The 48,026-nt window shown below is 66.5% G+C and carries 46 protein-coding genes and 1 tRNA gene (1 of these 47 running past the window's edge); 18 read left to right on the top strand and 29 right to left on the bottom strand.

All coding sequences use genetic code 11. The features are described from left to right. The 4 genes from ACE3N6_RS00580 to moaC form a co-directional block, all read right to left on the bottom strand. A protein-coding gene (locus ACE3N6_RS00580; RefSeq protein WP_374243210.1) for a CHAD domain-containing protein crosses the window boundary here: on the bottom strand, positions 1-665 show its start. Its footprint begins 844 nt before the window's first position; only the first 665 of its 1,509 coding nucleotides appear in the window; its start codon is at positions 663-665; its stop codon lies off the left edge, out of view. A 95-nt stretch (positions 666-760) separates the two neighbouring features. Then, on the bottom strand, positions 761-1,078 hold the full coding sequence (gene soxZ, locus ACE3N6_RS00585) for a thiosulfate oxidation carrier complex protein SoxZ (RefSeq protein WP_374243211.1): 318 nt from the start codon (positions 1,076-1,078) through the stop codon (positions 761-763). An 8-nt stretch (positions 1,079-1,086) separates the two neighbouring features. Next, the gene (gene soxY, locus ACE3N6_RS00590) at positions 1,087-1,557 is read right to left on the bottom strand and encodes a thiosulfate oxidation carrier protein SoxY (RefSeq protein WP_374243212.1); all 471 of its coding nucleotides are present in this window, start codon (positions 1,555-1,557) and stop codon (positions 1,087-1,089) included. After that, positions 1,554-2,036, bottom strand: coding sequence for a cyclic pyranopterin monophosphate synthase MoaC (moaC, locus tag ACE3N6_RS00595; protein WP_374243213.1), 483 nt, complete (start codon positions 2,034-2,036; stop codon positions 1,554-1,556). The genes soxY and moaC overlap by 4 nt, the downstream gene beginning before the upstream one ends. 41 nt (positions 2,037-2,077) lie before the next feature. On the opposite strand from moaC, the gene ACE3N6_RS00600 reads away from it, so the two are divergent. Then, positions 2,078-3,526, top strand: a complete 1,449-nt coding sequence (locus ACE3N6_RS00600) for a M48 family metalloprotease (RefSeq protein WP_374243214.1) — start codon at positions 2,078-2,080, stop codon at positions 3,524-3,526. 3 nt (positions 3,527-3,529) lie between these two features. On the opposite strand, the gene ACE3N6_RS00605 is transcribed toward ACE3N6_RS00600, so the two are convergent. From ACE3N6_RS00605 to ACE3N6_RS00635, 7 genes are all read right to left on the bottom strand, one after another. Continuing rightward, positions 3,530-4,162 (bottom strand): hypothetical protein, encoded by a 633-nt coding sequence (locus ACE3N6_RS00605; protein ID WP_374243215.1) that lies wholly within the window; start codon positions 4,160-4,162, stop codon positions 3,530-3,532. Further along, complete coding sequence (locus ACE3N6_RS00610; RefSeq protein WP_374243216.1) at positions 4,155-4,715, bottom strand: ATP/GTP-binding protein; 561 nt, start codon at positions 4,713-4,715, stop codon at positions 4,155-4,157. Before ACE3N6_RS00610 ends, ACE3N6_RS00605 begins: the two co-directional genes overlap by 8 nt. Continuing rightward, on the bottom strand, positions 4,705-6,054 hold the full coding sequence (locus ACE3N6_RS00615) for a hypothetical protein (RefSeq protein ID WP_374243217.1): 1,350 nt from the start codon (positions 6,052-6,054) through the stop codon (positions 4,705-4,707). The genes ACE3N6_RS00610 and ACE3N6_RS00615 overlap by 11 nt, the downstream gene beginning before the upstream one ends. 28 nt (positions 6,055-6,082) lie before the next feature. Continuing rightward, on the bottom strand, positions 6,083-6,559 hold the full coding sequence (locus ACE3N6_RS00620) for a hypothetical protein (RefSeq protein WP_374243218.1): 477 nt from the start codon (positions 6,557-6,559) through the stop codon (positions 6,083-6,085). Next, the gene (locus tag ACE3N6_RS00625; protein WP_374243219.1) at positions 6,556-7,302 is read right to left on the bottom strand and encodes a phosphate/phosphite/phosphonate ABC transporter substrate-binding protein; all 747 of its coding nucleotides are present in this window, start codon (positions 7,300-7,302) and stop codon (positions 6,556-6,558) included. Before ACE3N6_RS00625 ends, ACE3N6_RS00620 begins: the two co-directional genes overlap by 4 nt. Before the next feature lie 2 nt (positions 7,303-7,304). Beyond that, positions 7,305-7,655 carry a PAS domain-containing protein gene (locus ACE3N6_RS00630; RefSeq protein ID WP_374243220.1) on the bottom strand — a complete coding sequence of 117 codons (351 nt, stop codon included), beginning with the start codon at positions 7,653-7,655 and terminating at the stop codon, positions 7,305-7,307. 138 nt (positions 7,656-7,793) lie between these two features. Beyond that, the gene (locus ACE3N6_RS00635; RefSeq protein WP_228111886.1) at positions 7,794-8,147 is read right to left on the bottom strand and encodes a roadblock/LC7 domain-containing protein; all 354 of its coding nucleotides are present in this window, start codon (positions 8,145-8,147) and stop codon (positions 7,794-7,796) included. Positions 8,148-8,403: 256 nt separating this feature from the next. On the opposite strand from ACE3N6_RS00635, the gene ACE3N6_RS00640 reads away from it, so the two are divergent. Next, positions 8,404-8,634: a sulfurtransferase TusA family protein gene (locus tag ACE3N6_RS00640; RefSeq protein WP_374243221.1), complete on the top strand. Its 231-nt coding sequence runs from the start codon at positions 8,404-8,406 to the stop codon at positions 8,632-8,634. Between the two features lie 69 nt (positions 8,635-8,703). Here the strand turns inward: ACE3N6_RS00640 and ACE3N6_RS00645 are convergent, their stop codons facing one another. The 4 genes from ACE3N6_RS00645 to ACE3N6_RS00660 form a co-directional block, all read right to left on the bottom strand. Then, complete coding sequence (locus tag ACE3N6_RS00645; protein ID WP_374243222.1) at positions 8,704-11,550, bottom strand: valine--tRNA ligase; 2,847 nt, start codon at positions 11,548-11,550, stop codon at positions 8,704-8,706. Between the two features lie 84 nt (positions 11,551-11,634). Further along, a complete protein-coding gene (locus ACE3N6_RS00650; RefSeq protein WP_374243223.1) occupies positions 11,635-12,129 on the bottom strand; it encodes a hypothetical protein in 495 nt (164 codons plus the stop codon). Continuing rightward, positions 12,126-12,557 carry a DNA polymerase III subunit chi gene (locus ACE3N6_RS00655; protein WP_374243224.1) on the bottom strand — a complete coding sequence of 144 codons (432 nt, stop codon included), beginning with the start codon at positions 12,555-12,557 and terminating at the stop codon, positions 12,126-12,128. Before ACE3N6_RS00655 ends, ACE3N6_RS00650 begins: the two co-directional genes overlap by 4 nt. Before the next feature lie 7 nt (positions 12,558-12,564). Beyond that, on the bottom strand, positions 12,565-14,052 hold the full coding sequence (locus ACE3N6_RS00660; RefSeq protein WP_374243225.1) for a leucyl aminopeptidase: 1,488 nt from the start codon (positions 14,050-14,052) through the stop codon (positions 12,565-12,567). Between the two features lie 105 nt (positions 14,053-14,157). Here ACE3N6_RS00660 and lptF point away from each other — a divergent pair, with 105 nt between their 5' ends. Then, entirely contained in the window at positions 14,158-15,237 is a 1,080-nt protein-coding gene (lptF, locus tag ACE3N6_RS00665; protein ID WP_374243226.1) for an LPS export ABC transporter permease LptF, read from the top strand. After that, positions 15,237-16,313, top strand: a complete 1,077-nt coding sequence (gene lptG / locus ACE3N6_RS00670) for an LPS export ABC transporter permease LptG (protein WP_374243227.1) — start codon at positions 15,237-15,239, stop codon at positions 16,311-16,313. The genes lptF and lptG overlap by 1 nt, the downstream gene beginning before the upstream one ends. 36 nt (positions 16,314-16,349) lie before the next feature. Here the strand turns inward: lptG and ACE3N6_RS00675 are convergent, their stop codons facing one another. Genes ACE3N6_RS00675 through ACE3N6_RS00690 form a run of 4 tightly spaced genes read right to left on the bottom strand, consistent with a single transcriptional unit; the run spans position 16,350 to position 18,490 of the window. Next, a complete protein-coding gene (locus ACE3N6_RS00675; RefSeq protein WP_374243228.1) occupies positions 16,350-16,820 on the bottom strand; it encodes an RDD family protein in 471 nt (156 codons plus the stop codon). A 10-nt stretch (positions 16,821-16,830) separates the two neighbouring features. Continuing rightward, a complete protein-coding gene (locus tag ACE3N6_RS00680) occupies positions 16,831-17,472 on the bottom strand; it encodes a DUF3106 domain-containing protein (RefSeq protein ID WP_374243229.1) in 642 nt (213 codons plus the stop codon). Continuing rightward, positions 17,445-17,819 (bottom strand): DUF3619 family protein, encoded by a 375-nt coding sequence (locus ACE3N6_RS00685; protein WP_374243230.1) that lies wholly within the window; start codon positions 17,817-17,819, stop codon positions 17,445-17,447. The genes ACE3N6_RS00680 and ACE3N6_RS00685 overlap by 28 nt, the downstream gene beginning before the upstream one ends. Then, positions 17,816-18,490: an RNA polymerase sigma factor gene (locus ACE3N6_RS00690; protein ID WP_374243231.1), complete on the bottom strand. Its 675-nt coding sequence runs from the start codon at positions 18,488-18,490 to the stop codon at positions 17,816-17,818. The genes ACE3N6_RS00685 and ACE3N6_RS00690 overlap by 4 nt, the downstream gene beginning before the upstream one ends. 60 nt (positions 18,491-18,550) lie before the next feature. On the opposite strand from ACE3N6_RS00690, the gene ACE3N6_RS00695 reads away from it, so the two are divergent. The 5 genes from ACE3N6_RS00695 (at position 18,551) to ACE3N6_RS00715 (ending at position 24,572) form a co-directional block, all read left to right on the top strand. Further along, a complete protein-coding gene (locus ACE3N6_RS00695; RefSeq protein ID WP_374243232.1) occupies positions 18,551-20,260 on the top strand; it encodes an acetolactate synthase 3 catalytic subunit in 1,710 nt (569 codons plus the stop codon). Positions 20,261-20,369: 109 nt separating this feature from the next. After that, complete coding sequence (ilvN, locus tag ACE3N6_RS00700) at positions 20,370-20,861, top strand: acetolactate synthase small subunit (RefSeq protein ID WP_284186345.1); 492 nt, start codon at positions 20,370-20,372, stop codon at positions 20,859-20,861. A 74-nt stretch (positions 20,862-20,935) separates the two neighbouring features. Beyond that, positions 20,936-21,952 carry a ketol-acid reductoisomerase gene (ilvC, locus tag ACE3N6_RS00705; RefSeq protein WP_374243233.1) on the top strand — a complete coding sequence of 339 codons (1,017 nt, stop codon included), beginning with the start codon at positions 20,936-20,938 and terminating at the stop codon, positions 21,950-21,952. A gap of 152 nt (positions 21,953-22,104) precedes the next feature. Further along, on the top strand, positions 22,105-22,896 hold the full coding sequence (gene pssA / locus ACE3N6_RS00710; RefSeq protein ID WP_374243234.1) for a CDP-diacylglycerol--serine O-phosphatidyltransferase: 792 nt from the start codon (positions 22,105-22,107) through the stop codon (positions 22,894-22,896). A 143-nt stretch (positions 22,897-23,039) separates the two neighbouring features. Beyond that, complete coding sequence (locus ACE3N6_RS00715; protein ID WP_374243235.1) at positions 23,040-24,572, top strand: 2-isopropylmalate synthase; 1,533 nt, start codon at positions 23,040-23,042, stop codon at positions 24,570-24,572. A gap of 18 nt (positions 24,573-24,590) precedes the next feature. Here ACE3N6_RS00715 and ACE3N6_RS00720 read toward each other — a convergent pair whose 3' ends face one another. Then, on the bottom strand, positions 24,591-24,959 hold the full coding sequence (locus ACE3N6_RS00720) for a DUF2069 domain-containing protein (protein WP_374243236.1): 369 nt from the start codon (positions 24,957-24,959) through the stop codon (positions 24,591-24,593). Continuing rightward, positions 24,956-25,552: an NAD(P)H:quinone oxidoreductase gene (wrbA, locus tag ACE3N6_RS00725; protein ID WP_374243237.1), complete on the bottom strand. Its 597-nt coding sequence runs from the start codon at positions 25,550-25,552 to the stop codon at positions 24,956-24,958. The genes ACE3N6_RS00720 and wrbA overlap by 4 nt, the downstream gene beginning before the upstream one ends. A gap of 36 nt (positions 25,553-25,588) precedes the next feature. Here wrbA and ACE3N6_RS00730 point away from each other — a divergent pair, with 36 nt between their 5' ends. After that, positions 25,589-26,875: a YihY family inner membrane protein gene (locus tag ACE3N6_RS00730; RefSeq protein ID WP_374243238.1), complete on the top strand. Its 1,287-nt coding sequence runs from the start codon at positions 25,589-25,591 to the stop codon at positions 26,873-26,875. A gap of 6 nt (positions 26,876-26,881) precedes the next feature. On the opposite strand, the gene ACE3N6_RS00735 is transcribed toward ACE3N6_RS00730, so the two are convergent. Next, positions 26,882-28,375 (bottom strand): hypothetical protein, encoded by a 1,494-nt coding sequence (locus tag ACE3N6_RS00735; protein ID WP_374243239.1) that lies wholly within the window; start codon positions 28,373-28,375, stop codon positions 26,882-26,884. Positions 28,376-28,590: 215 nt separating this feature from the next. Here ACE3N6_RS00735 and rpsP point away from each other — a divergent pair, with 215 nt between their 5' ends. The 4 genes from rpsP (at position 28,591) to rplS (ending at position 30,652) form a co-directional block, all read left to right on the top strand. Then, positions 28,591-28,842 carry a 30S ribosomal protein S16 gene (rpsP, locus tag ACE3N6_RS00740; protein WP_374243240.1) on the top strand — a complete coding sequence of 84 codons (252 nt, stop codon included), beginning with the start codon at positions 28,591-28,593 and terminating at the stop codon, positions 28,840-28,842. Between the two features lie 37 nt (positions 28,843-28,879). After that, complete coding sequence (gene rimM / locus ACE3N6_RS00745) at positions 28,880-29,383, top strand: ribosome maturation factor RimM (RefSeq protein ID WP_374243241.1); 504 nt, start codon at positions 28,880-28,882, stop codon at positions 29,381-29,383. Further along, entirely contained in the window at positions 29,380-30,162 is a 783-nt protein-coding gene (trmD, locus tag ACE3N6_RS00750; protein WP_374243260.1) for a tRNA (guanosine(37)-N1)-methyltransferase TrmD, read from the top strand. The genes rimM and trmD overlap by 4 nt, the downstream gene beginning before the upstream one ends. Positions 30,163-30,250: 88 nt before the next feature. After that, positions 30,251-30,652, top strand: a complete 402-nt coding sequence (gene rplS, locus ACE3N6_RS00755; RefSeq protein ID WP_374243242.1) for a 50S ribosomal protein L19 — start codon at positions 30,251-30,253, stop codon at positions 30,650-30,652. A gap of 210 nt (positions 30,653-30,862) precedes the next feature. On the opposite strand, the gene ACE3N6_RS00760 is transcribed toward rplS, so the two are convergent. Further along, positions 30,863-30,939, bottom strand: a tRNA-Pro gene (locus ACE3N6_RS00760). 155 nt (positions 30,940-31,094) lie between these two features. On the opposite strand from ACE3N6_RS00760, the gene ACE3N6_RS00765 reads away from it, so the two are divergent. Beyond that, on the top strand, positions 31,095-32,177 hold the full coding sequence (locus ACE3N6_RS00765) for a hypothetical protein (protein ID WP_374243243.1): 1,083 nt from the start codon (positions 31,095-31,097) through the stop codon (positions 32,175-32,177). A gap of 118 nt (positions 32,178-32,295) precedes the next feature. Here ACE3N6_RS00765 and folE2 read toward each other — a convergent pair whose 3' ends face one another. The 4 genes from folE2 to xseB all read right to left on the bottom strand — a co-directional run bounded on the left by folE2 (position 32,296) and on the right by xseB (position 36,233). After that, positions 32,296-33,099 carry a GTP cyclohydrolase FolE2 gene (folE2, locus tag ACE3N6_RS00770; protein WP_374243244.1) on the bottom strand — a complete coding sequence of 268 codons (804 nt, stop codon included), beginning with the start codon at positions 33,097-33,099 and terminating at the stop codon, positions 32,296-32,298. Between the two features lie 71 nt (positions 33,100-33,170). Then, on the bottom strand, positions 33,171-35,069 hold the full coding sequence (gene dxs / locus ACE3N6_RS00775) for a 1-deoxy-D-xylulose-5-phosphate synthase (RefSeq protein WP_374243245.1): 1,899 nt from the start codon (positions 35,067-35,069) through the stop codon (positions 33,171-33,173). A 46-nt stretch (positions 35,070-35,115) separates the two neighbouring features. Continuing rightward, positions 35,116-36,009, bottom strand: coding sequence for a polyprenyl synthetase family protein (locus ACE3N6_RS00780; RefSeq protein WP_374243247.1), 894 nt, complete (start codon positions 36,007-36,009; stop codon positions 35,116-35,118). Next, positions 36,006-36,233: an exodeoxyribonuclease VII small subunit gene (gene xseB / locus ACE3N6_RS00785; RefSeq protein WP_374243248.1), complete on the bottom strand. Its 228-nt coding sequence runs from the start codon at positions 36,231-36,233 to the stop codon at positions 36,006-36,008. The genes ACE3N6_RS00780 and xseB overlap by 4 nt, the downstream gene beginning before the upstream one ends. A 126-nt stretch (positions 36,234-36,359) precedes the next feature. Here xseB and ACE3N6_RS00790 point away from each other — a divergent pair, with 126 nt between their 5' ends. After that, a complete protein-coding gene (locus ACE3N6_RS00790; RefSeq protein ID WP_374243249.1) occupies positions 36,360-37,463 on the top strand; it encodes an aromatic ring-hydroxylating dioxygenase subunit alpha in 1,104 nt (367 codons plus the stop codon). A gap of 87 nt (positions 37,464-37,550) precedes the next feature. Here ACE3N6_RS00790 and ACE3N6_RS00795 read toward each other — a convergent pair whose 3' ends face one another. Then, positions 37,551-39,374 (bottom strand): TolC family outer membrane protein, encoded by a 1,824-nt coding sequence (locus ACE3N6_RS00795; protein ID WP_374243250.1) that lies wholly within the window; start codon positions 39,372-39,374, stop codon positions 37,551-37,553. Between the two features lie 284 nt (positions 39,375-39,658). Here ACE3N6_RS00795 and ACE3N6_RS00800 point away from each other — a divergent pair, with 284 nt between their 5' ends. Both ACE3N6_RS00800 and ACE3N6_RS00805 read left to right on the top strand, forming a co-directional pair. Further along, positions 39,659-40,399: a transglutaminase-like cysteine peptidase gene (locus ACE3N6_RS00800; RefSeq protein ID WP_374243251.1), complete on the top strand. Its 741-nt coding sequence runs from the start codon at positions 39,659-39,661 to the stop codon at positions 40,397-40,399. Between the two features lie 4 nt (positions 40,400-40,403). Continuing rightward, positions 40,404-42,335: a LapD/MoxY N-terminal periplasmic domain-containing protein gene (locus ACE3N6_RS00805; RefSeq protein WP_374243252.1), complete on the top strand. Its 1,932-nt coding sequence runs from the start codon at positions 40,404-40,406 to the stop codon at positions 42,333-42,335. 226 nt (positions 42,336-42,561) lie between these two features. Here ACE3N6_RS00805 and ACE3N6_RS00810 read toward each other — a convergent pair whose 3' ends face one another. After that, positions 42,562-48,015, bottom strand: coding sequence for a VCBS domain-containing protein (locus ACE3N6_RS00810; protein WP_374243253.1), 5,454 nt, complete (start codon positions 48,013-48,015; stop codon positions 42,562-42,564). Positions 48,016-48,026 lie beyond the last annotated feature (11 nt).

Genomic DNA, 48,026 nt, shown 5'->3' on the forward strand with positions numbered 1-48,026 from the left:
TCCACCGGCGACTGCTCGGCCGCCAGCCGCGACGGGCGGGCCTTGGCGGGGCGCAGGGCGTGGTTGGAGAAGAGGCGGTAGCCCCGTTCGGCCTTGCTCACGTTCTCGGGGGTGAGCGGCAGGGATTCGGCGAGCGCCAGCGCGATGGCGTAGAGCGCCTCCGGGTCGCCATCGACCAGTTCGAGTTCCAGCTCGCACAGGGGCCGGCTGCGCTCACCGGCCTCGATGGTGCCACTGTCGATCATCGCCAGCACCTTCACGCCGTCGCGGGGCGTGAGCACGCAGGTCTCGCGCTTGAAGCGGGTGGTGAAGACCGGGACGAGGCGGGGGTGGAGTTCCTCCAGGCGGCCGCGCACGTCGGCGTTGTCGATGGCGGAGAAGTCGAACACCCCGCCCACGTAGGCTTGCTCCCACTCGGGGCGCGACGACAGCCCGCCGATGGATTCGGCGGCACATTTGACCGTCTGCAGCCAGCGGCTGCCGGCCTTGCGGGTGCGAACGGCCATCCGGCGCTCGCGCAGTTCGAGCTCCGGCGTGTCGAAGTAGGTGTTCTCGAGGGTGACGCTGCGGCCGTCGCGGGGGGCGTCGGCGATCAGCGGGTGGCGTCGGAGGGCGGGGAGGGCTTTCTGGGGAAGCGTGAGCTTGAGTTCGATTTCGTTGCTCATGGTGGTGCCATCGGTGGTCGGTTGGCGCCCGGATTCAGGCGCGCGCCATTCTAGACCCGATGGCAGGGCGCTGTCTTGCGCGCGCCGGTTACAGCTCAGGCGGCCACGAAGCTGCTCTCGGCCTGGCCGCGTTGCCCTTTGTTGTCCTGCCACGCGACGCTGAGGCGGTCGCCAGCCTTGACGCCGGAGAGCTGGAAGGCGAACAGCGGATTGACCGATACGGCGGTGCCCAGGGCGCCTTCGATCACCGGCTTGCCGTTGAGGCTGAGGGTGACCGAGACGATGAAATGGGCCGCCACGAGTTGACCGGCGGCATCGCGGCGCTGGCCGGATTCCATGGGGTGCGGCAGCAGCACCCGGACGTCGCCTTCGTCGCCCTTGACGGTGGCGCGGATCTTGATTGGATCGGGCATGGTGTCTCCTAGTCGCCGCAGCCGCCGACGGTGACCTTCACCTCGCGGAACAGGGTGTAGTGCCTGCCGCCCGCCTGGGCGACGACACGCAGGCGCGAACTCTCGGCCATCCGGATCTTGGCCTGGAAGCGGGCGCTGGCCCCCGGGGCAAAGTTGAACTGCAGCGCGAGGGGGGAGGGGTTCTTGTCCACCAGCACAGACAGGCGCGTGGTGCCCGGGATCTGGCTGATGACCTCGATGGGCACGGAGGCACCGTTCTCGGCGATCTCGGGCGCCTTGAGCAGGATGTCGCGGCTGGCTTCGGCGCCGGCTGCACCGATGAGGCGCAGGGCGTCGGCGGCGGTTCTGGCGTCGAAGGCGCTGCGGTTGAACTCCACGGCAAGGGCGCGGCCGGGTTTGAGCAGCCCGGCACCGATCAGCCCGGCAAGCGCTGCCGCGCTGCCAAAGCCCTGGATGAAGCTGCGACGGCCGGCGCTCATGCCGCGTCGGCCTTCCAGTGCCCGGATTTGCCGCCTTCCTTTTCGAGCAGGCGGATGCCGGTCATGGTCATGCCCCGGTCCACCGCCTTGCACATGTCGTAGATGGTGAGCAGGCCTACTTGCACGGCGGTGAGGGCTTCCATCTCGACCCCCGTCCGGCCGACGGTTTCGGCGGTGACGGCGCAGCGGATGGTGTCGTCGCCCTCGACGATGAAATCGGCCGCGACGCGGGTGAGGGGGATGGGGTGGCACAGGGGGATCAGGTCGGCCGTGCGCTTGGCGCCCTGGATGGCGGCGATGCGGGCGATGCCGATCACGTCGCCCTTCTTGTTGTCGCCGGCGAGGATGCGGGCGAGGGTGGCCGGCTGCATGACGATCCGGCCTTCGGCGCGGGCCACCCGGCGGGTCTCCTGCTTGGCAGAGACATCCACCATGTGGGCCTGGCCGTGGGCGTCGAAATGGGTGAAGGCGTCGCTCATCGGGCGGGAAACCAAATTTGGGGGTCGAGTATCATAGCACCGTGATTAAACGTCTGATTGCCGCCCTGCTGTGTGTGGTGATGATCCCTCGCGGCATCGCCCACGACCTGCCCGATCTGGGCGATTCCGCATCGTCGGAGCTGTCGCCCCTGGCCGAGCAGCGCCTCGGGGCGCAGATCATGCGCGACATCCGCTGGAAGGAGCCGGCCTATCTGCGCGACCCGGAGGTCGAGGATTACCTCAACTGGCTGGGCGATCGTCTGGTGGCGTCGGGCCCGGGCGCGGGCCTGCCTTTCCAGTTCTTCGGGGTGAGCGACGCGTCGCTCAACGCCTTCGCGATGCCCGGCGGCAACATCGGCGTGCACACCGGGCTGATTCTCGCCGCCCAGACCGAATCGGAGTTGGCCGGCGTGCTGGCCCACGAGGTCTCCCACGTCACCCAGCGCCATATTGCGCGGATGCTCGGCAAGCAGAGTCAGACCAGCATGATCATGCTGGCGTCCCTGCTGCTGGCGGTGCTGGCCGCCCGATCCAGCGCCCAGGCCAGCCAGGCGGCCATCTCGACCGGGATGGCGGCGGGCATGAGCACCCAGCTCTCGTACTCGCGGGATTTCGAGAACGAGGCGGACCGGATCGGGGTGCAGAACCTCGCCGCGGCGGGGTTCGATGTGCGCGGGATGGTCGGCTTCTTCGAGCGCCTTCAGAAGAACGCCCGGCTCTACGAGAACAGTGCGCCGGCTTACATGCGCACGCACCCCCTCACCAGCGACCGGATCACCGAGATGGAGAACCGGGTCGCCCAGATGCCTTACCGGCAGGTGCCGGATTCGCTGGATTTCCAGCTGGTGAAGGCCAAGCTCAAAGTGGGCAGGCAGCCCACGCGGGAGGTGATCGGCGAGTTCGAGACGGCGGCTCGGGGTGCCAGCCCGTCGGTGGCCGCCCAGTATGGGTTGGTGCGGGCCTATCTGCAGGTGCGCCGCCTGGCCGACGCGGATCGGGAGATGGCGGTGCTGCGCAAGCGCGGGGCCTTGTCGGCGATGATTGACGGGCTGGAGGGCGATCTGCGGCTGGCCCACGGGGATCCGGCAGGCGCGGCGCGGTTGTTCCGGGAGGGGCGAGGGCGCTTTCCCCAATCCCATCGGCTGATGTACGGCGAGATCGAGTCGCTGCTCGCGGCGGCCAGGCCCGACGAGGCGCTGACAGTGGCCAAGGCGGAGTTGCTGACCACCCCGGCCGATGCCACCCTCTGGGAGTTTCGGGCCCGGGCCGAAGCGGCCCTCGGCAAGCGGCTGGCGCAGCATCGATCGCTGGGCGAGGTGTACGCGATCCAGGGCAACTACGCCGCGTCGGCCGAGCAGTTTGCGCTGGCCCAGGCGGCGAGCGATGGGGATTTCTTCGAGCAGTCGGCGGTGGATTCGCGGCTGCGGGAGGTGCGTGGGTTGCTGGCCGAGCAGATGCGCGAGTTGCGCGAGTCGCGCGGCCAGCGCTGAGGGCTAGATGTTGCCGTAGCGCACGTAGAGCGCCCAGACGAGTTCGGCGAAGGCGTTCTGGTTGAAGCGCGGGCGCCCGCTGACGGTGAGGGCGAGGCGGGTCCGGCCGATGTGCATCGGCCAGAAGCTGAGGCCGCTGATGCCGGCGGCGTCCACGTTGCCCCAGCCATCGAGCAGGTGATCGCCGAGCTTGGAGAGGGCGTCGGACTGGCGTTCGGCCACCGACAGGATGTCGGCGCCCAGCGCGGCGAGGGCTTCGCCGGTTTCGCCCGGGTAACCCGACATCGCGAGGCAGAAGCCCATCCGGTCTGCCAGGACGGCCTGCCCGGTATCGCTGAGGGTGGCGAGCAGGCTGGGCAGGGTGGATTCGAGCGTGCCGACGGGCGCCATCCGCGGGGTGGACCAGGCTTCGAGGCAGGCGGTCTCCTGGAGCTTGAGCAGCGGGGCGAGGGCGCGCTCGGTGCTGGCTTCGCCCGTCCAGGCGCGGGCCAGTTCGGCACTCAGTGCCGGGCTGGCGGCTTCGCGGAGGATGGCCAGCAGGACGCGCCGCTCGACGCTGTCGTCGGCGCGGGCAACCGCTCGCCAGGCCCCGTAGGGCGTTACGGTGAGGTAGGAGCCGGGGATAATCTCAAGCATCGATCAGTCCGGGGTTGAGGGTGTAGAGGAGCGCCTTGACGAGCATGGCGACGTCGTCGCGACTGCGCGCATCGACGCGGAAGATCGCCGGGATGGGGCGGTGCCCCAGCTCGGCCAGCTTGGTGCGATAGTTCTCGAGGTTGGGCGTCTCGGAGTTGTCCATGTGGGTGACGCCGATGGCGACGGCGGTGCTGGCGATGAAGTCCTTGAAGGCGCTCAGGTAGCCCTCCAGATCGGCCAGCGGATCGGGGTTGGCGTTGTTGATGAGCAGGACGAGACCGATCCCCCCTTCGGAGAGGATGTCCCACATGAAGCTGAAGCGTTCCTGGCCGGGCGTGCCGTAGAGCATGACCTTTTCGCCGTCCGGCAGGTTGAGGACGCCGTAGTCCATGGCAACGGTGGTGGTCCGCTTGAGTTTGGCAGTTTCGTCGCTGGCCATGGCCTCGGTGCTGACCGGGGGGATGTCGCTCAGGGCGGCGATGGCCGTGCTCTTGCCGGCGCCGACGGTGCCCGAGAAGATGATCTTGTTGTGGCGGGCGCGTTCAGACCGCATTGAGGAGTTTCCTGAGAATTCTGGACAAAATCGAAGGGCGTTGTTGCTGTTGCTGCTGGGCTTGCGGTTGGGGGGGCGCCTGGGGTGCAGGGGGCGCGGTCACCGTCGTCCGTTCGGTGATCGGGCTGGTTTGCGGTGCTTTCGTGTCCAGCAGGCCGGCGAAGCGGGCAGAGGCATAGACCGAGAACACGTAGCGCTGGGGAATCCCGAGACGGGCGGCGATATCGATGGGGCTGGCCCAGGTGCGCACCCACAGGGCGACGATGCGCAGCGCGTGCGGCGACATGAAGACTTTGGTGAAGTTGGGCCAGGCACGCAGCCGGACGGGCTGGTAAGGGTCGACGCCATCCGGCAGGCGTCCCCGCGCAGCCCAGGCGGCGACGTTCCAGAAGAAGTCTTCGGTCGTCCAGGTGCTGCCGTGGTTGGAGATGTGGGACAGCGTGGAGGCGCCGACGATGCGCGCGGTGGTCTGCGGCAGCTGGGCCATCGACAGCGGACGCAGCTGGTTGTCGCGGAAGTCGGTGACGCAGATCGAGACCGGCTGGACCCGCACGCCGATGAGCCGCGGCAGGCCGGCGATGAGGTGCGGCCGGCCACTGCTGGTGGCTTGGTCGAAGGCCCGCTGGAGATGCCCGATGAGGTAGTTGTCCGGGTTGAAGAAGATCTTCTCGGGCAAGGGGTAGATCGGGTGGGGCGGCAGGTCTTCGAGCGCCCCGCACAGATCGCGCTCGTCGTCGGTCTGGACGCCATGCCCGAGCGAGCCCGGGGGCTCGGAAGGCGGGGCGGCAGCGGGGACGTCCGGCTGGATGGTCTGCGCGTCGGATGCGCCTGTGGCGGCAGGGGGCGTCATCACCGGGGGCGGCGTGCGGTTCATCGCGGTGGCCACGGTGATCGGCGGCGAGCTTGTTTCGGGTGCCGGCTGGATGGTAGGCGGCGCCGGCTGGGTCAGCGGCGCGCTCCGCCGGATGGGCGGGACGGCAATCGTGCGGGCGCTGTCGTGGGCGGCCTTGGCCAGCAGGCCGGGCAGCGCCTCGAGATTGAGGGGCTTGCCCAGAATCACCCGGTTCGGAAAACGCTGGGCGTGATCCTTGGGGTGGAAGGCATAGCAGACGACGCCGATCCGGGGGTGAGGAGCGAGTCGTGCGAATGCCGCTTCGACGCCCGGACGGTCGCAGTCGACCAGGACGACCCGGGCGCTTTCCAGGTCGGCGGCCAGACGCACCGAGTGCTTCCAGTGACGTTCTACGGATAATCCGATCAGCCGGGCGTCCATGCTGCCCACGTGGAGCAGGAAAAGGGCGGTGACTGGCTGGCCCGGTAGGATGGAATGGCGGCTCATTGGGGTGTAATGCGAGTGGGGGCCGGGGTCAGGAGACGACTCCCGACGGCATCGCGGAATCTTGCAGGAAAACACGTGCGCCTTCCACCGGGCGCGCCAGTACCACACCGGGCAGGGCGATCCGGGGGTCGTGGCGGTCGATGCCATCCGCGATGCGGGCGCTGAGATAGAGCCCCATTTCGTGCGTTTCGAGGGCGTCGTAGTGCTCGCGCAGCATGCGCATCCTCAGTTCTGCGCCGAAGGTGCCGAGGACGATCCAGAGATCGATGATGGCGGCGACGGTCGCGGCGGTGTCCTGGAGGTTGGCCCACAGGGAGATGCGCTGCACGTGGAGGTGCAGGTTGGCGGGCTTGCGGCCGATCTCGCCGGCCAGCAGCGCGCCGGTTGCCGGCGAGCGCCAGCGGGAGGCGATCCGCAGCGTCCGCACCGGCAGGCCGAAGACGGCTGGCGGTGCGGGGCGTCGGATGCGTTCCGGGTTGGACGAATCGGTGACGAACAGCTTCACTGGGTCAGTGTTGAGATGATGTCGATCATGAACTCTACGTCCTCGTGCTGGACAGCCTGCCAGGCGCGGGCGCCGAGGGCTTCGAGGATACCGCGTCCCTTTTCGGTTTCATGCATCGAAACGAGCAGTTCCGTGATCTGTTCGGCATGGGGGATGAGGCCCGGGCCGATCAGCAGGACATGATGAACCACCTGCAGCTGGCTGGTGACGAGCACGCGCAGATCCCGGCGCACGATGGAGGACAGAGCCTCGAAAGCCTCGACCGGCAGGAAGCCGACGTCGGCCTCGCCGCGAAGAATCGCGCGGGCAACCTGGATGTAGGTCTCCCTGCGATGTTCGACGGTGTTGGCGGTGTCCAGGTTGGCGGGTTCGAGGAGAATCCGGCCCACCGTGTTGACGCTGGGGTCTTCGCTGCAGGCTACACGGGTGCCCGGCTGGAGATCGGGGATCTCGCGGATCGGGCTCTCGTTTGCGGTGATGACCACCATCTCGTCCGGCGCACCCTGAGGCCGCGCGATGGCACGGAAGCCTTTCTCGCGGACGAGCAGGGAGGCGTCGAAGGGGTTGGCGTAGATGATGTCCACCTTGCCCTCGGCAATCGCGGCGCGCTGGGCGCCGAAACTGTCGTAGAGTTCGAGGTGGATCGGGAGGGACAGCGCGCGCTGCAGCCAGGTGTTGAAGATGTACCAGTCGGAGATGCGCTCGTTGGGGAAGCTGGGGCTAACCGTGAAATTGAAAGTCATGATCAGTTCATGTTCCGGTACTGGGCCTCTGCGGCGAGAACCTTTTCGCGGGAGGGCTCCCGACGGACCGAGGTGAAGCCGACGATCTTGCCGTCGCGCACGTTGGGGACCACCGTGGCGTAGACCCAGTAGTGGCCGCCATCCTTGCGCAGGTTCTTGACGTAGCCGTTCCACTGGCGCCCGGCCTGGACGGTCTTCCAGAGGTCGTCGAAAGCCGCGGAGGGCATGTCGGGGTGCCGCAGAATGCAATGGGGCTGGCCGATCAGTTCGGCTTCGGTGTAGCCGGACATGTCGACGAAGGATTGATTGCACTGGGTGATGACGCCCGACGTGTCCGTCCGGGAGACGATCAATTTGCCCTGCGGGTAGGGCGTTTCGACTGACGTGACAAATACCCGCCGACTGGTGCCATTGGCAAACGTCAGCGTATGCTCGACTGCTTCGCCCGGTACCTGGGCGCGATCCATATCCTTCACTACCAGCCCTCCCGATTAGCCGAGGATCCTGCCGATGGCGTCGGCGGCACGACGGACGTCAAGGAACACCAGACCCAGCTTGGCGTTGGGCTTGGCCATCACGGTGAGCACGGCATCGGCGCCGGCCTGAACCATGAGGACGTAACCCTTTTCGCCCTTGATGAGCACCTGGTCGAGGGTGCCGCGGGCCAGTTCGCGGGCGGTGCGATCACCGAGGGAGAGCATGGCGGCACTCATCGCGCCAACCCGATCTTCGTCGACGGTGTTGGGGAGGAGGGCGGCCATCATCAGACCGTCGGAGGAGATGATGGCGGAGGCCTCGATGTCCGCGGAGGTGCCGTTCAGGTCATTGAGAACCGTTTGGAGCATGTTTGAGCGCATCGTGGTATACCTTCAAAGTAAGCGTTAAAGTTGTCGGGAAGGACGAAGCCGGCTTGCCCGGGCGCAGGGCGCCGCAATGCAGGGTATCGCCTCGTTTATGACGTTATTTTGAGTTGTCATTATTTCACAATTCGTACGTGATTATTTGAATGCGAGTGTTGTTTGCTGTGAAGTTGTTATCGGGTTGAGGTTTGTCGCGGGTTAAAATCGGGCCCGACACGTCCCTGGAGGCTGGAGTTTTACGATGGATTTCGATAGAGAACTGGATGCGCGCGGCCTGAACTGCCCACTACCCATTTTGCGCGCAAAGAAGGCGCTTGCGGAGATGCAGGCCGGACAGGTGCTGCGGGTGGTTGCGACCGACCCGGGATCGGTGAAGGATTTCTCCGCGTTTGCCAAGCAGACTGGCAACGAGTTGATCGGGCAGAGCGAACTGCCGGATAGTGCTTACGAGTTCTTTCTGCGCCGCAAGTAAGGTTCGGCGGGCAGGCAAGAAAAATGGCCACGCAGCGTGCGTGGCCATTTTTTTGAGGCGGCGGTGTCGTCAGGCTGCCGGCAGGCGGGTAAGCTGAGGCTTGAGCTTTTCGAGCGTGGCCGAGAAGTTGGCAAGCCGCTCCTTCTCCTGGGCGACCACGGCAGCAGGGGCCCGGGCCACGAAGCTCTCGTTGGCGAGCTTGGCGTTAGCCTTGACGATCTCGCCTTCGAGGCGGGCGATCTCCTTGGAGAGGCGTTCGCGTTCGGCGGCGATGTCGATCTCCACCTTCAGCATGAGCCGCTGCTCGCCCACGATGGCGACCGGGGCGAGTTCGTCGCCACCGATCTCGTCGACCACCTGCACCTCGGAGAGCTTGGCGAGGCCGGCGATGTAGGGCGCGAACTTCTTAAGGCGCTCGCTGTTGCCGGCGGCGACCAGGGGCATGCGCTGGGCCGGCGAGATGCCCATCTCGCCCCGCAGGTTGCGGCAGGCGTAGATGAGGCCCTTGAGCTCGGCCACGTCGGCTTCGCTCTTCTCGTCGCAGCGGCCCAGATCGGCCTGCGGGTAGCGGGCGAGGCACAGGCTTTCGACGTCCTTGCGGCCGGCGAGCGGGGCGACGGTCTGCCACAGCTCTTCGGTGACGAAGGGGATCAGCGGGTGGGCGAGGCGCAGGATGGTTTCGAGCACGCGGATCAGGGTGCGGCGGGTGCCGCGCTGCTGGGCTTCGTTGCCGGTGTTGATCTGGACCTTGGCGAGTTCCAGGTACCAGTCGCAGTACTCGTCCCAGATGAACTCATAGACCGTCTTGGAGACCAGGTCGAAGCGGTAGTCGGCGAAGTGCTGCTCGATCTCCTTCTCGACGCGCTGCAGGCGGCTGACGATCCAGCGGTCGGCGAAGGAGAAATCGAGCGGGCCGTTGCCGCCGCAGCTGGGGCCGTCCTGCTTGTGCTCGAGGCCCAGGTCGTGGCCCTGGACGTTCATCAGCACGAAGCGGGTGGCGTTCCAGAGCTTGTTGCAGAAGTTGCGGTAGCCCTCGCAGCGGCTCATGTCGAACTTGATGTCGCGACCGGGGCTGGCCAGGCTGGCGAAGGTGAAGCGCAGGGCGTCGGTGCCGAAGGCGGGGATGCCGTCGGGGAATTCCTTGCGGGTCTTCTTCTCGATGCTGGCGGCCTGCTTGGGGTTCATCAGGCCGGTGGTGCGCTTGGCGACCAGCGCGTCCACTCCGATGCCGTCGATCAGGTCGATCGGGTCGAGGACGTTGCCCTTCGACTTGGACATTTTGGCGCCTTCGGCGTCGCGGATCAGGCCGTGCACATAGACGTGCTTGAACGGGATCTTGCCGGTGATGTGCTTGGTCATCATGACCATGCGCGCCACCCAGAAGAAGATGATGTCGAAGCCGGTGACGAGCACCGTGGAGGGCAGGTAGAGATCGAGCGCGTCGTTGGACTTGGTCGGGTAGTCGGGCGTCCAGTCGAGGGTCGAGAACGGCCACAGGGCGGACGAGTACCAGGTGTCGAGGACGTCCGGGTCGCGGGTGAGCGGGCCGGGGTAGCCGGCCTTGTCGGCCAGGGCGCGGGCTTCCTCTTCGGTGTGGGCGACGAAGCATTCGCCGTCGATGCCGTACCACGCCGGGATCTGGTGGCCCCACCACAGCTGACGCGAGATGCACCAGTCCTGGATGTTGTTGAGCCACTGGTTGTAGGTGTTCACCCAGTTCTCGGGCACGAACTTGATCTCGCCGGAGGCGACGACGTCGAGCGCCTTCTCGGTGATCGACTTGCCGTCGGCGCCGGGCTTGCTCATGGCCACGAACCACTGGTCGGTGAGCATGGGCTCGATGACGACGCCGGTGCGGTCGCCACGGGGAACCTGCAGCTTGTGGGGCTTGGTGTCCACCAGCACGCCGGCGGCTTCCAGGTCGGCCACGATGGCCTTGCGGGCATCGAAGCGGTCGAGGCCCTGGTACTTGGCGGGGGCGTGCTCGTTGATCTTCGCGTCGAGCGTGAGGATGCTGATCTGCGGCAGGCCGTGGCGCTGGCCGACCGCGTAGTCGTTGAAGTCGTGGGCCGGGGTGACCTTGACCACGCCGGTGCCGAACTCGCGGTCGACGTAGTCGTCGGCGATGATCGGGATGTCGCGGTCGCACAGGGGCAGGCGGACGCGCTTGCCGATCAGGTGGGCGTAGCGCTCGTCATCCGGGTGGACCATCACGGCCACGTCGCCGAGCATGGTTTCGGGGCGGGTGGTGGCGACGGTGAGGCCGGTCAGATCGCCGATCGGGCCGTCCGCAAACGGGTAGTTGATGTGCCACATGAAGCCGTCTTCTTCTTCCTGGACGACTTCCAGGTCGGAGACGGCGGTGTGCAGCTTGGGATCCCAGTTGACCAGCCGCTTGCCGCGGTAGATCAGGCCTTCGTTGTAGAGGCGCACGAAGGTCTCGGTGACGACCTTGTTGAGGCCGGCGTCCATCGTGAAGCGTTCGCGGCTCCAGTCGGGGCTGGTGCCCATGCGGCGCATCTGGCGGGTGATGGTGCCGCCGGAGTATTCCTTCCACTCCCACACCTTCTCGAGGAACTTCTCGCGGCCGAGGTCGTGGCGGGAGACGCCCTGGGCGTCAAGCTGGCGTTCGACGACGATCTGGGTGGCGATGCCGGCGTGGTCGGTGCCCGGCTGCCACAGGGTGTTCCAGCCGCGCATGCGATGGTAGCGGGTGAGCGCGTCCATGATCGTCTGGTTGAAACCGTGCCCCATGTGCAGGGTGCCGGTGACGTTGGGCGGCGGCAGCAGGATGCAGAAGGATTGGTCGGCGGGCTTGCTGCGGTCGAGGCCGGCGGCGAAGTAGCCGCTCGACTCCCAGTGCTCATACCAGCGGCGTTCGATCTCCGCCGGCTCGAAACTTTTGGCCAGTTCCATGGGGTCTGTCTTTGAAGGCAAAACGCGGATTATAGCGGATGCACGCCGCCCGCCCGGTGGCGTGACCCGGCCTGGAGGCGGAGATCAGTCGCCCGATTGGTTATCGAGGGTGTCGGCGATCTCTGCGGAGACGGCGGGAAGGAGGGTGGCGCGCAGATGGGCGGCGGCCTTGTCGCCGATGCGGGCGGCCAGTTCGTCCAGCTCGCGGGAGACTAGCTGGGGCAGTTCGTTGGCAACCCAGTGCTCGATGTGGCGGGCGATGGCGGCATCGAGGGCCACCAGCTGCGCCTGGAAGTCGACGGCCGCAGCGGCGGGGGCGATGACCGGGCTGTCGTCGACGATCTCGGGTTCGCCCAGGGCGGGCTCGTCGTCGGCGGGGGTGAGGACGATCGGGGCGCGCTCGCCGATGAAGGGCTCGATCCGCTCCTCCACCACGTCGGTGAGCACCGGCAGGTCGTCGTCGTCCGCCGCGATGAGGTGCTCGTGGCGGTGCATCAGGGCGGCGGCCTTTTCGATCAGGACGTCGCCGTCTTCGTCCTCGAGGGGGATCTCAAGTTCGGTCTTGGGGTGAGAGGTCATTCGCCGCTCCGTTGGTTCAGGTCGTGGGCGCTCAGCGCGTGCCCCTGTTCCTTGTAGCGCCGGAAGCGCCCGCGGGCGGCCTGGCGTTCCGGATCGGTCGGGCCGACGACCTCGATCACCAGCGAGAAGCGCTCGAAGCCGTCGGGCAGATCGTCGCCCAGGTTGATGAGCACGTCGTCGGCGGGCAGGGCGTCAAGGCGGCTGCCGATCACCACCGGCGTCTCGGCCGCCAGGGGCGAGCCGGCCGCCACGTGGGGCACGAAGGCGAGGGGCTGGAAGCTCCACAGCATCTGGTCGAAATGCCGCGCGGTGTTGCCGTCCGGGGCGAAGACCGACACCCGCCGTCCGCCCCCGAAGGCCTTGGCGGTGAGCACGCAGGCCACCCGAAGCCGGTCGGGGGCGTTGTGGTAGAAGCGGACGTCGGTCATGCGGGGCTTACAGGCCGGCGCGGCCGATCAGGAACTGGGTGAGCAGCGGCACCGGTCGGCCGGTGGCGCCCTTGTCCGCGCCGGATTTCCAGGCCGTGCCGGCGATGTCCAGGTGCGCCCACTTGTAGGCCTTGGTGAAGCGGGCCAGGAAGCACGCCGCCGTGATCGTGCCGGCGCCCTTGCTGCCGATGTTGGGGATGTCGGCGAAGTTGCTCTTGAGCATGTCCTGGTATTCGTCCCACAGGGGCAGCTGCCAGGCCTTGTCGCCGGCGGCCTGACCGCTGGCGAGCAGCTCGGCGGCGAGCGCGTCGTCGTTGGCGAGGAGGCCCGAGGTGAGGTTGCCCAGGGCGATGATGCAGGCGCCGGTGAGGGTGGCTACGTCGATTACGGCCACCGGGTCGAAGCGCTCGGCGTAGGTGAGGGCGTCGCAGAGGATCAGCCGGCCTTCGGCGTCGGTGTTGAGCACCTCGATGGTCTGGCCGGACATGGAGGTGACGATGTCGCCGGGCTTGGTGGCAGCGCCGCCGGGCATGTTCTCGGTGGTCGGGACAAGACCGACCACGTTGATCGGCAGCGCCATCTGCGCGATGGCCTTGAAGGTGCCCAGCACGCTGGCGGCGCCGCACATGTCGTACTTCATCTCGTCCATGCCCTCGCCGGGCTTGAGGGAGATGCCGCCGGTGTCGAAGGTGATGCCCTTGCCCACCAGCACGACCGGCTTGTCCTTGGCCTTGCCGCCCTTGTAGTTGAGGACGATGAACTTGGGCGGCTCGTGGGAGCCGCGGGCCACCGACAGCAGGGCGCCCATGCCGAGCTTCTCCATGTCGCCCTGGTCGAGCACCTCGACCTTGATCTTGTGATCCTTGGCCAGCTTGCGGGCGGCGGTGGCGAGGTAGGTGGGCGTGCACACGTTGCCGGGCAGGTTGCCCAGGGTCTTGGCGAGCGCCATACCTTCGGCGATGGCGGTGCCGCGACGTACTGCCGCCTCGAGCGGAGCGGTGTCCTTGGTCTTGGTGAGGAAGGCGATCTTCCGGACGCCCTTCCTGGATTCGTCGCGCTTCGATTTGAGTTCGTCGCAGCGGTAGGTGCTGTCCTCGAGGATCTGCGCGGCCTGGGCGATGCGCCAGGCGAGATCGCGGTGAGGCAGTTCGGCATCGGTGAGGCAGAACGCAGCGTCGGCCGCCACCGTGCCGGCGAGCTGCTTTGCGGCGGCCGTCACGGCGTCGCGGTAGAGCTTGTCGGTGAGTTCGTCGGCCTTGCCGAGGCTGACCAGCAGCACGCGCGGAGCAGCGATGCCGGGGAGGTTGTGGAGCATCAGGGTGGCGCCGGCCTTGTCGTCGAGTTCGCCCCGGGCGAGTAGGGCGCCAATGGCGCCGTCGGAGGCCTTGTCGAGCGACCTGGCGGCTGCGCTCGGATCGCCCCCGGCGTACACACCGGCCACCACGCAGTCGCTCTTGAGTTTTTCCGGCGCTCCGGCCTTTATGGTAAATTCCACCCGCTTCTCCTTGGCAATACGCGTCTTTGGGCAATCGCGCCATTATGGCCGGCACCCTGGCGGACGTCAAAACGGCTGTCCGGCAACGCTAGACCCCTTCTCCGCATGATTTTTCTCCGAGCCGCCCAGCGCGAATTCACCCAGAACGCCGTCGCGGTTTTCGTGGCGCTGTTTGCCATCCTGATCTCCACCGTGCTCATCCGCCTGCTGGGGCAGGCCGCGGGCGGCCGTGTGCCGGCCGATGCGGTGCTGGCCCTGATCGGCTTCGGCGCCGTCGCTCAGATGCCGGTGGTGCTGTCCCTCACGGTCTTCATCGCGGTGCTCATGACCCTCTCCCGCTGGTATCGGGATTCCGAGATGGTCGTGTGGTTTTCCAGCGGCCTGCCGCTCACCGCCTGGGTGCGGCCGGTGCTTCGGTTTGCGCTGCCGGTGGTGGTGCTGATCGCTGCGCTGTCGCTGTTCGTGGCGCCATGGGCCCAGAAGAAGAGCGTCGAGTACAAGGAGCAGTTGAACAACCGCGACGACGTCTCCCGAGTGGCGCCCGGGCTGTTCCGCGAATCGTCCGGCGGTGAGCGGGTGTTCTTCGTCGAGGCCCTGTCGGGTGAGGAGGGGCGCGCCCGCAACGTGTTCGCCAGCAGCATGCAGAACGGCCGGCTGGGCGTGATGGTGGCCTCCGAAGGCCACACCGAAGTCGACCCCTCGTCGGGCAACCGTTACGTGGTGCTGGAGCGTGGGCGGCGCTACGAAGGCACGCCAGGCACCCCGAGCTACCGGGTGATGGAATTCGAGCGTTACCAGATCCTGATGGAGTCCAAGGAGGCGCAGTCGGCGCCCCGTCAGCCCAAGACGCTGGCGCTGCCGGCCCTCATCAAGAGCCCTGACGACCGCAGTCGCGGCGAGCTGCTGGCACGGATCAGCACCCCGGTGCTGGCCACCATGCTGTCCCTGCTCGCGATTCCCCTCTCGTTCGTCAACCCCCGCGCCGGGCGGACCAACAACCTGATCCTGGCGGTGCTGGTGTACCTCATCTACAGCAACGCGGTGAGCGTCTGCCAGGCCTGGGTGGGGCAGGGGCGTCTGCGCTTCGACGTGGGCCTGTGGATTCCCCATCTGGCGATGCTGGGGGTGCTGGCCATCCTGTTTTACCGGCGGATCAGCGTGTTCGCGCGTTGGCGGAGGCGCTGATGATTCCCGTTTACATCCGCTACCTGAGCCGCGAGATCTACTCCGCGGTGTTCCTGGTCCTGCTGGCTTTCCTGGGGCTGTTCGCGTTCTTCGATCTGGTCAATGAGCTCGACGAGATCGGCAAGGGCGGTTACATGCTCCACCACGCGGCGATCTACGTTGCGATGATCATGCCCGGGCGGGTCTATGAGTTGCTGCCCATCGCCGTGCTGATCGGCACCCTGTACGCCCTGACCACCCTCGCCCGGCATTCCGAGATCACCGTGCTGCGGGCCTCGGGCTTGTCCACCCGGCGCTTTCTGCTGGGGCTGCTGTCGATCGGCAGCGTGTTCGTAGTGGTGACCTTCATCTTTGGCGAATATCTTGCCCCGCCGGCCGAGCGGGCTGCCCAGCAGTGGCGGCTGGCGGCGACGCGCTCGATGGTCTCCCAGGAACTGCGCACCGGCCTGTGGGTGCGCGACGGTCGCCGCTTCGTGAACGTGCGCAACGTGCTGCCCGATACCACGCTGCAGGGCGTGCGGCTGTATGAATTCGACGAGCGGGCGGTGCTGCTGTCCATCAGCGAGGCCGAAAAGGGCGTCTACGACGAGCGCGCTGGCTGGAGCCTGACCAACGTCGCCCAGACCCGCTTCCTGCCCGATCGCACCGAAACCGAAAAGCTGCCCGACCTGCTCTGGAAATCCGAGCTCACGCCGGATGTGCTGTCGGTGCTGATGGTGGTGCCGGAGCGGATGTCGGTGGAAACCCTGTACTCGTACATCCGCCACCTCGAGGAGAACAACCAGCGCACGACCCGCTACGAGATCGCCCTCTGGAAGAAGCTGGCCTACCCGTTTGCGTCGCTGGTGATGATGGGGCTGGCGCTGCCCTTCGGCTACATGCAGACGCGGATGGGCGGGGTGAGCCTGCGGGTGTTCTCGGGGATCATGATCGGCGTCGGCTTCCACCTGCTGAACGGCCTGTTCTCCAACCTTGGCGTCATCAACGGTTGGATTCCGGCCGTCGCGGCACTTACCCCCAGCGCCACCTTCCTGCTCGCGGCGGGTGTGATGATGTGGTGGGTGGAGCGCCGCTAGCCGTCAGCTGTGGCTGCGGCAATCGATCTGTGACGTTTATTTTGTGGGCGTCAACAGCACGATCCGGGTGCCGGCCAGGCGGTCGTGCAGAAACTGACGGTCCCGGTCAAGCAGGGCCCACAACAGCCCGACGCCAAAGAGGCACACCGACGGCCAGGCCAGCACATAGCGCAGCGCAGCCTGTCCGGTCGTGAGCGGTTTGCCTTCCAGATCGACGATCCGCAGCTTCCAGGTCTGCATGGCGAGGGTCTGCCCGCCACGTCGCCAGTACCACAGGTAATAGCCCCCCAGCACCGCAAAGATGTACGCCCACAGGAACCCGCCACCCGGGGTGTAGTTTGTGCCCACGCCCACAATGAGCAGCGGCACCATGAAAGTGAGCGCCAGCACCCCGAGCAGGAGGAGGCTCTCGTACAGCATGCTGGCAAGACGGCGGCGAAGGCCGGCGAGTTCGGCGGATTGCCGAGCCGACGGCGCTGCCGGCGGCTTCAGTTGATTCGGGGGCATCGAGATCGGGTCAGGGTTTGACGACTGGGGTTGCCGCCGGGCTTGCGGCGGCGGTGGCAGGCAGGTCGGCGGGGGCGGCCGTTGCAGTGCCGCTTGCCGGCGCAATCGAGGTGGGAGGCTCGACGGGCGGCTTCTTCACGACGATCTTGGGTGCCGTCGGGCGGGGCGGCGGTGGCGCGGTCAGGGGCTTGATCGGCGGGGCGCCGATCTTGGGGATGGCCGGTTTGGCCGCCGGGGTCTTGGCGGCCTGCTCGAAGCGCTGCTTCTCCTCGGTGGGCAGCTCCTTGTAGGCGTTCCACTTCTGGCGCAGCGATTCGCGCTGTTCCGGCGGAATCCGCTGCAGGTTGCGATATTGATCCCGCGCCACCTCCCGCTGCTCGGGCGTGAGCGAGAACCAGGTTTCCATCCGCCCCTGAAGGCGCGACTGCTCCTCCGGCGTGTAGCCGGGGAAGCGTTCGGAAATGCCCGCCCACTTGCGCTTGCGTTCGTCCGAGAGGCTGTCCCACTCCTTTGCCAGCGGCGCGAGGGTGCGCCGCTGATCGGGTGTAAGCTCGTTCCAGGTCGGTGCCTTGAGAGGCGGTGCCGCCACGGCTGCGGCGGAGCACGCAATCGCCAGGGATGCGATCACTCGGGCGATTCGTTTTGAACCCATGCGTCGAATCCGCGATCCAGGTAGGCGTCAATGGGGAGGTCGTCCGCGAGGAGGGCGCTATCGAGTTCCTCCAGCTCGGCGGTGTGCTGCAGCTCGCCAAGGAAACCGCTGCCCACCACCGCCAGGACGATCAGCAGCATGGCAAGGGCCGTCTTGCCCCGCGGTGCGATGTGCTCGGTGAACAGGCTTCCAATGCCGGCAAGGCTGAACCCGCCGACCGCGAGCTTCTGTCGCGAAAGCGCTTTGCGGCGCGCCTCGTGGAGGCGACTGGAGACGTCCGGCGAGAGGTTGCGCGTCGAGGCGTTGAGGTGCTGCCGGATCCGGAACTGAAGATCGTGTTCGTTCATAAGGTGATGCCCTTTGCTGCAAGGGCAGCCGCAAGGGTGTGCGTGGCCCGGGAGCAATGCGTCTTGACGCTGCCCTCGGAGCACCCCATTGCCGCTGCCGTTTCGGCGATGTCCATTTCTTCCCAGTAACGCATCAGGAAGGCTTCGCGTTGACGTGGCGGAAGCTTTTCGATTTCCTTCTCTATGACACTCAAGGTCTGGCGTTGTTCAAGCTGCGCCTGGGGCGATTCGCTCTTGTGGTCGCTATCGGCGGATTCGATCGATTCGAGGGGGTCGTGCTCGTCTTCCTCGGGGCCCGAGAACGCGGACAGCAGGGTGGTCCACATGCTGCGGACCTTCTGTCGGCGGTAGTGGTCGCGGATGACGTTCTGGAGAATGCGCTGGAAGAGCATCGGCAGCTCTTCGAGAGGCTTGTCGCCGTATTTTTGGGCGAGCTTCATCATCGCGTCCTGAACGATGTCGAGGGCCGACTCTTCGTTGCGGACCGCAAACAGGGCTTGTTTGAATGCCCGTTTTTCAACGCTCGCGAGAAAGTCCGATAGTTCGAGGCGGGAGGGCAGGGGAAGATCCTCTGGTGTCGGGAAAGTGCGCCGCCAGGGCGCGCAGGCCGGTCGGTGCTGCAGATGGGAAGGCTTGTCGGCAGGCGGGGCGCTGTGGCGCGCCTTGACCAATCGTTGCCTCGGCGGTATGGTTCGACGTTTTACATTGCCGAGACAGCTTCGGGTGCATAGATGGTATTGACCGGTGCGGAAATTGTAATCAGGTGTCTCCAGGAAGAAAAGGTTGATTATCTTTTCGGTTATCCCGGTGGGGCCGTTCTCTACATCTACGACGAGCTGTTCAAGCAGGACAAGGTTCGGCATGTGCTCGTGCGTCACGAGCAGGCCGCGATCCATGCTGCCGATGGCTACGCCCGCTCCACCGAAAAGGTGGGCGTTGCGCTAGTGACCTCCGGTCCCGGCGCCACCAACGCGGTCACCGGTATCGCCACCGCCTACTGCGACTCCATCCCGCTGGTGGTGATTTCCGGTCAGGTTCCCGTGGGCGCCATCGGCCAGGATGCCTTCCAGGAAGTGGATACGGTCGGGATCACCCGGCCGTGCGTCAAGCACAACTTCCTGGTGCGCGATGTGCGCGAGATCGCCGACACCATCAAGAAGGCGTTCTACCTCGCCAAGACCGGTCGCCCCGGCCCGGTGCTGGTCGATATCCCCAAGGACATCACCGCCCAGAAGTGCGAATTCGAATACCCGCAGACGGTCTCGATGCGCTCCTACAACCCCGTCGTCAAGGGGCACCAGGGGCAGATCAAGAAGGCGCTGCAACTGCTCCTCGAAGCCAAGCGCCCGATGGTCTATGCCGGCGGCGGCGTGGTGCTCGGTAACGCGGCGGACAAGCTCACCGCGCTGGTGCGCAAGCTCGGCCTTCCGTGCACCAACACCCTGATGGGCCTCGGTGGCTATCCTGCCACCGACCGTCAGTATGTGGGCATGCTCGGGATGCACGGCAACTACGAAGCCAACATGGGCATGCACTACTGCGACGTGCTGCTTGCCGTAGGTGCCCGCTTCGACGACCGCGTGATCGGCAGCCCGGCGCACTTCGCGTCCGAGCCGCGCAAGATCATCCACATCGACATCGACCCGTCGTCCATCTCCAAGCGCGTGAAGGTGGATGTGCCCATCGTGGGCGATGTGGGCGAAGTGCTGGGCGAGATGCTCGCCATGCTCGACGCCGGTGCCGAGACCAACGACCAGGAATCCCTGGGCGTGTGGTGGAAGCAGATCGAGGAATGGCGTCGTCGCGACTGCCTGAAGTTCAACCAGGGCGAAGATCTCATCAAGCCCCAGTTCGTGATCCAGAAACTGTGGGAAGTCACCGGCGGCGACGCCTTCGTGACGTCCGACGTGGGCCAGCACCAGATGTGGGCGGCCCAGTACTACAAATTCGACAAGCCGCGGCGCTGGATCAACTCCGGCGGCCTGGGCACGATGGGCTTCGGCCTGCCCGCAGCGATGGGCGTGCAGCTTGCCCACCCCGGTTCGCCCGTGGCCTGCGTGACCGGCGAGGCGTCGATCCAGATGAACATCCAGGAACTCTCCACCTGCAAGCAGTTCCGGCTGCCGATCAAGGTGGTGATGCTCAACAATCGTTATCTGGGTATGGTCCGCCAGTGGCAGGAGATCTTCCACGGCAACCGCTACTCCGAGTCCTACATGAACGCGCTGCCGGATTTTGCCCGGCTGGCCGAGGCCTATGGCCACGTGGGCATCCGGGTGGACAAGCCGGGTGATGTGGAAGGCGCGCTGCGCGAGGCGTTCCAGCGCAAGAGCGATCTGGTTTTCCTCGACATCCAGGTGGATCAGACCGAGAACGTGTATCCGATGGTCCAGGGTGGCAAGGGCCTGACCGACATGATCCTGTCGGCCGAGGATCTCTGATAACGGCAGGGTGGCCGCGGTGACGATTCCCCGTCGGCTGCCCGATTCATCGACTCCGCTCTACGCCCACTGGCTGCGCGGGCTGATGCAACTCCCAGAAATCAACACTATGCGACACGTCATCTCCCTTGTCATCGAGAATGAATCCGGTGCGCTCTCGCGCGTCTCCGGGCTGTTTTCCGCGCGGGGTTACAATATCGAGTCCCTCACGGTGGCCCCCACCGAGGACGCTTCCCTCTCCCGCATGACGATCGTCACCTCCGGTTCGGACGACATCGTCGAGCAGATCACCAAGCAGCTCAACAAGCTGGTGGAAATCGTCAAGGTGGTTGACCTATCCGAGTCGGCCCACATCGAACGCGAGCTGATGCTCATCAAGGTGCGGGCCACCGGCAAGGATCGGGAGGAGATGAAGCGCCTGGCGGACATCTTCCGCGGGCGCATCATCGACGTGACGGACGCCAGCTACGTCATCGAGCTCACCGGCACCCAGGCCAAGCTCGACTCGTTCGTCGGTGCGATCGAGCCGGCGCTGATCCTCGAAACCGTGCGGTCGGGCATCTGCGGCGTCGGTCGTGGCGAGCGGGTACTGAAGGTTTAATGTTCGGGGTGTCGCGAACCGTCGCGATTCGCGTCGCCCCTTGATTTGCTCATCTTCTGTCAGAAAGGCAAGAAATGAAGGTTTTTTACGATAAGGACGCCGACCTCTCCCTCATCAAGGGCAAGCAGGTCACGATCGTTGGCTACGGTTCCCAGGGCCACGCCCACGCCCAGAACCTGAAGGAATCCGGCGTCAATGTGACCGTCGGTCTGCGCAAGGATGGCGCTTCCTGGAACAAGGCTGTGGCTGCCGGTCACAACGTCCAGGAAGTGGCCGAGGCCGTCAAGGCCGCCGACGTCGTCATGATCCTGCTGCCGGATGAATCCCAGCCGGACGTCTACAAGAACGACATCGCCCCGAACATCAAGCAGGGCGCCACCCTGGCGTTCGCCCACGGCTTCAACGTTCACTACAACCAGATCGTGCCGCGCGCCGACCTGGACGTGATCATGGTTGCCCCGAAGGGCCCGGGTCACACCGTTCGCTCCGAATACCTCAAGGGCGGCGGCGTGCCGACCCTGATCGCCGTCTACCAGGACAAGTCCGGCAAGGCCCGTGACATCGCCCTGTCCTACGCGGCTGCCAATGGCGGCACCAAGGGCGGCGTGATCGAGACCAACTTCCGCGAAGAAACCGAGACCGACCTCTTCGGCGAACAGGCCGTGCTGTGCGGCGGTGCCGTCGAGCTGGTCAAGATGGGTTTCGAGACCCTGACCGAAGCCGGCTACGCCCCCGAGATGGCCTACTTCGAGTGCCTGCACGAGCTGAAGCTGATCGTCGACCTGATGTACGAAGGCGGCATCGCCAACATGAACTACTCCATCTCCAACAACGCGGAGTACGGCGAGTACGTGACCGGCACCGAAGTCATCAACGAGAAGTCCCGCGAAGCCATGCGCAACGCCCTGAAGCGCATCCAGACCGGCGAATACGCCAAGATGTTCATCCTGGAAGGCAAGACCAACTACCCGTCCATGACCGCCCGTCGTCGCCTGAACGCTGCCCACCCGATCGAAGTGGTCGGCGGCCAGCTGCGCGACATGATGCCGTGGATCAAGGCCAACAAGCTGGTTGACCAGTCCAAGAACTGATCTGGCCTGACTTGATCGACGCGCGGGGGACGAAAGTCCCCCGCGTCGTTTCCGGAGTCCCGCTGCGCCGGCCACCCTTTTGGGCGCCATTTCAGGCCCGGTGGATTCTCCTGCGTTACAATTCCGTCCGATTCCATTCATCGCCCGAATCCATGGCCGATCTGCAATCCCGAAAGCCCTTGCTCAATCCCGAGCGCCGCCGCCGGGGCATCTACATCCTTCCCAACCTGTTCACCACCGCTGCGCTGTTCGCCGGCTTCTACGCCATCGTCCAGGCCATGAACGGGCTCTTCGAGCAGGCCGCCGTGGCGATCTTCATCGCCATGGTCCTCGACGGCCTCGATGGCCGTGTGGCGCGCCTCACCCGCACCCAGAGCGCCTTTGGCGCCGAGTACGACTCGCTCTCCGACATGGTGTCCTTCGGCGCGGCGCCGGCCTTGATCGTCTACGAGTGGGCGCTCAAGGGCATGGGCAAGCTGGGCTGGATGGCGGCCTTCATCTACTGCGTGGGTGCGGCGCTGCGTCTGGCGCGCTTCAACACCAACATCGACGTGGTGGACAAGCGTTATTTCCAGGGCTTGCCCAGCCCCGCGGCCGCGGCGCTGGTGGCCGGGCTGGTGTGGGTGATGATCGACAACGGCGTTGCCGGGCCGGACATCCGCTGGTACGCCTGCGCGCTGACGATCTTTGCCGGTATCTCGATGGTGAGCAACGTGCTCTTCTACAGTGGCAAGGAGATCAACCTGCGCAAGAGCGTGCCGTTCATCGTCATCATCGCCTTCGTGATCGGTCTGCTGCTGGTGTCCAGCTATCCGCCGGGCGTGCTGTTCGGGCTCTTCCTGTGCTACGCCGCGTCGGGCTACGTGCTGGGCGCCTGGAACCTCCTGAAGGGCCGCAAGCGCAGCGCCGTGGCAGACGACAAGGGTGGCGATCCCACGGCCTGATCCACCGGAGCCCGCCGACGGCGTTCCACCTTCCGGGCGGGCTTTTTCATTCTCATCCGCATTCTCATTCCAATTCCCGCCCGGCCCGTTGAACGGCCGGGCCATTGCCCAATCAAATTACAGAGACTCGGCAGGAGCCCATCATGAACGACCAGTTGATCATTTTCGATACGACCCTCCGCGACGGCGAGCAGAGCCCTGGCGCGTCGATGACTCGGGATGAAAAGCTGCGGATCGCCCGCCAGCTCGAGCGCATGAAGGTGGACGTGATCGAAGCCGGCTTTGCCGCCGCCTCCAACGGCGACTTCGAAGCCGTGCGCGCGGTGGCCGAGGCGATCAAGGATTCCCGCATCTGTTCCCTGGCTCGGGCCAACGAGAACGATATCCGGCGTGCCGGCGAGGCCATCCGCCCGGCCGCCCAGAGCCGCATCCACACCTTCATCGCCACCAGCCCGATCCACATGGAGAAGAAGCTGCGCATGACGCCCGATCAGGTGGTCGAGGCGGCGGTCAAGGCCATCGGCTGGGCGCGCGAGTACACCGACGACGTGGAGTTCTCCGCAGAGGATGCCGGCCGCTCCGAGATCGACTTCCTGTGCCGCATCTTCGAGGAGGTCATCAAGGCTGGCGCCAAAACGATCAACGTGCCCGACACCGTCGGCTACAACATCCCCGAGCAGTTTGCCGCCACCATCCGCACCCTCATCGAGCGCGTGCCCAACTCCGACAAGGTGGTGTGGTCGGTGCACTGCCATAACGACCTGGGTCTTGCGGTGGCCAACTCGCTGGCTGCGGTGCGCGCCGGCGCCCGTCAGGTGGAATGCACCATCAACGGCCTTGGCGAGCGTGCCGGCAATGCGTCCCTCGAAGAAGTGGTGATGGCCGTGCGCACCCGTCGCGACATCTACCAGTGCGACACCCGCATCGACACTACCCACATCGTGCCGGCCTCCAAGCTGGTTTCCGGCATCACCGGCTTCCCGGTGCAGCCGAACAAGGCCATCGTCGGCGCCAACGCCTTTGCCCACGAATCCGGCATCCATCAGGATGGCGTGCTCAAGCACCGCGAGACCTACGAGATCATGCGTGCCGAAGACGTGGGCTGGACGGCCAACAAGCTGGTGATGGGCAAGCACTCCGGCCGTAACGCCTTCCGCTCCCGCCTGCAGGAACTGGGCGTGGTGATCGAATCCGAAGAGCAGCTCAACCACGCCTTCGCGCGCTTCAAGGCGCTGGCCGACAAGAAGCACGAGATCTTCGACGAAGACCTGCAGGCGCTGATGAGCGACGAGAGCTCCGAGCCGAAGGAGCACTTCCGTCTGCTGTCGGCGGCCTTCCATTCCGAAACCGGCGAAGAGCCCAATGCGCGGGTGACCCTGTCGGTGGGCGGCAAGGAAGAGAAGGTCGAGTCCACCGGCTCCGGCCCGGTGGATGCTGCCTTCAAGGCCATCGAGGGTATCGCGAAGAGCGGCGCGCAGCTGCTGCTGTATTCGGTGAATGCAATCACCACCGGCACCGACGCCCAGGGCGAGGTTACCGTGCGTCTGTCGAAGGACGGCCGGGTGGTGAATGGCCAGGGCGCCGACACCGACATCGTCGTCGCGTCGGCCAAGGCCTACCTCAACGCGCTCAACAAGCTGCAGAGCAACATCGAGCGGGTGAACCCGCAGGTCTGACCCGCGGATTCATGGGCCTCAGGCGTCGGGCTTCGGCGCCTGGGCCAGCCGCGAGGGCGCGGTGGCGCGGGCGTACAGCATCGCCGCCATGAAGAAGACGACGCTCAGTACGGCCTCGGTCAGCGCCAGCATGTTGCCCGGCGGCGCGTCGTTGGTGCGGATCACGCCTTCGGTCAGGTAGAGCAGGATCAGCATCGTGCTCCACTGGTAGGTGTAGCGCTTGCCGCGCAGGATGCCGAAGAGCGGCACCATCAGCGGCAGCACCTTGAGGGTCATCCACGAGCCGCCGGGGCGGAGGGGGGCGAGGATTGCCTCCCACGCGAGGCACAGGGCGATCAGCGCCAGCAGCGAGACGATGGCGATCAGCGAGAGAGTCTTCGGTTTCATTTGGCGGCGAGCTTCAGGGCGGTTTCGGCCAGGCGTCTGCCCAGGGCAAAGGCGAGGCGCTTTTCTTCTTCGGTGAGGCGGGTGTTTTCGTCCTTCCCCGCCACGTGGGTGGCGCCGTAGGGCGAGCCGCCGCTGGCGGTGGCGGTCAGATCCGGCTCCGAGAACGGCAGGCCGACGAGCAGCATGCCGTGGTGCAGCAGCGGCGTCATCATCGACAGCAGGGTGCTCTCCTGGCCGCCGTGCTGGCTGGCCGACGAGGTGAACACGCAGGCCGGCTTGCCGGCGAGGGCGCCGGACAGCCAGGGGCCGGCCGTGCCGTCCAGAAAATATTTCATCGGTGCCGCCATGTTGCCAAAGCGGGTGGGGCTGCCCAGGGCGAGGCCGATGCACTCCTCCAGATCCGCCATTTCGGCGTAGGGCGCGCCATGCCCGGGGATGTCGGGTTCGGTGGCTTCGCACACGGTGGACACCCGCGGCACGGTCCGCAGTCGCGCGGCGGCGCCGGGGACAGAATCGATGCCCCGGCCGATCACCTCGGCGAGGGTGCGGACGGAGCCGCGATGGCTGTAGTAGAGAACGAGGATTTCCTGCATGGTGGGGCCTGTAGAACGGAAGGGCATTATACGTAAATGAGTTCCCCCGCTGACCTCCAGCCCGGCCAGGCCGCCAAAGACCCGTCCGGCATCGACGCGCCGGCCGCCGTCGCCGCGCATCTGCTGCGTGCCATCTGGCAGCGTTTCCAGGCCGGGCGCTGCGCCCAGGTGGCGGGCAGTCTGGCGTTCACCACGCTGCTCTCGCTGGTGCCGTTCATCACCCTGGTGGCGGTGGTGCTCAGCAAGTTCCCCCAGTCGGCGCGGCTGGATGCGGCGCTGCGGAGCTTTCTCCTCGACAATCTGCTGCCCGAGAAGGCGGGTAAGGTGATCGCCACCTACGCCCTGCAGTTCAGCCAGAAGGCCACCAATCTGACCATCGTCGGCGCCCTCGCGCTGGTGGTGACCGCGGTGCTGCTGATGAGGACCATCGATACGGTCATCAACCGGATCTGGAGGGTGCGCAGCCGTCGCCCCTGGGCGATGCGCCTGGCCGCCTACTGGGTGGCTTTGTCGTTCGGGCCGCTGCTGCTGGCCGGGGGGGTGTTCGGCGCCACGGCGATGTTGAGCATGTCGCTCGACATCATGAACGAGCCGGTCTGGCTGGCGGCGGTGGGTTTGCGGATGGTGTCGGTGGCGATCCTGGGCGGGGTGTTCACCGCGCTGTATTTCGTCGTGCCCCACTGCGCCGTCCGCTTCGGGGATGCGGCGCTGGCGGGCTTCCTGGCAGCGCTGGCCTTCATGGTCATGCAGCGCCTCTTCGGGCTCTATCTGAGCCACTTTCCCAGCTATACCCTGGTGTATGGCGCCTTCGCGGCGGTGCCGATCTTCCTCTTGTGGCTCTACCTGTCGTGGATCGTGGTGCTGCTCGGGGCCGTGGTGGCGGCAGTGCTGCCTGAGCGCGAGGTGTTGAGGCGGCCCCTGCCGGCCTTTCCCGGGCGGGCGGTTTACGTGGCCTTGCTGATGCTGGTGGAGCTTGCGGTGGCGCAGCGTTCGGGCGCCTGTCGCGATGTGGGTCAGCTGTCGGAGGCCGGGCGGTGCGGGCATGGGGACGTGCACGCGCTGCTGGAGGCGCTCGAGCAGGCGGGGGTGGTGGCGCGGCGGGAGCAGGGGGGCTGGTTGCTGGCGCGGGCCGCCGAGGACATCCGGGCTGCCGAGATCGGCCGTCTGTTCGGGTGGCGCGATCCGGGGCGGGGCGAGGTCGGCGGCGTCACGCCGGCGGAGCGTGCGGTGGCTGCCTGCTGGCGCGATACACTTTTGGCGCTGGATGGCGCAGCTTGTATCACTTTGGCTGCGCTCGCCGCAGGCCAGCAGGGGCGCCGGTAGCGCGCCTTACATGGGGTAGGGGTCGATCTCGTACTGGAACAGCTCGACCGCCGGCGTCTGAATGTCGAGACTGAGCAGCCGCCCCTGGGCGATGTAGAGCCGTTGAATGTCGGACACCAGCATGAAGCGCCGCGCCGAGTACGTGCCGGCCGGTGCCAGGATGGCCTGCTGCCGCCCCAGGGCCGCCACCGGCGGGAGCACCAGCGCGGGCCGCATCGGACGCGTCTGCTCCGCATTGCGAAAACCCACCGAGACGGGCTTGGCGGTGTTGCCGATGACCTGCAGCCCCAGCTCGATCTGCTCGGGCGTCTCGGTGCGGATCCAGCGCACGATGCACAGGGACCAGGGCTCCTCGTCGCCGCGCCGGATGGCGATGGCGATGCCGGGGGTGAGGTTGTTCGCCGTTCCCGTCACCTGCATCACGGCGTAGCCGGTGGGGCTTTCGTTGACCACCATCCACTCGGATGCGTAACGGTTCTGACGGATGGAACTGGGTTCGCGCAGCATCTTCCAGATGCTCTCGAGGCCGCTGCACACGCTGACCGCGTACTGGTTGCGGCGCCGGGCGTGCTCCCGGTGCGGGGGCGAGGCCCAGTATTCGCGCAGGCGCCGCAGGAGCGTGGCCATCGCGCTGCGGGAGAGCCCGGCAGGCAGATTGGCCGGCTCGGGACCTTCGCCTTCAAGCTGTTCGATCAGCGCGGTGGTGCGCCGGGCGAGTTCTTCCGCCGTGAAATAGACGAGCCCCTCGACGGCCGGCGGGTCGCGCCGGTTCATGGAGACAGGCGGGGCGTCCTGGTCGAGATCGATCCAGAGCCATCCGCGACCGGGGTCGCTGGGCGGGGACTGGCGGATCGTGACGTACTTCGAGTAGCCGGTGAGGAAGTCGGCGAGCCAGCTGACCTCGGTGCTGGTGAGCCCCTCGGGCTGGGAGCCGATGAAGGCCAGCAGGTATTTGTAAGCCTTGAGGGTCGCTTCGGGCACGCCGCCCACCTTGGCCTCCGCCGACGATTCTGCCCGGCTGCTCTGGAAGAAGCCGTGGGCCCGCTGCCAGAACTCGAAAGGCGCGCTGTTTCCGGCCAGGTGGGCAATAGTCAGTTGCTCGCCAAGGATCTCCAGCGCCTTGGCGCTGATGATCTCGGGGTTGCGGCGCATGGTTCGCACCAGCCGGTGCTGCACCTCGGCGAGGACTTCCCCATAGCCCGCCGCCACCTTGCCCAGCGCCGCGACCAGACGCGACGCCGAGCGGTGCAGGCTGACCGACAGCGGCAAGGTGGCGTTCGCGAAGCGCTCGCGATGCATCTTGCTGATCGCCAGGGCGCGGGTGTGGAGCAGGTCCAGGCAGCGGTGGAACTGGTTGCGGCTGATTTCCGGGCGGCCGAGATCGTCGAGATGGCGGACGAGGGCAGCCAGCTCGAGGTCGGCGTCGGCAGTGAGGTCGGTGGCCAGCCAATCGAGGATCGGGGCCGTACGGTCGGATTTTGGGGAGTCGGCGGCGCTCATTGCCAAGGTTGTCTCGTAACCAGCTTGCTATTGTAATTAAGTTACCAGAAACATGTGGCCGGAATCCGCGTGACTGCGTAGCTTGGGCGCTCGCGACGGCCCCCTCGACCGCTGCGTGCAGGGTTGAGGTTCATGAAGCCGGGCGGCCTTGCGGTTTTCTCTGTAGTGGCTTAATATCCGACGTTTTTCCAATTTCCATCGGATCAGGGATAGTCATGGTTGTCATTCGTCTTGCCCGTAGCGGTTCCAAGAAGCGTCCTTTCTACAACATCGTCGCTGCCGATTCCCGCAATCGCCGCGATGGCCGTTTCATTGAGCGCGTCGGTTTCTACAACCCGGTTGCCTCCGGCGCCGAAAAAGGCCTCGTCGTGAACGCCGAGCGTCTGGCCTACTGGCAAGGCAACGGTGCTCAGCTCTCCGACACCGTCTCCCGCCTCGTCAAGCAGGCTGCCAAGGCTGCTGCCTGAGCATCGAGATCAATCCCAGCCTCTTGAGCGTCGAACAATGATTGTCCTGGGGCGAATTGTCGCTCCCTTTGGTGTCAAGGGTTGGGTGCGGGTTCATCCTTTCGGGGACGATCCGCTGTCGTGGAGAAAGATGCCCCAGTGGTGGTTGGGTACCGATCCGGACGGTTCGGATTGGGTGCCCTACACGCTGACGGGCTGCAAGGAACACGGCAAGGGCGATCTGGTGGCTGCCTTTGCCGAAGTGCCTGACCGCAACGCCTCCGAAGCCGTGGCCGGCTATTTCATCGCAGCCCCCCGGGAGGCGATGCCCCAGCCGGCTCAGGATGAGTTCTACTGGGGTGATCTGGTCGGGCTGCAGGTGCGCAACGCCGCCGGTCTTGCGCTCGGGACGGTGACGGGCCTGCTTTCCACCGGCGCGCACGACGTCCTGCAGGTTCAGGATGGCGACGCAGAGCGTTTGATCCCGTTTGTTGCAAGCTACGTCACCGCGGTGGACGTGCCTGCCGGAGTGATCTCGGTCGAGTGGGAAGCGGATTGGTGATTGCGGCGGCGGGCCGTCGGGCCTTTGACGTGGTCACGCTGTTTCCCGAGATGTTTGCGGCGTTGTCCGGATTCGGGATCACCGGTCGCGCGCAGGAGCGGGGGCTCTATGAGCTCAACTGCTGGAATCCCCGGGATTTTGCCGAGGACCGCTACCGCACCGTGGATGACCGCCCGTATGGCGGTGGGCCCGGAATGGTGATGTTGCCAGGGCCCCTGGAGAAGGCGATCGTCGCAGCCAAGGCACGTCAGCTCGCTTCGGTTGGCAGTCAGGGGCGGGTGATTTATCTCTCGCCCCAGGGACGTCGGCTCGATCACGAGCGCGTGCTCCAGCTTGTCGAAGAGCCGGCCCTGGTGTTGCTGTGTGGCAGATATGAAGGTGTCGATCAGCGCTTGATCGAGCGCTGTGTCGATGAAGAGATTTCGTTGGGCGACTTCGTGCTTTCTGGCGGGGAGTTGCCTGCAATGGTGTTGCTCGACGCGATGATCCGGCAGTTGCCGGGCGCGCTGAACGACCAGGATTCGGCGGTGGAAGATTCCTTCGTCGATGGCTTGCTGGATTGCCCGCACTACACCCGTCCGGTGTCGTACGAGGGCATGGCCGTGCCGGATGTGCTGTTGTCCGGCAACCACGCCGAGATCCGGCGCTGGCGGCTTCAGCAGTCCCTCGGTCGTACCGAACAGCGCAGGCCCGATCTGCTAGAAGGGCGGGCCTTGAGCAAAGAGGAATTCCGTCTGCTGGAAGCTTTCCGGCAGGCAGAAGCGAAGTCGGTGGAGTGATCTTCCGGTTTCATAACAAAGGCGTGTACCAGGTGGCGACCTGCTCTGCACGAAGGGCCAAAGGCCTCATCATTTTTTGGAGTGACGCATGAACCTCATTCAGCAACTGGAACAGGAAGAAATTGCCCGCCTGACCCAAGGCAAGGCCATCCCCGAGTTCGCCCCCGGCGACACCGTGGTGGTTCAGGTCAAGGTCAAGGAAGGTAACCGCGAGCGTCTGCAGGCTTACGAAGGCGTCGTCATCGCCAAGCGTAACCGCGGCCTCAACTCTGCTTTCATCGTACGCAAGATCTCCTCCGGTGAAGGCGTGGAGCGTACGTTCCAGACCTACTCCCCGCTGGTTGCCAGCATCGAAGTGAAGCGCCGCGGTGACGTGCGTCGTGCCAAGCTGTACTACCTCCGCAACCGCTCCGGCAAGTCCGCGCGGATCAAGGAAAAGCTTGATCACAAGTCCTTCGCTGCAAAGGCTGCTGCCAAGGCTTCCGCCTGATCTTCAGCCTTCCGCAAGGAAGCACCTTCGGGTGAAATGCCGTTCAGCGCAAGCTGAGCGGCATTTTTCATTTTGGGGTGGGCGTACTTACTGCCCTGCGGAAGCGGTTGTTCGGACTTTGGGGGAGGGGCTGGCTGGTTAAGAGCTGGTTGATTGTGTCGCCGCAAAACAAAAAGCCAATTCCGAAGAATTGGCTTTTGTCTGAATCAATGGTCGGGGCGGCGGGATTCGAACTCGCGACCCCTTGCACCCCATGCAAGTGCGCTACCAGGCTGCGCTACGCCCCGACAAGCTGCGCATTATAGACACCTTTTCCTGTTTTGCCAAGCACATTCGTACAAAAGAATAGCGGTGCCCGACACTGGGCTCGGCCGCGTACGATCATGTTTGCGGTGCACCATTTCATGTGCTAGTTTGAATCAATTCATTCCGGGTAACTGCCATGACCGCCAGACCTCACACCTTGTTCAACACCACCGTTTACGAGTGGATGCGTCATTTCAACCAGCTGGCCGACGGTTTCTTCTACGACGTCAAGGGCTTGTCCGAGGCCGAGTGCGATGCGCTGGTGCAACTGGCGGTGCCGGAGGGTGGGCTGTTCGTGGTCTATCCGACGCTTGAGCCGGGCAGGATCGGGATCGGCAAGGCCTTCTCGGTGGAGGAGTTCCTGGCCGATCCGACGCTGGCCGACGGGGCGAACGCGATTGCGATGGCAGGGGTGGGGAGTTCGGCCCTGGGGACGGCCGCGCTGGCCCGGGATGTGGCGAACGCGACGGGCAGGCCGGTGATCGGGCTTGTGACGGGCTACGGCATGGCGAATCTGTTGAGCGAGGCGCTGGGCGGCTTCTTCTGCTTTCACCTGCACAACGTGATGAACCGGGCTGTGGATGCCTGGGTGACGCTGTACGACGCGGCGGTGGCGGTGGGCTCGGTGAGGCAGCCGGTGCTGATCGAGCTGGCGAAGCAGCTGCGGCGGAACATCGGGTTGCGCCGCGATTCCAAGGCCTTGCTCACCCTGCTGATGGCCAACCCGGAAGGGATCGAGCTTCTCGTCGGGCACAGCAAGGGCAGCTTCATGGTCGAGGACGCCCTTTACGGGGTGAGTCTGCACGGTGGCCGTGGCGACTGGCAGGTGGTGACCCTGGGGGCGGTGGTGGATGTGCCGGATCGTTTTGCCAATCTGATACAGTACATCGGCACTTTTGATCTGCTTGGTATCGTAAATTCCACGCCCTGGACGAAGAGGACGTGGCTGCCGGCGAAGGGGCATTCGCTGAATGTGAATTTGCCGGCTGCGGCGCCCATCGATGCGACCGCGCAGGTTTCAGCCAGTGTGCCGGCGGCGCCGGCTGGCGCTGAGCGGTGGATGGCGCGGCGAAGCCGTGGTCGGGCGATGGTCGCCGGGAGGGCCCCGATGGCGCCGGAGGCGCCGAAGGCGACTCTGGCCGACAGCCTGCCGGCGCTGGGTGCGGCCAACCCGCTGAATGCGCTTTCGGCGGGGGTGGTGAGGGCGTTGCGGGGCTAAGCGGAGGGTGCCGTCGCGGGCGTGGGGCGGGAGCCGTCGTGCCTGCGTCGAGAAGAGGAAGGCCCGGGCGCGAGAGGGGAAAGAAGGCCCGGGCGCCTTGGGCGTCCGGGCGGGGCCTTTAGCGGGTGCGCTTGTCGTGCTCGATCAGCGCGTAGGCGGAGTGGTTGTGGATGGATTCGAAGTTCTCGGATTCGACCACGTAGGCGTCGATGCGGGGCTCGTTGTTGAGGCAGCCGGCGACGTCGCGCACCATGTCTTCGACGAACTTGGGGTTGTCGTAGGCGCGCTCGGTGACGTATTTCTCGTCGGGGCGCTTGAGCAGGCCGTAGAGCTCGCAGGAGGCCTGGCCTTCGACCAGCTGGACGAGTTCCTCGATCCACAGGTGGTCGTTGGTGGTGGTGGTGACGGTGACGTGGGAGCGCTGATTGTGGGCGCCGTACTCGGAGATTTTCTTCGAGCAGGGGCACAGGCTGGTCACCGGGACGACGACCTTCATCGTGAACTCGTAGAGGCTGCCTTCGCGGATCTCGCCGATGAAGGTGACCTCGTAGTCCATCAGGCTCTGCACGCCGGAAATCGGGGCGGCCTTGTTGATGAAGTAGGGGAAGGTCATCTCGACGTGGCCGGTCTCGGCTTCGAGCTTGTGGACCATCTCGCGCAGCATCGGCTCGAAGGATTCGACCGAGATCTCCCGTTCGTGGCTGTTGAGGATCTCCACGAAACGCGACATGTGGGTGCCCTTGAAGTTGTGGGGCAGGCCGACGTACATGTTGAAGACGGCGATGGTGTGCTGCACGCCGCCGTCCTTGTCCTGAACCTTGATGGGGTGGCGGATGGACTTGATGCCCACCTTGTTGATGGCGAGCTGACGGGAGTCCGCGGAGTTCTGGACGTCCGGGATGGCGGTTGGGGTCTGTGTCATGGCTGTTCTCTATGGTCTCGCGGGAATCTGTGTTCCCAACGAGTCGATCCTATCATTCCCGACAAAAGCACTCAACTATTCGGCTGATAGGCTTGTTCGATACGTTTGAGGATGCCCGGCACGTCCAGCCCGATCTCGGTGAAGAGCTGGGCGTGGTCGCCGTGGTCGATGAAGCGGTCGGGCAGGCCAAGCTGCAGCACGCGGACCGGGACGCCGGCTTCGTGGAGGACGCGGGTCACTTCGGAGCCGGCGCCGCCGATGGTGGCGTTCTCTTCGAGGGTGACCAGCAGCTCGTGGCTGGCGGCGAGCTGCAGGATCAGGTCGCGGTCGATGGGCTTGACGAAGCGCATGTTGGCCACCGTGGCGTCGATCTGGTCGCCCACGGCGAGGGCGTTGCCCAGCAGGCTGCCGAAGGCGAGGAGGGCGGTGCGGTTGCCCTGGCGACGGATCTCGCCCTTGCCGATGGGCATCAGGCTCATGTCGGCCATCGGCGTGACGCCCAGGCCGCTGCCGCGCGGGTAGCGCACGGCGGTGGGGCCGTCGTGCATGTAGGCGGTGTAGAGCATCTGCCGGCATTCGTTCTCGTCGGCGGGGCAGAAGATGGCGAGCTTGGGGATGCAGGCGAGGTAGGAGAGATCGAAGGCGCCGTGGTGGGTGGCGCCGTCTGCGCCGACCAGACCGGCGCGGTCGATGGCCATCATCACCGGCAGGTTCTGCAGGGCCACGTCGTGGATGAACTGGTCGTAGGCGCGCTGCAGGAAGGTGGAGTAGATCGCCACCACCGGCTTGAAGCCTTCGCAGGCGAGGCCGGCGCCGAAGGTGAGGGCGTGCTGCTCGGCGATCCCGACGTCGTAGTAGCGGTCGGGGTATTCGTGGGCGAAGCGGACCATGCCGGAGCCTTCGCGCATCGCCGGGGTGATGGCCACCAGGCGCTTGTCGATGGCGGCCATGTCGCACAGCCAGTCGCCGAAGATCTGGGTGTAGGTGAGCTTGCCGCCGCCCTTGGAATCCTTGCCGGTGGCGATGCCCGCGATGTGGTCGAACTTGGAGACGCCGTGGTAGAGGATGGGGTCGGCTTCGGCGAGCTTGTAGCCCTGGCCCTTGCGGGTGATGACGTGAAGGAACTGCGGGCCCTTGAGGGTGCGCAGGTTCTGCAGGGTGGGAATCAGGGATTCGAGGTCGTGGCCGTCGATGGGGCCGATGTAGTTGAAGCCGAATTCCTCGAACATCGTGCCGGGCATCACCATGCCCTTGACGTGCTCTTCGGTGCGTCGGGCGAGTTCGAAGACCGGTGGCGGCAGGTTCTCGAGGAAGCGCTTGCCGATCTTGCGGGCGCCGTTGTAGAGCCGGCCGGAGAGCAGTCGCGACAGGTGCTTGTTGAGCGCCCCCACCGGCGGCGAGATGGACATCTCGTTGTCGTTGAGGATGACCAGCAGGTTGGTGTCGTGGATGTCGCCGGCGTTGTTGAGGGCCTCGAAGGCCATGCCGGCCGACATGGCGCCGTCGCCGATCACCGCGATGGCGCGGCGGTCCTCGCCCCGCAGGCGGGCGGCTTCGGCCATGCCCAGGGCGGCGGAGATGGAGGTGGAGGAGTGGGCGGTGCCGAAGGTGTCGTAGTCGCTCTCGCAGCGCCGGGGGAAGCCGGAGATGCCCTGATACTGGCGCAGGCCCGCCATGGCCGCCCGGCGGCCGGTGAGGACCTTGTGGGCGTAAGTTTGATGGCCCACGTCCCACACGATGCGGTCTTCGGGGGTGTTGAAGACGTAGTGCAGGGCGATGGTGAGTTCGACGGTGCCGAGGTTGGACGACAGATGGCCGCCGGTGCGGGAGACGGAGTCGATCAGGAAGTTGCGCAGTTCGTCGGCCAGGACGGGGAGTTCGCTGGCTTCGAGCTTGCGAAGGTCCGCGGGGGAGGCGATCCGGTCCAGCAGGCTGGCACGGGGAGAGGCGGGCTGCGTTGCGTGAGGCATTCCGGGTTACCGGGTCGTTAATGGGCGATGTTCGGTTTGGGGTGGCTCAGAACTGGCGACGCATGATGAAGCGCGTCAGCTCGGCCAGCCGCTGGCTGCCGTCGCCGAAGGCGGCGAGACGGTCGAGGGCGTCCTGGCACATTTCCTCGGCGAGCTCGCGGGCGCGGCTTGCGCCCAGCAGGCTGACGTAGGTCGGCTTGTCGTTGGCGGCATCCTTGCCGGCGGTCTTGCCCAGGGTGGCGGTGTCGGCCTCGGCGTCGAGGATGTCGTCCACCACCTGGAACAGCAGGCCGATCACCTTGCCCACGTGGTCGAGGGAGGCCATCTGCGCCTCGTCGAGGCTGCGGCCGCATTGTACGCCAAGGTTGATCGAGGCCCGGATGAGGGCGCCGGTCTTGTGGATGTGCATGAATTCGAGTTCGGGCAGCGAGAGCTGCTGGCCGACCGAGGCGAGGTCGATGGCCTGGCCGCCGCACATGCCGCGGGAGCCGCTGGCGAGGGCGAGCTGGCGGATCATGGCGATCTGGCGGCTGGGGTCGTCGCACACCGGGGCGTCGGCCAGGTGCAGGAAGGCCTGGGTCTGCAGGGCGTCGCCCACGAGCAGCGCGGTGGCGTCGTCGTACTCGACGTGCACGGTGGGCTTGCCGCGGCGCAGCACGTCGTCGTCCATGCAGGGCATGTCGTCATGGACAAGGGAGTAGGCGTGGATCATCTCGATGGCGCAGGCGACCCGGTCGAGACGCTCGGGCGAGGCGCCGGTGAGCTGGCCTCCGGCGTGGACCAGCAGCGGCCGGACCCGCTTGCCGCCGCCCAGCACGGCGTAGCGCATGGCCTCGTGGAGGCGGGCGGGGGCGATGTCGGCGCCGGGCAGGGCGCGGTCTAGGGCGGATTCGGTGCGTTGCTGGATGTCGCCCATCCATTGATTGAAGGTTGTGCTCATGGTTGGGCGTCTTCCGGGGTGTGCTCGGTTTCGAGGATACGGATGGTCTGCTCGGCCTTGGTCAGCTGGGCCTGGCACTGGCGCAGCAGCAGGGTGCCGCGCTGGTAGGCGGCGAGGGCCTGATCCAGAGGGAGCTGTCCGTTTTCCATGTCCTGGACAATTGTTTCGAGTTCGGCAACGGCGGTTTCGAAACTGGCGGTTTTGCTGGCGGAGGTTTTGACCATGTTGCCGGAACGCAGGTGAAGCAAAGCGTAAAAATAGCCTATCGTCGGGCTTCAGGTCAAACGCGTAATACTATATAATGTACGGCTTTACGTTTCGGGCTTTCGCTTTCGACAAGGGGGTTCGGGATGTCTGACATCGCTTCTCAGGCACATCTATCGCCGGCAATCTCCCAGTTGCCGGTCTCGTGGTACTTCGACGAAAAAGTTTTCGAGCTGGAGAAGCGTCTCCTCTTCGATGCCGGTCCCGGCTACGTCGGCCACACGCTGATGGTGCCGGAAGTCAATCAATACCGCTCGCTGGAGTGGCGGGATCACGCCAAGCTGCTGGTCAATCGCGACGATGGTTTTTACCAGATGTCCAACATCTGCCGCCACCGTCAGGCCATCATGCTGCAAGGCACCGGCACGGCCGAGCGGAACATCGTCTGCCCGGTTCATCGCTGGACCTACAACCCCGACGGCCTGTTGATCGGCGCACCGCACTTCCCGGAAAACCCCTGCCTCAACCTGCAGCGCGACAAGCTTGAGGACTGGCAGGGCCTGCTCTTCAAGGGGCCGCGCTCGGCCAACGCCGACCTGGCGGGGATGCAGGTGGCGGGCGAGCTGAAGTTCGACGGTTACAAGCTGGACCGGGTCGAGATCCACGAGTGCAACTACAACTGGAAGACCTTCATCGAGGTGTACCTCGAGGACTACCACGTGGTGCCGTTCCACCCGGGGCTGGGGCAGTTCGTCACCTGCGACGACCTCACCTGGCAGTTTGGCGAGTGGTATTCGGTGCAGCGGGTGGGCATCACCTCGCTCAAGAAGCCGGGCTCGCCCGCCTACAAGCGCTGGCACGAGGCGGTGCTCAACTACAACGGCGGGGAAATGCCCAAGCATGGGGCAATATGGTTGACCTATTTCCCCAACATCATGGTTGAGTGGTACCCCAACGTGCTGGTGGTGAGCACCCTGATCCCGACCGATGTGAACAAGACGACCAACGTCGTCGAGTTCTACTACCCGGAAGAGATCCTGGAGTTCGAGCGGGAGTTCGTCGAGGCGGAGCAGGCGGCCTACATGGAGACCGCCATCGAGGACGACGATATCGGCGAGCGGATGGACCGCGGCCGTCTGGCGCTGCTGAAGGAGGGTCGCTCCGAAGTCGGGCCCTACCAGTCGCCCTACGAGGACGGGATGCAGCATTTCCACGAGTTCTACCGCCGGATCATGCAGCCGCACCTGTGATCGACGCCTGCCGGCCGTTGGCCGGACGGGCGATGGAAAAAACAAAGGGAGCCGTATTGGCTCCCTTTGTTTTTGCGGTGTGGGCGGTCAGCGGTTCGATTCGCGGACGATCTTCCACTGGCCGTTTTCGAGCTGGTACTGGAGGGTCTTCTTCATTGCGTCGTTGAAGCCCTTGGAGCGGTAGTGCTGGATGAAGCTGGCTTCGGCGGAGGTGGGCGAGAGGCTGCGCACCGTCAGCTGATCCACTTCGACGGCGATGGTGCCGGGCTTGGTGACGCGTTTCTCGCGTACGGCCAGCCAGTTGCTCGGGGTGCCCAGATCGGGTTTGAAGGCGGTGGAGTAGAACGACTTGTACCGTGCCACGTCCTTGGCCGACCATGCGGCAGCCCACGACCGGACCAGCGGCTCGATGGCCGGATTGGCGGCCGGGGTTGCGCTGGCAGTACCGGTGGCGCTGGCAGCCACGGCTTCGGCGACGGGCAGGGGCACGGCGGCGGGCGGCGTACGGCCCTTCATGGCGCCGGCGGTGTCGAGGGGGGCGACCACTGGCAGCACGGTGCTGCACAGCAGGGTTTCGTCTTCGCCGGGCTCGGTGGCGCTGGCTTCTTCGGGGCCGGAGCGGGCCACGGGGGCCAGTTGCACGCTGGGCAGGATGGTGTGGGTCTGGGTGAGGACGCGCAGTTCGGCCTGGGTCAGGTCGAAGCGGGCGCGGGCGCTGGCCCGCTTGGCCTCGAACAGTTCGTTTTCGGTGTTGAGCACGTCGAGCAGGCTGCGCTGGCCGATGTCGAACTGCTGACGGTAGGCGTCGCGGGCTTTTTCGGTGGAGAGCTGGTGCTGCTCGAGGTAGATCAGCTGCTCTTTGAGCTTCTTGACGTCGTTCCAGGCGATGGCGGTCTGCTGGCGGATGTCGCGGCAGGCTTTGTCGCGCAGGTCGGTGGCGTTGTAGAGCTGTTCGTGGGAGCGGCGCACGCGGGCTTCGTCGGCGCCGCCCTTGAAGAGGTTCCAGTTCATCAGCACCTGCACGGCGCTGGTGTTGGTTTCGCCGGAGACGCCCAGGAGGTTCTTGTCCATGCCGGTGCTGGCGCGGAACTCGACGGTGGGCGAGTAGTTGGCGCGCTGGACGTCGATATTGGCGCGGGACGCGCGGATGTTGGCGACCGCAGCCTTGAAGCCGGGGTTGTCGGCGATGGCCTGGCGCAGCACGTCTTTTTCGGTGGGCAGCTTGTCGGTGAACACCGGCGGCTTCTCCAGGGTGTCGGCCGGCGCTTCGCCGACCAGGCGCTGGAAGCGCTGGGAGACGTCGTGGAGGTTGGAGCTTTCGGTGAGCCAGTTGGATTGGGCGAGCGCGAGGCGGCCGAACGCCTGTTCGAGGTCGACCCGGCGGCCCACGCCAGCCTTCACGCGTCGTTCGATCTGGTCGACGGTTTCCTTGTGGATGGCCCAGTTCTCCTGGGCGAGGCTGGCGAGTTCGCGGTAGCGGAGCACGTCGAGATAGGCGCGCGCGGCTTCGTAGGCGGTGTCGTCGGTGGTGCCGAGCAGCTCGAAGTAGCGGGTGGCGCGGGCAAAACCCAGGCGCTTGACGTCGTTGCGGGTGGCAAAGCCGTCGAAGACCAGTTGCCGCAGCTGCAGCTGGTAGCCCGGCCGGCTGTAGCTGTCGGGCCCGGAGGTGGGCGTCTCGCGGCGCTCGCGGCCGGTGTAGCCCTGGAGGTCGACCCGGGGGAAGTAGCCGCCGCGCACCACGTCGCGTTCGGCGTCGGCGGCCTGGTAATCGTGCAGTCGGGCCAGGACTTCCGGATTGCGCAGGATGGCCCGTTCGATCGCGTCGCGCATGGTGCCCGGTGCGGCGTGGGCCGGCGCCAGCGTGAGGAGGGAGAGGGTCAGGCAGGCGGAGAGCTTTGTTACTTTGAACATTGTCGTCTCGTGATGTCGAAATTGCCGTGCTTGTGCATGGACTCAGCAGAGGGATCGAGGATCGCTGATCCGAACGGGCTACTGCGACTGGATTCTAAGGGCCCGAATCTGTCGAAGTTGCGCAGTATTTGGAGTTTTGATCGTTCAGCCTGCCAATATGACCTAACGGAATACATATTTCACAATTTACGGCGCCGATGGAAGAAATTTAACTTTCATCCCAACTTGCCGTACACCAAGGCTGCCGGCCTCCCCGTCTTGGGTAGGTGAGCGCCGTCCGGCGCGTGGACGCCAACAGTTTCTCCCATATCGTACATTCAATGCGCTTATCGTTCGCCTCGCGCCTGCGCCTTTCGGCATCGGTGTGCCGTCGTGTGGCGGCGGCCGGTGGCGCGGCGCTGATGCTGGCGGCGGGTGGGGCGGTGGGGGGATTCGATCTGGACCGCATGCGCGCCGTTGCCCTTCAGCGCTTCGGGGCCGGGGCGGCGGAGGCGGTGGATGGCTGGCGCACGGCGCTGGCGGGGTGGCGCGAGCTGCCCGAGGAGATGCAGCTCCAGCGGGTCAATGAGTTCTTCAACCGGCGCATCCGCTTTGCGGAGGACAGCCAGTTGTGGGGCCAGGCGGATTACTGGGCTACGCCGCTGGAAGTGCTCGCCCGGGGTGCCGGCGATTGCGAGGACTACGTCTTCGCCAAGTATTTCACCCTGCGCGAGCTCGGGGTGGATGAGCAGCGGCTGCGGATGACCTACGTGCGGGCGCGGATCGGCGGGGCGGGCGGCACACTCACTCAGGCGCACATGGTCCTGAGCTATTACCCTTCGCCGGATGCGGTGCCGCTGGTGCTCGACAATCTGATGACCGGCATCCGCCCGGCGACGGCCCGGCCCGACCTGACGCCGGTTTTCAGTTTCAATATGCAGGGTATCTTCGTGGGCGGGGCGAGCCAGGCTTCCCAGCCGGTGGATCGCGTCTCCCGCTGGCGGGAGTTGCTGCTGCGCATGAATGCAGAAGGTTTGAAGGATTGACGACATGTCTCTGTTGAAACGGTTGTGGGTGAGTGTGGTGGTGGCGATGGGGCTGGTGCTGATCGGCGCGTTTGCGGTCAGCCTGCTCACCGCCCGCGGTTACTTCGAGCAGCAGCTGCGGGCGCAGTCGAGCGACGGCGCGGTGTCGCTGGCCTTGTCGATGTCGCAGCAGAACAAGGACGCGGCGACCATGGAGCTGCTGGTCACTGCGCTGTTCGACGGTGGCCATTACCGGTCGATCCGCTTTGTGGACGCGAGTGGCAAGGTGAGCATCGAGCGCGCCCAGCCGGATCACCCGGATGAGGTGCCGGGCTGGCTGGTCCGGGTGCTGCCGATGGACGTTCGGCCGGGGCAGGCGCAGGTGAGCGATGGCTGGCGGCAGATCGGCGTGGTGTCGGTGGAGGCGGCCCGCGGCTACGCCTACCGCTCGCTGTGGCGGGGCGTGCTCCAGCTGGGCAGCCTGATGCTGGCGATCGGGTTGTTCTGGGCGATGGCGGTGTCGGCGCTGCTGCGCTGGGTGCGGCGGCCGCTGGCCGAGATGGCGGAGCAGGCCGAGGCGATTGGCGCCGGCCAATTCCGGGTGCTGGCCGAGCCGGAGGTGGTGGAGCTGCGCAGCATGGCGGCGGCGCTCAACCACATGTCGGAGCGGGTGCGGGCGCTGTTCGCCGAGCAGGCCGCGCGGATCGAGCGGCTGCGGGATGAGGGCAGCCGCGATCCGGGCACGGGCTTGCTCAACCGGGCGTGCTTCAGCGGCGAGCTGCGCCGGGTGCTGACGGATGCCGACGTGCCGGCGACCGGCTGCATCGGCATGCTGCGGATCGCCGATCTGGCCAGCCTCAACCAGAAGCTGGGCCGGGCCCACACCGACGAGTGGCTGGCGGCGGTGGGCAAGGCGATGCAGGCGAGCCTGGAGGGGCTGGAGGATGGGGCGCTGGCCCGGGTGGGGGGCGCGGAGTTCGCCGTGTTGCTGCCGGGCGACGGGCTGGATGCGGGACGACGGATTTTCGAGGGCGTGTTGAGCGCGGTGACGGCGCTCGACCTGCAGGCCGGGGAGGCCGGCGGGTTGCGCGCCCACGCGGCGGTGATGGCCTACCGCCGGGGCGAGGTGCCCGGCACGGTGCTGGCCCGGGTGGATTCGGCGCTGATGCGTGCCGAGGCCCAGGGGGCGCTGGTGGTGGATGGAGAGGAGGCGGGCGTGCCGCTACCGGTGCGCGGCGAGGGCGAGTGGCGGACGCTGATCGAGGGGGCGCTGGCGCGGCGGGAGTTCACGCTGGTGGAGTATCCGGTGCTGGCCGGCGACGGGGCGCTGGCGCATCGGGAGTTCATGCTGCGGCTGCCCACTGCGGGCGGGCCGGTGCTCACCGCGGGGCAGTTCATGCCGGCCGCGGTGCGGGTGGGGCTGGCTTCGGCGTGCGACCTGGAGGCGCTACGCCTGGGGATCGAGCGGCTGGCCGGTACGGCCGACCCGGTGGCCATCAACGTGGCGCCGCGCTCGTTGATCGAGCCGGATTTCCTCGAGCGGCTGGATGTGCTGCTGGCCACCGCCGGCCCGGGGGCGTCGCGTGTCGCGGTGGAAGTGAGCGAGCGCGGGCTGGACGCCAACCTGGCAGGGCTGGAGGCGCTCGCCGAGGTGCTGGCCCGCCACGGGGCGCACCTGGGCATCGAGCACTTCGGGCGTCAGCTGGCGGCGCTGCCGCGGCTCTACGCGATCCGCCTGGCTTACCTGAAGCTGGACGGCAGCTTTGTGGCCGGCTTGCACGAGAACCCGGGGCACCAGCGGCTGGTGCGGGCCATCGTGGATGTGGCGCGGGGGCTGAACGTGGTGGTGTACGCCGAGCAGGTGCATTCGGCCGAAGAGTGGGCGGCGGCGGCGGCGCTCGGGGTGGGCGGGATGACCGGCCCGGAGGCGTCGCGGCGACTGGTCGCCCAGGGCTGAGTCGGGTTTGGCAGGGCGGGCAGGGCCCGCGCCTTTCAGATGTGCAGAAACGGCAACAATGAGTCGATCATTGTTGCCGTTTTTTTGATGCCCGCTTGGGCTGTAGAAGGCGGTGTGGGTGAGGAGGTGGGAGGCCTCTGCTGGTGCGCCAGCTGTCGCCAGCGCACCCATTTCAGCCCGCGATCTCTCCTCTCCTCGCTTCCTATTCCTCACGCCGCCCCGCGGCTCAGTCGGCGCTCAGTTTGCCCTTGGTGAGCAGGTCCTGAATGATCTGCGCGTCGGTGCCGAGGGCGCCGCTGTTGGTGAGATCCACGCCCTGCAGGACGATCTTCTGGTCGGTGGCGCCGGCGACGAAGGTGCCGCCGGTGTAGCCGCCGTTGGTGCTGATGTGCACCACGGTGTCGGTGCCGGCCTTCTCGAAGTGCAGGTAGTTGCCCAGGTTGCCGGTGGCGGTGCCGGTGTGGCTTTCGCCCTGGAGCAGGTCGCGCAGGTCGAGGATGTCCCCGCCGGTGCTGGCACCGCCCGCGGCCGCCTTGTCGAAGTCGGTGATGGCATCGACCGCCGGCTTGGCGGTGGTGCCGGCGTCGCCGAGGCTCCACTTGAAGGTGTCGGACCCGAGCCCGCCGGTGAGGGTGTCGTTGCCGGCGCCGCCTGCGATGAGGTCGGCCGCGCCACCGCCGCGGACGATGTCGTTGCCGCTGCCGCCGGTGAGGATGTCGCGGCCGTCGGTGCCGGTGATGTCGTCGTTGCCGGTGGAGCCGGTGAGCTGGGCGCCGGTGCGGACGAGCCAGCTGCCGTTCTGGCTGGGGTTCTCGATGATGTCCTGGAGCGCCGACAGGGTGGGGGCGCTGGTCGGGGTGAACAGCGCGAAGTCGTCGGTGCCGAGGGTTTTGTAGGCGGTGTCGGCTTCGCTGGAGAGCTTGACCTCGACGCGCAGGCGGGCGTTGCCACCCTGTTCCCAGTACAGCAGCTCGATGGGCTGCAGGCCGCTGCCCAGGGAGACGCCGGTGTAGGTGCGGGTGGTGGGCGACTGGATGTCGTCGAACATGGCCACCGTCTTGCCGGCGATGTTGAGCCGGAAGCCGTCGTCGGCGGTCACGCGGATGTCGTAGCTGCCGCCATCCAGGTTGACCAGGCCGACCAACCGCAGGCCGGAGTCGGTGGTGACGCCGATGCCGGTGGTGGTGCGCAGTTCGGCGGTGTCGGCGCCGGCGGTGCCGCCCCGCAGGAAGTTGTAGAGCGCGCCGGAGTTGATCGCCAGGTTGCTGCCGAGCTGGGTGGGGTTGTTGCCCAGGTTGCCATTGACCGCGCCGACGGTGGTGGTGCCGGTGGTGTAGCCGAAGCCGTAGTCGATCTTGTCGGCGCTGAAGGTGGCGTCGGCGCCGGTGGCGGTGGCGGCGTTGTAGGTGCCGACGATGGTCTGGCCACTGCGCCCGTTGACGATGGCGGTCATGTCGGAGACGTGATCGAAGTTGCCGTAGCGGGTGTCGTCGGCGTGGATGCGGGTGTTGGCGGGGCCGGCGGTTTCGTTGTAGCCGTAGAACTCGCCGGTGAGCCCGAGATTGCCGCTGGCGATCGCGCTGGTGGTGGCGGTGGCGGTAAGCACGTTTTCGGTGACGCGGCTGACGTTGAAATCGACGGTCGAAGAGGCGGTGTCGCCGTCGTTATCCACCAGGGTGAAGCCGAAGCCGTCCTGCACCGAGGTGCCGACGATGGCGCTGGGGGTGTAGGTGTAGCTGCCGGTGCTCATGTTGATGACCAGCGAGCCGCCCGTTGCGGTGGTGACGCTGAGCTGCTGGTTGGCGGTGTTGAAGCTGCCGTGGCTGGCACCGCCGCTGACGGCGATGCTGCCGGCGCCGGAGTTGTTGTAGGTGTAGGTGACGCCGTCGACGGTGATCGACTGGATGTGGCCACCGTCGGCACCGAAGACGCTGGTGCCGCCCAGCAGGCCGCCGGAGAGGATCTCGCCAGCCGCAGGGGCGGGCACGGTGGCTTGCAGCGCGGTGGAGAGCTGGTTGAAGTCGCTGATGACCTTCCCGTCGAGGTTGCTGGCCGTGGCGCCGTTGTAGGCGATCGGGTCGAGGTAGGACTGGGTTGCACCGCCGCCCATGCCCAGCGCGAAGCTGGTGATCTGGTTGGTCTGCAGGTAGGTTTTCCAGGCGGCTTCGTCGGTGGTGCCGATGTCGGTGCCCAGATTGGGTTCGCCGTCGGACAGGAAGTAGGCGATGTTCTGCCCCGAGGCCAGCTTGCCGGGGGTGGTGAAGGCGGTCTGGCCGGTGGCCAGGGCGGCGTCGTAGTTGGTGCCGCCGGTGGCGGTGATCTTGGCGAGTTCGGCCTTGGCCTGGGCCACGGTGAACCAGGTGGCGCCGATGTCCTTGGCGCTGCTGTTGAAGGTGACCAGTCGGACGCGCACCTCGCCGAAGCTGTCGTAGCTGTCGAGCAGGGTGTTGAGCGCGCCGATGGCGCTGGCGAGGCGGGTGGTGCCGCCGACGCCGTCGGTCCGGATCATGCTGGCGGAAGTGTCGAGCATGATGAGGAGGTTGGTGTCGGTGGGCGCGACGGAGATGGCCTGGGTGGCGGCGGTGGCTGCCGGGGCGTCGTCCTCCACGTTGATGGTGAGCACGCCCGAGGTGGTGGCGATGCCGTCGCTGACATTGACGCCGAAGTCGATGGCGCGCACGTCTTCGGCGGTTTTGTCGGGGTGATCCACCGGGCCGGAGAGCTTGACGGTGTAGCTGCCGTCGGCGGCGATGGTGGCGCGGATGATCTCGACGCCGCCGGCGGTGCCGATCAGCGTTGAGGTGCCGGCGCCGCTCCAGCTGATCGACTTGCCACCGGAGGTGATGTCCACCGGCGGGGGACTGAGCGTGGCGGTGAGGGTGTTGCCGTCGGCGTCGCCGAAGGCGATGGTGCCGCTGGCAGTGGTGAGGTTGGTGGTGTCGCTGGTGCCCTTGCCGTCCGGCGCGCCGGTGGCGAGCCCTTCTTCCGAGACGGTGGCGCTGCCGGTGCCGACCACCGGGGCGTCGTTGGTGCCGGTGACGGTGATGGCGATCTCGCGGGGGGTGCCGTCGAGGCTGGTGACGGTGATGCGGTCGACCACCTGCTGGCCTTGCTTGAGCCCCTGGACGTTGGCGGCGCCGTTGTTGAGCACGTAGGTCCAGTTGCCGGTGGCGTCGATGCTGAGGCTGCCGTATGTGCCGGCGGTGGTCTTGGCGACGAAGCCGGACTGGCCGGCGTCGGGGTCGGCGATCGTGAGGGTGCCGGTGGCGCTCAGGGTGAGGTCTTGGGTGACGTTGCCGAGGGCGGTGCCGCCGATGACCGGGACGTCGTCGGTGCCGGTGATGTCGATGGTGAGGGTGGTGGTGGCGCTGCCGCCCTGGCCGTCGGAGACGGTGTAGCTGAAGGTGTCGGTGGCGTGCTGGCCGGCCTGCAGGCTGTTGTCGGTGGCGGCGTAGGTGTAGCTGCCGTCGGGGCGGATCGTCAGGGTGCCGTGGGCGCCGGTTAGCGTGGTGCCGGTGGCGCCGACGGCGGTGGTCGGGGTGCCCGTGCCGGTGCCGATGCGGGTGACGGTGAGCGTGTCGCCGTCCGGATCGCTGTCGGCCCGGTCGCCGCCGATGCCGATGCCGGTGAGCACGTTGCCGCCGGCGCTAAGGTTCTCGGTGACGGCGAGGGTGTCGGCCACGGCGCTGGGCGCCGGGTTGGCGACCGTGAGCTGGAAGGTCTGGGTGACGCTGGCGCCGCTGCCGTCGGTGGTGGTGACGACGATGCCGTACGGGCCACCTTGCGAGGCGCCGGCGCCGAGGGTGCCGGTGATGAGGCCGGTGACCGGGTCGATGGCAAGGCCGGCCGGCAGGTTGCTGGCGGTGTAGCGCAGCACGTCGCCGCTGTCCGGATCCCGGAATCCGCCGGCGGTGGGGATGCTGACGCCCTGGGCGTCGGTGCCGCCCACGTTGGGCAGGTTGCCGACGGTGACCGGGGTGTCGTTGGTGCCGGTGACGGTGAGGGTGAGGGTGGCGGTGTCGGTGGCGCTGCCGTCGGAGACGGTGTAGGTGAAGACGTCGGTGGCGGTGACGCCGGCGGCCAGGGCCGCGGCCTTGTTGGCGACATACACGTAGCTGCCGTCGCCCTGCAGCGTGAGGGTGCCGTAGGTGCCGGCCAGCGCGGTGCCGATGGCGCCAGCGGTGCCCGTGGCGGCTTCGGCGCCGGTGCGGATCTGGGTGACGGTGAGGCTGGCGCTATCCACGTCGGTGTCGGTGCCGGCGGGGTTGGCGGTGCTGGCGATCAGGCCGTTGGCGGTGGCGACGGTGAGGGTGGCGTCTTCAAGCACGCTGCCCACGTCGTTGGCGGCCACCGGGGCGTCGTTCACCGCGGTGACGCCGATGCTGGCCGTGCCCTGGGCGGAGACGCCGCCGTTGTTGTCCGTGGCGGTGTAGTGGAAGCTGGTGTTGCCGTTCCAGTTGGCGTCGGGCTTGAAGTAGACCGTGCCGGTGGCGCCGCTGAGGGTGGCGCCGACGGCGATCGGCTGGGTCATGGCCGCGTCGCGGTACAGGGTGCCGTGGGCGGGCAGATCGGCGATGGTGAGCCGGGTGACAGTGCCGTCCACGTCGGTGCCGCCGAGCGCGATGGCGATGGGGGCCGCGGGGTCTTCGCTGCCACTGCCGCTGGCGGCGCTGACGGTGGGCAGCTCGTTGGTGCCCAGCACGTCGATGGTCAGCGTGCGGGTGGTGCCGTCGACCGTGGAGATCGTGAATGTCTCGACGCGGGTGTCGCCTTCTTTCAGGGCCTGGACATTGGCGGCGCCGTTGTTGAGCACGTAGCGCCAGTCGCCGGCGGCGTTGATGCTGAAGGTGCCGTAGGCGCCGGTGACGGTGGCGGGGTTGAAGGCGGCCGGGTTGTCCACGTCGGTGACGAACAGGCTATCGCTGGCGACCAGCTGGCCGGCGGTGTCTTCCTTGACGGAGCCGGCGAGCGGCCCGTTGATCTGGGCGGGGTCGTTGGCGCCGGTGACGTTGATGGTGAGGGTGGCGGTGCTGGTCAGGGCCCCGTCGCTCACGCGGTAACTGAAAACGTCCTGCACGGTGCTGCCGCTGTTGAGGGCCTGAGCGGCGGCGCCCGGGGTATAGGTGTAGCTGCCATCGGGTCGGATCAGCAAGGTACCGTAGGCGCCGGCCAGGGTGAGGCCGGTGCTGCCCACGTTGCTGAAGCTGCCGGCCGTGCCGACCTGGGCGCCGGTGACGGTGAGGGTGGTGCTATCGCTGTCGGTGTCGTTGGCGAGCACGCCCGGCGCGGTGCCGGTGAGGGGGGCGTCCTCGCTGGTGGTGGCGGTGTCGGGCTGGGCCTGGGGCGCATCGTTCACCGGGGCGACATTGACCGTGGCGGTGCCGGTGGTGATGCCACCGTGGCCATCGGAGAGGGTGTAGGTGATGGTCACCGGGCCATTGACGTTGGCGGCCGGGGTGAAGGTGAGGGTGCCGTCGGGATTGACGGTGACCGAGCCCTTGGCCGGATCGACGGTGGCGCCGGTGACGGTGAGCGGGTCGCTGTCCGGGTCGGTGTCGTTGCCGAGGACCGCGAAGGTGACCGGCTTGTCCTCGTCGGTGCTGGCGGTGTCGGGGTTGGCGACGGGGCCGTCGTTGGTGCCGAGGACGGTGAGGGTCACCGTCGTGCTGGTGCCATCCACGCTCTGGACGG

Source organism: Zoogloea sp. (assembly GCF_041904905.1).
Classification (GTDB): domain Bacteria; phylum Pseudomonadota; class Gammaproteobacteria; order Burkholderiales; family Rhodocyclaceae; genus Zoogloea.

Coding starts and splice junctions, on each gene's coding strand:
- ACE3N6_RS00645 (WP_374243222.1), bottom strand. CDS start 11,550: ATGGAACTGGCCAAAAGTTTCGAGCCGGCGGAGATCGAACGCCGCTGG.
- ACE3N6_RS00640 (WP_374243221.1), top strand. CDS start 8,404: ATGGATTTCGATAGAGAACTGGATGCGCGCGGCCTGAACTGCCCACTA.
- ACE3N6_RS00615 (WP_374243217.1), bottom strand. CDS start 6,054: ATGAGCCGCCATTCCATCCTACCGGGCCAGCCAGTCACCGCCCTTTTC.
- pssA (WP_374243234.1), top strand. CDS start 22,105: ATGGCCGATCTGCAATCCCGAAAGCCCTTGCTCAATCCCGAGCGCCGC.
- ACE3N6_RS00650 (WP_374243223.1), bottom strand. CDS start 12,129: ATGACCTCTCACCCCAAGACCGAACTTGAGATCCCCCTCGAGGACGAA.
- lptF (WP_374243226.1), top strand. CDS start 14,158: ATGATTTTTCTCCGAGCCGCCCAGCGCGAATTCACCCAGAACGCCGTC.
- ilvC (WP_374243233.1), top strand. CDS start 20,936: ATGAAGGTTTTTTACGATAAGGACGCCGACCTCTCCCTCATCAAGGGC.
- soxY (WP_374243212.1), bottom strand. CDS start 1,557: ATGAGCGCCGGCCGTCGCAGCTTCATCCAGGGCTTTGGCAGCGCGGCA.
- ACE3N6_RS00625 (WP_374243219.1), bottom strand. CDS start 7,302: ATGACTTTCAATTTCACGGTTAGCCCCAGCTTCCCCAACGAGCGCATC.
- dxs (WP_374243245.1), bottom strand. CDS start 35,069: ATGCCTCACGCAACGCAGCCCGCCTCTCCCCGTGCCAGCCTGCTGGAC.
- ACE3N6_RS00735 (WP_374243239.1), bottom strand. CDS start 28,375: ATGAGCGCCGCCGACTCCCCAAAATCCGACCGTACGGCCCCGATCCTC.
- folE2 (WP_374243244.1), bottom strand. CDS start 33,099: ATGACACAGACCCCAACCGCCATCCCGGACGTCCAGAACTCCGCGGAC.
- ACE3N6_RS00605 (WP_374243215.1), bottom strand. CDS start 4,162: ATGCTTGAGATTATCCCCGGCTCCTACCTCACCGTAACGCCCTACGGG.
- xseB (WP_374243248.1), bottom strand. CDS start 36,233: ATGGTCAAAACCTCCGCCAGCAAAACCGCCAGTTTCGAAACCGCCGTT.
- ACE3N6_RS00655 (WP_374243224.1), bottom strand. CDS start 12,557: ATGACCGACGTCCGCTTCTACCACAACGCCCCCGACCGGCTTCGGGTG.
- moaC (WP_374243213.1), bottom strand. CDS start 2,036: ATGAGCGACGCCTTCACCCATTTCGACGCCCACGGCCAGGCCCACATG.
- rplS (WP_374243242.1), top strand. CDS start 30,251: ATGAACCTCATTCAGCAACTGGAACAGGAAGAAATTGCCCGCCTGACC.
- ACE3N6_RS00730 (WP_374243238.1), top strand. CDS start 25,589: ATGAGTTCCCCCGCTGACCTCCAGCCCGGCCAGGCCGCCAAAGACCCG.
- wrbA (WP_374243237.1), bottom strand. CDS start 25,552: ATGCAGGAAATCCTCGTTCTCTACTACAGCCATCGCGGCTCCGTCCGC.
- ACE3N6_RS00720 (WP_374243236.1), bottom strand. CDS start 24,959: ATGAAACCGAAGACTCTCTCGCTGATCGCCATCGTCTCGCTGCTGGCG.
- ACE3N6_RS00795 (WP_374243250.1), bottom strand. CDS start 39,374: ATGTTCAAAGTAACAAAGCTCTCCGCCTGCCTGACCCTCTCCCTCCTC.
- rimM (WP_374243241.1), top strand. CDS start 28,880: ATGATTGTCCTGGGGCGAATTGTCGCTCCCTTTGGTGTCAAGGGTTGG.
- ACE3N6_RS00685 (WP_374243230.1), bottom strand. CDS start 17,819: ATGAACGAACACGATCTTCAGTTCCGGATCCGGCAGCACCTCAACGCC.
- ACE3N6_RS00805 (WP_374243252.1), top strand. CDS start 40,404: ATGTCTCTGTTGAAACGGTTGTGGGTGAGTGTGGTGGTGGCGATGGGG.
- ACE3N6_RS00635 (WP_228111886.1), bottom strand. CDS start 8,147: ATGCTCCAAACGGTTCTCAATGACCTGAACGGCACCTCCGCGGACATC.
- ACE3N6_RS00715 (WP_374243235.1), top strand. CDS start 23,040: ATGAACGACCAGTTGATCATTTTCGATACGACCCTCCGCGACGGCGAG.
- ACE3N6_RS00765 (WP_374243243.1), top strand. CDS start 31,095: ATGACCGCCAGACCTCACACCTTGTTCAACACCACCGTTTACGAGTGG.
- soxZ (WP_374243211.1), bottom strand. CDS start 1,078: ATGCCCGATCCAATCAAGATCCGCGCCACCGTCAAGGGCGACGAAGGC.
- ACE3N6_RS00780 (WP_374243247.1), bottom strand. CDS start 36,009: ATGAGCACAACCTTCAATCAATGGATGGGCGACATCCAGCAACGCACC.
- ilvN (WP_284186345.1), top strand. CDS start 20,370: ATGCGACACGTCATCTCCCTTGTCATCGAGAATGAATCCGGTGCGCTC.
- lptG (WP_374243227.1), top strand. CDS start 15,237: ATGATTCCCGTTTACATCCGCTACCTGAGCCGCGAGATCTACTCCGCG.
- ACE3N6_RS00790 (WP_374243249.1), top strand. CDS start 36,360: ATGTCTGACATCGCTTCTCAGGCACATCTATCGCCGGCAATCTCCCAG.
- ACE3N6_RS00610 (WP_374243216.1), bottom strand. CDS start 4,715: ATGCGGTCTGAACGCGCCCGCCACAACAAGATCATCTTCTCGGGCACC.
- ACE3N6_RS00695 (WP_374243232.1), top strand. CDS start 18,551: ATGGTATTGACCGGTGCGGAAATTGTAATCAGGTGTCTCCAGGAAGAA.
- ACE3N6_RS00675 (WP_374243228.1), bottom strand. CDS start 16,820: ATGCCCCCGAATCAACTGAAGCCGCCGGCAGCGCCGTCGGCTCGGCAA.
- ACE3N6_RS00680 (WP_374243229.1), bottom strand. CDS start 17,472: ATGGGTTCAAAACGAATCGCCCGAGTGATCGCATCCCTGGCGATTGCG.
- rpsP (WP_374243240.1), top strand. CDS start 28,591: ATGGTTGTCATTCGTCTTGCCCGTAGCGGTTCCAAGAAGCGTCCTTTC.